The 56673-nt window shown below is 67.8% G+C and carries 54 protein-coding genes and 1 pseudogene (2 of these 55 cut by a window edge); 33 read left to right on the top strand and 22 right to left on the bottom strand.

The annotated features are described in order from the left end of the window. Positions 1–22, top strand: partial view of an FAD-binding oxidoreductase gene (locus AB0M14_RS13505; RefSeq protein ID WP_364993497.1) — the final stretch only. The gene continues 1583 nt to the left of window position 1, outside the view; the window shows 22 of its 1605 coding nt (coding positions 1584–1605); the start codon falls outside the window, past its left edge; the stop codon is at positions 20–22. Next, positions 19–624 (top strand): TetR/AcrR family transcriptional regulator, encoded by a 606-nt coding sequence (locus AB0M14_RS13510; RefSeq protein WP_364993501.1) that lies wholly within the window; start codon positions 19–21, stop codon positions 622–624. The genes AB0M14_RS13505 and AB0M14_RS13510 overlap by 4 nt, the downstream gene beginning before the upstream one ends. Positions 625–626: 2 nt before the next feature. Here the strand turns inward: AB0M14_RS13510 and AB0M14_RS13515 are convergent, their stop codons facing one another. Then, positions 627–1415 carry an alpha/beta hydrolase gene (locus tag AB0M14_RS13515; RefSeq protein ID WP_364993503.1) on the bottom strand — a complete coding sequence of 263 codons (789 nt, stop codon included), beginning with the start codon at positions 1413–1415 and terminating at the stop codon, positions 627–629. 208 nt (positions 1416–1623) lie between these two features. On the opposite strand from AB0M14_RS13515, the gene AB0M14_RS13520 reads away from it, so the two are divergent. Beyond that, positions 1624–3003, top strand: a complete 1380-nt coding sequence (locus tag AB0M14_RS13520; RefSeq protein ID WP_364993506.1) for an MFS transporter — start codon at positions 1624–1626, stop codon at positions 3001–3003. On the opposite strand, the gene AB0M14_RS13525 is transcribed toward AB0M14_RS13520, so the two are convergent. Genes AB0M14_RS13525 through AB0M14_RS13535 form a run of 3 tightly spaced genes read right to left on the bottom strand, consistent with a single transcriptional unit; the run spans position 3000 to position 8643 of the window. Beyond that, on the bottom strand, positions 3000–3971 hold the full coding sequence (locus AB0M14_RS13525) for an alpha/beta hydrolase family protein (protein ID WP_364993508.1): 972 nt from the start codon (positions 3969–3971) through the stop codon (positions 3000–3002). The two genes, AB0M14_RS13520 and AB0M14_RS13525, sit on opposite strands and share 4 nt — an antisense overlap. 38 nt (positions 3972–4009) lie before the next feature. Next, positions 4010–4708 (bottom strand): DUF6875 domain-containing protein, encoded by a 699-nt coding sequence (locus AB0M14_RS13530; protein ID WP_364993511.1) that lies wholly within the window; start codon positions 4706–4708, stop codon positions 4010–4012. Continuing rightward, a complete protein-coding gene (locus AB0M14_RS13535) occupies positions 4705–8643 on the bottom strand; it encodes an amino acid adenylation domain-containing protein (RefSeq protein WP_364993514.1) in 3939 nt (1312 codons plus the stop codon). Before AB0M14_RS13535 ends, AB0M14_RS13530 begins: the two co-directional genes overlap by 4 nt. 454 nt (positions 8644–9097) lie before the next feature. Here AB0M14_RS13535 and AB0M14_RS13540 point away from each other — a divergent pair, with 454 nt between their 5' ends. Next, positions 9098–9814: an ABC transporter permease gene (locus tag AB0M14_RS13540; protein ID WP_364995757.1), complete on the top strand. Its 717-nt coding sequence runs from the start codon at positions 9098–9100 to the stop codon at positions 9812–9814. A 6-nt stretch (positions 9815–9820) separates the two neighbouring features. On the opposite strand, the pseudogene AB0M14_RS13545 reads toward AB0M14_RS13540, so the two are convergent. Together AB0M14_RS13545 and AB0M14_RS13550 are read right to left on the bottom strand one after the other, a co-directional pair. Continuing rightward, positions 9821–10105, bottom strand: a pseudogene (locus AB0M14_RS13545) (cytochrome P450); the annotation flags it as partial. Positions 10106–10169: 64 nt separating this feature from the next. Then, the gene (locus AB0M14_RS13550; protein WP_364993517.1) at positions 10170–10778 is read right to left on the bottom strand and encodes a TetR family transcriptional regulator; all 609 of its coding nucleotides are present in this window, start codon (positions 10776–10778) and stop codon (positions 10170–10172) included. A 112-nt stretch (positions 10779–10890) separates the two neighbouring features. Between AB0M14_RS13550 and AB0M14_RS13555 the strand changes: the two genes are divergently transcribed. The 15 genes from AB0M14_RS13555 to AB0M14_RS13625 all read left to right on the top strand — a co-directional run bounded on the left by AB0M14_RS13555 (position 10891) and on the right by AB0M14_RS13625 (position 26227). Beyond that, entirely contained in the window at positions 10891–11640 is a 750-nt protein-coding gene (locus AB0M14_RS13555) for an SDR family oxidoreductase (protein ID WP_364995759.1), read from the top strand. Positions 11641–11652: 12 nt separating this feature from the next. Continuing rightward, positions 11653–12144 (top strand): VOC family protein, encoded by a 492-nt coding sequence (locus AB0M14_RS13560; RefSeq protein ID WP_364993520.1) that lies wholly within the window; start codon positions 11653–11655, stop codon positions 12142–12144. Beyond that, positions 12135–13529, top strand: coding sequence for an FAD-binding protein (locus tag AB0M14_RS13565; RefSeq protein WP_364993522.1), 1395 nt, complete (start codon positions 12135–12137; stop codon positions 13527–13529). The genes AB0M14_RS13560 and AB0M14_RS13565 overlap by 10 nt, the downstream gene beginning before the upstream one ends. Beyond that, on the top strand, positions 13526–14644 hold the full coding sequence (locus AB0M14_RS13570) for a Rieske 2Fe-2S domain-containing protein (protein WP_364993525.1): 1119 nt from the start codon (positions 13526–13528) through the stop codon (positions 14642–14644). Before AB0M14_RS13565 ends, AB0M14_RS13570 begins: the two co-directional genes overlap by 4 nt. A 9-nt stretch (positions 14645–14653) precedes the next feature. Beyond that, positions 14654–15145, top strand: coding sequence for a nuclear transport factor 2 family protein (locus tag AB0M14_RS13575; protein ID WP_364993530.1), 492 nt, complete (start codon positions 14654–14656; stop codon positions 15143–15145). 78 nt (positions 15146–15223) lie between these two features. Further along, positions 15224–15751: a hypothetical protein gene (locus AB0M14_RS13580; RefSeq protein ID WP_364993533.1), complete on the top strand. Its 528-nt coding sequence runs from the start codon at positions 15224–15226 to the stop codon at positions 15749–15751. 36 nt (positions 15752–15787) lie between these two features. Next, a complete protein-coding gene (locus AB0M14_RS13585; protein ID WP_364993536.1) occupies positions 15788–17116 on the top strand; it encodes a hypothetical protein in 1329 nt (442 codons plus the stop codon). A 70-nt stretch (positions 17117–17186) separates the two neighbouring features. Further along, the gene (locus AB0M14_RS13590) at positions 17187–18563 is read left to right on the top strand and encodes a hypothetical protein (protein WP_364993538.1); all 1377 of its coding nucleotides are present in this window, start codon (positions 17187–17189) and stop codon (positions 18561–18563) included. 179 nt (positions 18564–18742) lie between these two features. Then, a complete protein-coding gene (locus AB0M14_RS13595; RefSeq protein ID WP_364993540.1) occupies positions 18743–19432 on the top strand; it encodes a class I SAM-dependent methyltransferase in 690 nt (229 codons plus the stop codon). A gap of 97 nt (positions 19433–19529) precedes the next feature. Then, on the top strand, positions 19530–20624 hold the full coding sequence (locus tag AB0M14_RS13600; RefSeq protein WP_364993542.1) for a serine hydrolase domain-containing protein: 1095 nt from the start codon (positions 19530–19532) through the stop codon (positions 20622–20624). Positions 20625–20682: 58 nt separating this feature from the next. Continuing rightward, positions 20683–22338 carry a bifunctional 3'-5' exonuclease/DNA polymerase gene (locus AB0M14_RS13605; RefSeq protein WP_364993544.1) on the top strand — a complete coding sequence of 552 codons (1656 nt, stop codon included), beginning with the start codon at positions 20683–20685 and terminating at the stop codon, positions 22336–22338. A 97-nt stretch (positions 22339–22435) separates the two neighbouring features. After that, positions 22436–23404: a DMT family transporter gene (locus tag AB0M14_RS13610; protein ID WP_364993547.1), complete on the top strand. Its 969-nt coding sequence runs from the start codon at positions 22436–22438 to the stop codon at positions 23402–23404. Between the two features lie 78 nt (positions 23405–23482). Next, positions 23483–23881 (top strand): hypothetical protein, encoded by a 399-nt coding sequence (locus AB0M14_RS13615; RefSeq protein WP_364993552.1) that lies wholly within the window; start codon positions 23483–23485, stop codon positions 23879–23881. A 147-nt stretch (positions 23882–24028) separates the two neighbouring features. Next, on the top strand, positions 24029–24637 hold the full coding sequence (locus AB0M14_RS13620) for a hypothetical protein (RefSeq protein WP_364993555.1): 609 nt from the start codon (positions 24029–24031) through the stop codon (positions 24635–24637). 114 nt (positions 24638–24751) lie between these two features. After that, on the top strand, positions 24752–26227 hold the full coding sequence (locus AB0M14_RS13625; protein WP_364993558.1) for a glyceraldehyde-3-phosphate dehydrogenase: 1476 nt from the start codon (positions 24752–24754) through the stop codon (positions 26225–26227). A 52-nt stretch (positions 26228–26279) separates the two neighbouring features. Here the strand turns inward: AB0M14_RS13625 and AB0M14_RS13630 are convergent, their stop codons facing one another. Next, positions 26280–27089: a methyltransferase domain-containing protein gene (locus AB0M14_RS13630; protein WP_364993561.1), complete on the bottom strand. Its 810-nt coding sequence runs from the start codon at positions 27087–27089 to the stop codon at positions 26280–26282. A gap of 307 nt (positions 27090–27396) precedes the next feature. On the opposite strand from AB0M14_RS13630, the gene AB0M14_RS13635 reads away from it, so the two are divergent. After that, entirely contained in the window at positions 27397–28011 is a 615-nt protein-coding gene (locus AB0M14_RS13635) for a cutinase family protein (RefSeq protein ID WP_364993563.1), read from the top strand. Positions 28012–28030: 19 nt separating this feature from the next. On the opposite strand, the gene AB0M14_RS13640 is transcribed toward AB0M14_RS13635, so the two are convergent. Further along, complete coding sequence (locus tag AB0M14_RS13640) at positions 28031–28531, bottom strand: hypothetical protein (protein ID WP_364993566.1); 501 nt, start codon at positions 28529–28531, stop codon at positions 28031–28033. A 185-nt stretch (positions 28532–28716) separates the two neighbouring features. On the opposite strand from AB0M14_RS13640, the gene AB0M14_RS13645 reads away from it, so the two are divergent. Continuing rightward, positions 28717–30459: an amidohydrolase family protein gene (locus AB0M14_RS13645; RefSeq protein WP_364993568.1), complete on the top strand. Its 1743-nt coding sequence runs from the start codon at positions 28717–28719 to the stop codon at positions 30457–30459. Further along, on the top strand, positions 30460–31077 hold the full coding sequence (locus AB0M14_RS13650) for a TetR/AcrR family transcriptional regulator (RefSeq protein WP_364993571.1): 618 nt from the start codon (positions 30460–30462) through the stop codon (positions 31075–31077). Here the strand turns inward: AB0M14_RS13650 and AB0M14_RS13655 are convergent. From AB0M14_RS13655 to rox, 3 genes are all read right to left on the bottom strand, one after another. Further along, positions 31058–32200: an acyl-CoA dehydrogenase family protein gene (locus AB0M14_RS13655; RefSeq protein WP_364993574.1), complete on the bottom strand. Its 1143-nt coding sequence runs from the start codon at positions 32198–32200 to the stop codon at positions 31058–31060. The two genes, AB0M14_RS13650 and AB0M14_RS13655, sit on opposite strands and share 20 nt — an antisense overlap. Positions 32201–32304: 104 nt before the next feature. Beyond that, positions 32305–33315 carry an AraC family transcriptional regulator gene (locus tag AB0M14_RS13660; protein ID WP_364993577.1) on the bottom strand — a complete coding sequence of 337 codons (1011 nt, stop codon included), beginning with the start codon at positions 33313–33315 and terminating at the stop codon, positions 32305–32307. A 29-nt stretch (positions 33316–33344) separates the two neighbouring features. Beyond that, positions 33345–34775, bottom strand: coding sequence for a rifampin monooxygenase (gene rox, locus AB0M14_RS13665; protein ID WP_364993580.1), 1431 nt, complete (start codon positions 34773–34775; stop codon positions 33345–33347). Between the two features lie 288 nt (positions 34776–35063). On the opposite strand from rox, the gene AB0M14_RS13670 reads away from it, so the two are divergent. Next, the gene (locus tag AB0M14_RS13670) at positions 35064–36260 is read left to right on the top strand and encodes a glycosyltransferase family 4 protein (RefSeq protein WP_364993584.1); all 1197 of its coding nucleotides are present in this window, start codon (positions 35064–35066) and stop codon (positions 36258–36260) included. Positions 36261–36327: 67 nt separating this feature from the next. Here AB0M14_RS13670 and AB0M14_RS13675 read toward each other — a convergent pair whose 3' ends face one another. After that, entirely contained in the window at positions 36328–37251 is a 924-nt protein-coding gene (locus tag AB0M14_RS13675) for a cation diffusion facilitator family transporter (protein ID WP_364993586.1), read from the bottom strand. Positions 37252–37388: 137 nt separating this feature from the next. Between AB0M14_RS13675 and AB0M14_RS13680 the strand changes: the two genes are divergently transcribed. Next, entirely contained in the window at positions 37389–38174 is a 786-nt protein-coding gene (locus tag AB0M14_RS13680) for a YwqG family protein (protein WP_364993590.1), read from the top strand. Here the strand turns inward: AB0M14_RS13680 and AB0M14_RS13685 are convergent. The 5 genes from AB0M14_RS13685 to AB0M14_RS13705 form a co-directional block, all read right to left on the bottom strand. Continuing rightward, complete coding sequence (locus tag AB0M14_RS13685; RefSeq protein WP_364993593.1) at positions 38168–41092, bottom strand: tetratricopeptide repeat protein; 2925 nt, start codon at positions 41090–41092, stop codon at positions 38168–38170. The genes AB0M14_RS13680 and AB0M14_RS13685 overlap by 7 nt on opposite strands. Before the next feature lie 44 nt (positions 41093–41136). Next, positions 41137–41511: a hypothetical protein gene (locus AB0M14_RS13690; protein WP_364993596.1), complete on the bottom strand. Its 375-nt coding sequence runs from the start codon at positions 41509–41511 to the stop codon at positions 41137–41139. A gap of 93 nt (positions 41512–41604) precedes the next feature. Continuing rightward, positions 41605–42903 carry a HAMP domain-containing sensor histidine kinase gene (locus AB0M14_RS13695; protein WP_364993600.1) on the bottom strand — a complete coding sequence of 433 codons (1299 nt, stop codon included), beginning with the start codon at positions 42901–42903 and terminating at the stop codon, positions 41605–41607. Further along, positions 42903–43595: a response regulator transcription factor gene (locus AB0M14_RS13700; protein WP_364993603.1), complete on the bottom strand. Its 693-nt coding sequence runs from the start codon at positions 43593–43595 to the stop codon at positions 42903–42905. The genes AB0M14_RS13695 and AB0M14_RS13700 overlap by 1 nt, the downstream gene beginning before the upstream one ends. Positions 43596–43640: 45 nt before the next feature. Next, complete coding sequence (locus AB0M14_RS13705; RefSeq protein WP_364993606.1) at positions 43641–45146, bottom strand: alpha/beta fold hydrolase; 1506 nt, start codon at positions 45144–45146, stop codon at positions 43641–43643. Positions 45147–45323: 177 nt separating this feature from the next. Here AB0M14_RS13705 and AB0M14_RS13710 point away from each other — a divergent pair, with 177 nt between their 5' ends. Then, complete coding sequence (locus AB0M14_RS13710; protein WP_364993609.1) at positions 45324–46055, top strand: lysophospholipid acyltransferase family protein; 732 nt, start codon at positions 45324–45326, stop codon at positions 46053–46055. A gap of 73 nt (positions 46056–46128) precedes the next feature. Then, a complete protein-coding gene (locus AB0M14_RS13715) occupies positions 46129–46566 on the top strand; it encodes a GtrA family protein (RefSeq protein ID WP_364995762.1) in 438 nt (145 codons plus the stop codon). Here AB0M14_RS13715 and AB0M14_RS13720 read toward each other — a convergent pair. Continuing rightward, the gene (locus AB0M14_RS13720) at positions 46563–46997 is read right to left on the bottom strand and encodes a hypothetical protein (RefSeq protein ID WP_364993611.1); all 435 of its coding nucleotides are present in this window, start codon (positions 46995–46997) and stop codon (positions 46563–46565) included. The two genes, AB0M14_RS13715 and AB0M14_RS13720, sit on opposite strands and share 4 nt — an antisense overlap. A gap of 112 nt (positions 46998–47109) precedes the next feature. Next, the gene (locus AB0M14_RS13725; protein WP_364993614.1) at positions 47110–48282 is read right to left on the bottom strand and encodes a phospholipase D-like domain-containing protein; all 1173 of its coding nucleotides are present in this window, start codon (positions 48280–48282) and stop codon (positions 47110–47112) included. Positions 48283–48370: 88 nt separating this feature from the next. Here AB0M14_RS13725 and AB0M14_RS13730 point away from each other — a divergent pair, with 88 nt between their 5' ends. After that, positions 48371–48946 (top strand): GNAT family N-acetyltransferase, encoded by a 576-nt coding sequence (locus AB0M14_RS13730; protein ID WP_364993618.1) that lies wholly within the window; start codon positions 48371–48373, stop codon positions 48944–48946. On the opposite strand, the gene AB0M14_RS13735 is transcribed toward AB0M14_RS13730, so the two are convergent. Beyond that, on the bottom strand, positions 48927–49730 hold the full coding sequence (locus AB0M14_RS13735; RefSeq protein WP_364993620.1) for an alpha/beta hydrolase: 804 nt from the start codon (positions 49728–49730) through the stop codon (positions 48927–48929). The genes AB0M14_RS13730 and AB0M14_RS13735 overlap by 20 nt on opposite strands. Before the next feature lie 58 nt (positions 49731–49788). Here AB0M14_RS13735 and AB0M14_RS13740 point away from each other — a divergent pair, with 58 nt between their 5' ends. The 4 genes from AB0M14_RS13740 to AB0M14_RS13755 all read left to right on the top strand — a co-directional run bounded on the left by AB0M14_RS13740 (position 49789) and on the right by AB0M14_RS13755 (position 53622). Beyond that, positions 49789–50154, top strand: a complete 366-nt coding sequence (locus AB0M14_RS13740) for a MerR family transcriptional regulator (protein ID WP_364993623.1) — start codon at positions 49789–49791, stop codon at positions 50152–50154. A gap of 176 nt (positions 50155–50330) precedes the next feature. After that, positions 50331–50951: an MspA family porin gene (locus AB0M14_RS13745; RefSeq protein WP_364993625.1), complete on the top strand. Its 621-nt coding sequence runs from the start codon at positions 50331–50333 to the stop codon at positions 50949–50951. A 57-nt stretch (positions 50952–51008) separates the two neighbouring features. Then, positions 51009–51674, top strand: coding sequence for an MspA family porin (locus tag AB0M14_RS13750; protein WP_364993629.1), 666 nt, complete (start codon positions 51009–51011; stop codon positions 51672–51674). Positions 51675–51786: 112 nt separating this feature from the next. After that, positions 51787–53622, top strand: coding sequence for a TraM recognition domain-containing protein (locus AB0M14_RS13755; protein ID WP_364993631.1), 1836 nt, complete (start codon positions 51787–51789; stop codon positions 53620–53622). Between the two features lie 12 nt (positions 53623–53634). Here AB0M14_RS13755 and AB0M14_RS13760 read toward each other — a convergent pair whose 3' ends face one another. After that, entirely contained in the window at positions 53635–54846 is a 1212-nt protein-coding gene (locus AB0M14_RS13760; RefSeq protein WP_364993635.1) for a pyridoxal phosphate-dependent aminotransferase, read from the bottom strand. A 92-nt stretch (positions 54847–54938) separates the two neighbouring features. Here AB0M14_RS13760 and AB0M14_RS13765 point away from each other — a divergent pair, with 92 nt between their 5' ends. After that, positions 54939–55526 (top strand): helix-turn-helix domain-containing protein, encoded by a 588-nt coding sequence (locus AB0M14_RS13765; RefSeq protein WP_364993639.1) that lies wholly within the window; start codon positions 54939–54941, stop codon positions 55524–55526. Between the two features lie 22 nt (positions 55527–55548). Here AB0M14_RS13765 and AB0M14_RS13770 read toward each other — a convergent pair whose 3' ends face one another. Continuing rightward, complete coding sequence (locus AB0M14_RS13770; protein WP_364993643.1) at positions 55549–55767, bottom strand: EF-hand domain-containing protein; 219 nt, start codon at positions 55765–55767, stop codon at positions 55549–55551. A 177-nt stretch (positions 55768–55944) separates the two neighbouring features. Between AB0M14_RS13770 and AB0M14_RS13775 the strand changes: the two genes are divergently transcribed. Beyond that, positions 55945–56673, top strand: partial view of a DMT family transporter gene (locus tag AB0M14_RS13775; RefSeq protein ID WP_364993646.1) — the 5' portion only. 111 nt of this gene lie beyond the right edge of the window; the window shows 729 of its 840 coding nt (coding positions 1–729); the start codon lies at positions 55945–55947; its stop codon lies beyond the right edge, outside the window.

Below are 56673 nucleotides of genomic sequence, written 5' to 3' on the forward strand. Positions count from 1 at the left end.
CCTGATCGATGCTGCCCGGTGAGTGGGGCCGGGACCAAGGGCGTGCCGCGCGAGCAGCGTGAACGTCAGATCCTCGACATCGCCACCGCGGAGTTCGGCAGCCACGGTTACGCCAACGCCTCGCTGGTCGACATCGCCACCGCCGCAGGGGTTTCCAAGCCGCTGATCTATACCTACTTCGGTTCCCGGGACGGTCTGCACGCCGCCTGCGTGCAGGATGCGGGCGAGAGTCTCGTCGAGGCTGTCGCACGGGCGCAGGCCGTTCCCGGGGCGCAGGGCAAGGCGTTGGCGACCCTGACGGGGATCTTTCATGCCCTCGATGGGCGCACCCAGAATTGGCGGATCATCTACGACAGCACGCTGCCTCGCCCGAGTCCCGCCTACGAGCGAGCGCGCGCCTATCAGGACGCGCTCAACACCATGGGATCCGACGGGGTCGCCGAAGTCCTCGGTGGCGCAGGGTCTTTCGATCGGGAAGACCATTCGTTGCTGCTCTCGTGGTGGTTCGGCATCGTGTCCACCACCATCTCCTGGTGGAGCGACCACCCCGGCGATAAGCCCGCCGACATGGCCGATCGCTGCCTGCGGCTACTCACCGCCATTCGCGCGGGCAGCGCCTCGTAGGGTCAGCGGCAGAACGCGGCGACTCGATCGGTCCACGTCTGGATGTCGTCCACCGAGTGCGCGACCCACAGGGTCGAGTTCGGTAGGTGTTCGGCCAGGCGCTGCGCCGTCGACACTGGATGCAGGGGATCGGTGTCCCAAGCCAGAATGAGGGTGGGGTGGGAGAGGGTCGCGAGGTCCGTCAGCGGTGGCAGGTCGTCCAGGGCCACGCCGTGCAGCACCGGTGCGAGCAGGTCGTTCGGGACGTCGGGAGTGAAGCCGAATTGCGGGTGGTCGGCGAAGATCGGTAGCGGGTCGGCGTGCGCCCACTCGTCGAGCCATGCTGGTGCGCCGCGGGTTTCGATGCGATCGGCCGTGTCGTGATACCACTGCCGTGCCGGTGTGCCGTCGGTGTCCCACGCCGCCGGCGGGATCATCAGCACCAGGCGGCGGAAGCGTTGCGGCGCCGCGAGGGCGGCGTACAGCGCGGCGGCGCAGCCGAGGGAGGACCCGGCGATATCCATCGGCTCGTCGAATCCGGCTTCGTCCATGAGCGCCAGGAGATCTTGTGCGAGGTGCTCGAATCGATAGTCCTCGGGTACGGGCCGGCCCGTCGATCGGCCGTGGCCGCGCTGATCGTAGGTGAGGAGCCGGTGTTCGCCGGCCAGCTGATCGAAATCGAACAGGTCGAGGCCGCGCACCGCGGCCCGGCTCAGCAACACACCGTGCGCGTAGCCGAGCGGTGATCCGGAGCCGTTGAGCTGGTAGGAGATTCGCGCACCAGCGCGAGTCAGGTATCCGTCCTGGGGCATCAGAATTCACTCGCTTTCATCTGTCGAGCTCAAGATACATATACCCGGTTAGGGTATGAATCCGAGGCTACGCGGGCACGGTCGGACTGGCAATGGCCGCAGTGGCCACCATTCGTCGAACCGGCTGGTGGCGCACCAGGAATTCGCGGTGGCCTGCCGATATGCTGGCCGAATCGACTCAACGCAGAGTTCCGGGGAGTTCGCCGCCGTGCGGGCGGGCGATCAGACGGCCGCGTGGCTTTCCTTCACCGGATGCTTGATCGCGGTGTTCATGCAGATGATCGACGGGACGATCGTCACCACCGCGCTGCCGAGCATCACCGCGGACTTGGCGGCCTCTCGGCAGGCACAGGTGCTGGTGGTATCGGGTTACGCGCTGGCGTTCGCTTGCACGCTGCTCACCGCGGCGCGGGTCGGCGAACTGGTGGGCCGGCGCGGGATGTTCCTCTGGTCCGTGGTGGCGTTCACGGCGGCCTCCGTGTGGTGCGGAATGTCCGGTAGCGCAGGCGAACTCGTCGCGGCGCGGGTGGTGCAGGGGATCGCCGCGGGCGGGATGGCGGCGCAGACCATCGCCATTGTCACGGCCAGCTTTCCGCGTGCCCGGCATCAGCAGGTGTTCGCGATTTACGGTGCGGTGGCGGGGTTCGCCGGGATGGTCGGGCCGATCCTCGGCGGGGCGCTCGTGCTGGCGGATCTGTTCGGGTCGGGCTGGCACGCGGTGTTCTTGATCAATGTGCCGCTCGGCTCGGTGACCTTCGTGCTGGCGTGGCGGCACCTGCGTCTGGGTCGTCCGATACGGCGAGAACGGCTGGATCTGAGTGGGGCGGTGCTGTCCACGGTGACGCTCTTCGCGCTGCTCTTCGCGCTCACCGGCATCCAGCAGAACGGCTGGCGGACAGGGTTGCTGGTGGTGCTCGCGGGTGCGTTCGGCTGTGGAGCGCTTTTCCTCGTGCGGCAGCGACGGGAGGAGCGCCGTGGTGGTGCTCTGCTGGTGCGATTCGATGTGTTCGCCGACCGCCGGTTCGCCGTCGGCTCGGTACTGGTGACGGTGTTCTTCGGTGTCTTCACCGCGTTCGTGTTCGCGGTGTCGATCACGCTCCAGGAGGTACTGGGGTTTTCGCCGTGGCGGGCCGGACTTCTGATGACCCCGTTCGCGGTCGGCGCGTGTGCCGGTGCGCTCGCTTCGCCGATGTTGGTGCGGCGCTGGGGTGTTCGCACCCTGACGGTTGGGATTACCGCCTACGGGATATTCGTGGCTGTCGGAGCCTGCTATCTGCACCTGACGAACGGAGTGGTCTCGGTCCCGCTGGTGGTCGGCCCGGTTTTCCTGGCGGGGCTGAGTGTCGGCGTGTTCTTCGTACCTTTGCAACCGATCATGCTGTCCGGTCTGGAGCAACGCCAGATGGACGCCGCGTCTGGTCTGCTGCCGACCATCGAGCAGATCGGGAACGCGCTGGGGCTGGCGCTGTTGAGCGCGTTGTTCTTCCGCGCGCATACGCTCGCCGGCAGCGTCACCATGTTCGCGGCGATCGCCGTGGTCGCGCTCGGTCTGGGCGCGCTCACCTTCGCGCTGCGTGAACCGGCTTAAACCCCGAGCGCGGCGGCGAACAGCGGCCACGAGTCGTGCAGGTCGTCCTGCCAGTACGGCCAGGCATGGGTGCCGTTGCGATGGACGACGGTGGCCGGGATGCCGAGTGCGGCGAGCCGGTCGGTCAGGGCGGTGGTGCAGGAGAGAACGAGCGATTCCATGCCGCCGCCGACCAGGATGCGGTCCGCGAGCCGGCCGGCGTCACCGCCGATCGAGGGATCGGCGAGGGTGTCGTGCACTCCGGCGGCGCCGTTGCCGGCTGAGATGTAGAGGGCGGTGCCGCGTAACCGGTCGGCGTTGAGGATCGGATCGTGTGCGGCCCACGCGGGGTTGTCGCTCCCGCCCCACATGTTGCCGGCGTTCGCCCCGAACAGGCCCAGTTGCGAGTGCACGTAGGCGCGGGCCAGCGGGTCGTTGGTGCGCGGGCATCCGCTGTAGGAGCCGACCGCCTGAAAGTGGCCGGGCGCCTCGATGGCGAGGTTCAGCGCCGAGGTCGCCGACATCGAGGTTCCGGCGACGGCATTGCGTCCGGTCATGTCGAAATGCGCGGTCAGCAGTGGCGGCAGCTCGTCGATCAGGAAGGTGGACCACTTGTTGCGCCCGAGCGCGGGATCATCGGACAACCAGTCCGAGTAGTAGGAGGCGCGCCCGCCGATCGGCTGGATGACATTGACCGGCTTGTCGGCGAAGAACTGGGCGGCGTCGGTGCGATTGGTCCACGGACCGCCCGACTCGCCGCCGTCGACCGCGTTCAGCAGGTACAGCGCGGGCGCGGGTCCACCCGGGTGCGACACCCAGACCGGGATCGGCCGGTTCATCGCCGCCGAATAGACGACGACCTCGTACTGCCGGCCGCCGAGCGGACGGACCTCGAGAATCCCGGAACCGGGGTCACCGCTCGCCGGTACTGGCGACAGTGCGGCGAATGCGGCGATCAGGGCGATCAGGCAGCGCGTAAGCCGGTGCATGGTGGGAGTATCCCCTGGCTCGGGTCGGTTTTCCTCGATCAACGGGCGTGTTCGTCGGCGGAATGTATTCGCAGCTCGGTGATCCGGCCGGCCTCCGGGCCATCGACCTGCATTCGCTCGGCAATAGCCCAGCGCAGCTTGCGGGGGAGGTCCGGGGCGGTCCGGGTGAGGTACGCGTACAGCCAGTCTTTCCGCGCGACCAGGAACGGGAAGTCGGTGCTCATCATCGGGCGGAGCACCAGCATCGGCACGGGCGCGTCCAGCGGATGGAAGTCGCGATTCCAGAGTCCCGGCACTGCGCAGCCCGGATAGAACTGGCCGAGCATCAGTCCGTCGCGGACCGCCTCGGACTTGCGATCCTGGTGGGCGGCGTCGATCAGTTCGTAGCGGGTCAACGCCGGGAAGACGGTGATGAGCGTCAAACGGTGTGCTTCCGAGGAGTTTTCGCTGATCAAACCGCGGTACGCCTGGAACGCGTCGTCGACGATGTCGAGCATCTGTCGCGCCGTCAGCGCGTCGCCGCCCGCGGCGGATCCGGCCCAGACCAGTTGCCGATCCATGCTCTGCCGCACGAACGGGCACACCGGACCCGGCCGCCCCAGTTCGGGATGCGGGCGGGGGAGATGCTCGGTCATCCACCGCAGCAGCGTCACGGCCGCCGCGCCCTCTCGCTCCCACCGCGCGGTGTCGGCGTATACGTTCCACCAGTGCACTCCCGAGCGTGACCCGGTCTTCATCGGAGGTCCTCCCGCTCCAGGTGCGCGGCGAGAAGCGGGCCGATGACGGCGACGACGTCGGCGTTGACCAGCTGGGCGTGGGTGGTGTCGACCGGATGTTCGACGAGCGCGCCGGTGACGTAGGGCCGCCACATCTCCGCGTCGAGCAGTTCGGTCATCCCGCGGGTGGCCGAGAAATACAGCAGGTCACCGTCGAAAACGCCAGGGCGATAACCGTGCGAGAGGCGCACGCCGTCGGCGTAGCCGCGGTGCAGGCGGGTCAATTGATCGGCGGTCAGCCCGGTGCCGAACGATGGCGCGGCGGTGGCCAACTCGGTGGCCGCCTGCTCGGCGGTGAGATCGGGGAGAGCGTCGCCGTCCTCGGGTTCCTCACCCAGCAAGTGCGTGAGCAGGTCCCGCATCCGGGGCGTCGGCGGAGGCGGCATGGTGTCGGGGAAGATGACGCTGTCGAGCAGCGCCAGCGTGCCGACCCGGGCGCCGCGTGCGCGCAGCCGGACCGCGATGGCGTGCGCGATCTGACCGCCCAGGGACCAGCCGAGCAGGTGATACGGGCCCGCAGGCTGCACGCGCAGGATCTCCTCGACGTAGCCGGCGGCGAGGTCGTCGATGCTCGCGCCGGAGCGTGGTTCACCCGTCAAGGTGAGGGCTTGCAGGCCGTAGACGGGGCGGTCGGCGAGCCGGTGGGCCAATCCCGCGTAGCACCACGCCAGCGGAACGGCCGAGTGCACGCAGAACAGCGGCGGCCGGGATCCGTTGTGGCGCAAGGTGAGAACGACACCGAGGGCATCGTCGGTGGCAGTGCTGCCGTCGTGGCCGGCCAGGCGGGCGGCGAGTTCCCGCACAGTGGGGGCGGTGTAGAGCCAGCGCACCGTGACCGGCAGCCCGGTCGCCGCGGCCAGTTCGGCCGAGAGTGCCACGCCCAGTAGCGAATTGCCGCCCAGCTCGAAGAAGTCGTCGTCGAGTCCGGCGTGCGGTGCGGCGGTCAGCGTGGCGAAGTGACCGGCGACCAGGCGTTCCAAGTCGGACTCGGGGGCTCGATACGGCCGCTGGACGGTGGGTGGTGTCGGGAGAGCGGTGTGGTCGATCTTGCCGTGCGCGGTGACCGGCAGCTGGTCGATGTCGACCAGTTGCGCGGGGACCAGCGCCGCCGGCAGCACCTCGCGCAGCTGACGGACGAGATCGGCGTGATCGAGTCGATGCCCTTGCACGGCGACGACATATCCGATCAACCGGCCGCCGCCCGGACCCGCGCTGACGGTGACGACAGCTTGGGCTATCCCGGGCAGCGCCGTCAGCGCGGCCGCCACCTCGGCGGGCTCGGTGCGCCGGCCGCGGACGCTCAGCTGGTCGTCGGCCCGGCCCAGGAATTCCAGGGCGCCGTCGGCCGAGCAGTGCACGAGATCGCCGGTGCGATAGACGCGTTCGCCGGAACCGGCGGGGTCGGCGACGAATCGCTCGGCCGTGGCGGCCGGTTGATCGCGGTAGCTTTGCGCCACGCCGGGACCGCCCAGGTACAGCTCGCCTTGCCCGCACGGTGGCGCGGGGTGCAGCCGGTTGTCGAGAATCAGCGCCCGCACTCCAGGGAGCTCCGGTCCGATCGGCACCGGTCCGTCCGGGGTCAAAGCCTGGGATTGCGTTGCCATGACCGTGGTTTCGGTGGGTCCGTAGCCGTTGAACAGGCGCAGTGCGGGCGCCCAGCGTTGAACCAGGTCGGCGGGGCAGGATTCGCCGCCCACCACCGCGACCCGCAGTCCCGGCACTTGTGCCGGGGTGAGGGTGGCCAATACCGCGGGGGTGGTGAGGAAATGGGTGATCGCTTCCTCGTTGATCAAGGTGGCGAGCGCGGCGCCGGCCACTACCGAGGGCGGTTCGACGATGAGGCGGGCCCCGGCCGCGAACGCGGCGAGCACTTCGAGCAGATGTGCGTCGAAGGACGGGGCATGAGCGTGCAAGACGCGTGAATCCCGGTCGACTCCATAGTGTTCGACGATGTAGTCGGTCAGTGGACCGAGCCCGCGGTGGGTGACGACGACACCTTTCGGGGTGCCGGTGGTGCCTGAGGTGTAGATCAGATAGGCAGGGTGATCCGGGTGCAGCGGACGAGTCCGGTCGGTGTCCGCTATCGGTGCGCCGGACCGATGTCGGACTCGCGCGTCGCCCGGTTCATCGAATACCAGCCAGGCAGGTTCCGAGGGGAGGCCGTTCCGGACGGCGCGCACGGTCAGCCCCCATCGGGCCCCGGAATCCTTGGCGACAGTTGCCGATCGGCGGGTCGGATCCGCGGGATCGATCGGTACGAAGGCGGCGCCGGTTTTCGCGACTGCCCACACCGCGAGTACCGACTCGGCCGACCGCGGTACCGCTACCAGGACGAATTCTCCTGGGCCGGCGCCGGATTCGAGCAACTCGCGGGCCCAGCGTGAGGACACCTCGTCCAGCTCGCGGTAGGTCCAGGTGCGTGTGCCATCCTGCAAGGCAACCGAATCGACGGCGTGGTCGTTGATCGACCAGGTGCGCAGGAGATCCGGCAATAGTCGGCCGGTATCCGGTGTAGCTGCGGGTGGTACCGCGCGGCCTGGATCCAGGGCGCGCACCGGCTGATGCAGATCGGCGAGGAATCGGTCGAAGTAGGCCAGGAACCGCCGGTGCTGCCCGGCGAGCGCCGTCGCGGAATACAGCTCCGAATTGCCCTGCATGTCGATGGTGACCTGGGGCCCGAGTTGATACCCGTTGACCAGCAGATCTTCCACCGGCCCCAGGGCCAGGAGGTGCACGTGTACCGTCAGGCTCGCCATCCGGAGCGGCTCGATGACGCCCAGCATGTTCACCACCGGGCCGAAACTGCCTCGCGCGGTGTGGTTTTCGCCTCTATCGCGCTGGATGTCCTCGTAGCGATATTGCTGATGCCGGAGTGCGCCGACCACCCGGGCCCGCACCTGTTCGACGACTTCTGCCGCCGTGGCTTCGCGGAGGTCGCGTAGCCGCAGCGGCACCACGTTGGATACCGAGCCCGCCGAGCGGCGCAGTGCCGCCGTCGGCCGCGCGGCCACCGGCAGCGACAGCACGATCTCGTCGGTGCCGGTCATGGCGGCGAGGTAACAGGCGAAGGCCGCGATGGCCAGCTCGGGGAAGGTGTGCCCGTTGGCTTGCCGCAGGGCGGTGAGCCGCTGCGTGGTTTCCGCGGGCAGGGTGGCCGCTGCCCGATGTGGCGGGCGTGGCCGGACCGGCGGGCGGGCCGTCAGCCGCACCGGTTCGGACATGCCCGTCAGCTGCTCGGACCAGTACTCGCGGTCGGTGCGGGCCCGCGCCGAATCGGTGTAGCCGCGTTCGGCCTCCAGGAGTTCGGCGATCGTCAGCGGGGGGCGCGATTCGGTGCGGATCTGTTTATCCACCGAATCTGTTGCAGCAGAATACAATTCGACAGTCCGGTGCAGAACCACCGCGGCGCCCAACCCGTCCAGCACGATGTGGTGGCTGCGCAGATACAGCAGATGAACGTCCGGTCCGACGCGGAAGGCGGAGGCGACCGTCAGTCGATCGGTGCGCAAGTCGAGCGGCGTGCCGTAGTCCCGCGCCATCTGTTCCAGTGCGGCGGCGGTCGGATCGGGGCGGCCGGTGAGGTCTTCGAAGCCCATCGGTGCGAACGCGTCGGGGTCCAGGAACTGCCGGGGATAGCCACCGGCGAGCCGGAAGCGCAGGTGCGGGGACTGCAACTCCCAGGCGGCGCGCGCGGCGCTCTCCCGCAGGAGATCTACGCGCAGCGGACCGTGGACTTCCAGGTACATCGCGACGGTGTTCGGGATCTCCGGATACAGCTCCTGGGCTACCCACCAGCGCAGCTGGGTAGCGGAGAGGTCGAGCCCATGGTCCGGAGTGGCGCGCTGGGTGCCCAGCACGGTATGTGACAGCCCCGGGTCCCCATCGGCCAGCGCCAACGTGCCTCCTTACGCCCCGAGCAGCATTGATCGAACCGTCCAGTTCGAACCTACTGCATCCAGCCGTGCCGAGGACGGAGGAACCGCTGGGAGCTCACCCAGCGGCGACTGCGGGCGGTGTCGACGAGCTGCGTGTCCGTTGCTCGGCCGAGTCGACGAGCTGTGGTCTCCGTTGTTTGGCCGAGTCGACGAGCTGTGGTCGCCTTCGCTTGGCCCGAGTCGACGAGCTGTGGTCGCCTTCGCTTGGCCGAGCTGACGAGCCGTGGTCTCCGTTGCTCGGCCGAGCTGACGAACTGTGGTCTCCATTGCTTGGCTGAGCTGACGAGTTGCGTGTCTCCGTTGCTCGGCCGAGCCGAATCACCTGCGCATGGCACCATGACTGGGCTCGGGGAACGGCGATCTGCGCCCGACGCGGTGTGGGAGGTGGCGGGTGAACGCGGTGGTGACACCAGGGATGGGCCTGGCGGTTCTGTGTTCGGGGTTGGTGGCCGCGGCGGCGTTCGTGTACTGGTCGGCGCGACTCGGTCCGGTGACCGTCGCGCCCTTCGCGGCTGGGCGGGCGGTGCTTCAACTGAGTTGCGTCGCAGTCGTTCTCGCCGCGGCGCTCGCGCACCTGTGGTCCTCGGTGCTGGTATTGCTCGTGATGTTCGGTGCGGCGGTGTTCACCGCCGCACGGCGTGCCCGGGCCGGCCGGTCGGCGACGTGGTTGACGGTGTGCCTGGGTATGGGTCTACTGGCGACGCTGCCCGCGATGTTGCTCAGCGGAGTGGTGCCGCTGACCGGGGTCGCGGTAGTACCGATCGGGGGAATCCTGCTGGGTGGGACCATGACGGCGACCTCCTTGGCCGCGCGACGGGCGCTGGACGCAGTGGACGATCGATTCGGTGAGGTCGAAGCGGCGCTGAGTCTGGGCTTTACCGATCGGGACGCGCGTTTGGAAGTGATCCGCCCGACCGCCGCCGACGCGCTGCTGCCCGGTGTAGACCAGACGCGCACCGTCGGATTGGTCACGCTGCCAGGGGCTTTCGTAGGTGTACTGCTGGCCAGCGGGTCCGCGGTGCAGGCGGCCGCCGTGCAGGTGCTGGTGCTGCTCGGGCTGCTGCTTGCCCAATCATGTTCGGTAGCCGCGACTATCGAGCTCGTCGCCCGTGGGCGGGTGCATCGACCGTGAGTGGACTCATCGCACGCGCTGCTCGTCGGCGAAGAGAGCTACCGGGAGTTCCCGGAGACCGATTTCCCGGAAGGAAGGCCGCCACCGCAGTTCACTACGGCTGATGGTCAGTGCGAGACCAGGAAACCGGCGCAGCAGGCTGCCGAGGGCGATGCGCGCCTCGAGCCGAGCCAGCGGTGCGCCGAGGCAGTAGTGGATGCCGTGTCCGAAAGCCAAGTGGGGGTTGGGTGTTCGAGTCAGATCGAGGGTGTCCGGGGCGGTGAACCGGGCGGGATCCCGCACTGCGGTGCCGCGGGTGAATGCGCTGTGCGAGTCGGCGTCGATCCTGCCACACAGCGAATCCGCATTCCTGGCCCTACTGCACTGTTGCCGCGCTGGTGGAAGTGATTGGGGCGGTGGCGAGTCCGACGAGCATCGCGACGATGTCTGGGGTGGCGTCGGGGAGGTCGGTGTGCGCTTCGATGCGGCGCTCCTGGTCGGCGAGCAGGGCGAACATGGCGGTTGCCATGGCGGCGATGCGGTGGCCGGACAGGGTGGCGGCCAAGCGGGTGGTGATGATGCGGACGGCGCGGTGACCGGGGGCGTCGAGGCGGGCGAAGTCGGCGATGGCGGGTTGGGTGCGGACGACTTCGAGGAAGCGGGAGTAGTGGGTGCCGTGGCCGGTGCGGGCGATCTCGATCATCGGGCGGACCAGCATGTCGACGAGCTCGTGCAGGTCGTGTCCGGTGCCGTCGGCTTCGTGCTGGGCGAGCATGTCCAGGCGGACGGTTTCCAGGACAGTCATGCGGCGTTCGATGGCGGCGTCGATGAGGCCGGTGCGGGAGCCGAAGTAGTAGTGCACCGCGGAGTTGTTGCGCTGGCCCGCTGTGGTGGCGATGTCGCGCAGCGGTACGTCGATGCCGCGCAGGGCGATCAATCGTTCCGCGGCGTCCAGCAGAGCATTGCGCGGGTCGGTGCCGGTCATGAGATGAGCATAAATCATGACATAAGCGAATGTATTGATGAAATTAAGCGCGTGTGCTTAGAATCGGCTCGGGTTTGGATCGACGAAGGGAACGGCCACGGTGCACAGTGCGGTGGTAACCGGAGCGGCGTCGGGGATCGGGCGGGCACTCTGTATGCAGTTGGCGGCCAGTGGATTTCACGTACTCGCTGCGGATCGTGATGCCGATGGTCTCGCTGCCGTGGCCGCGGAGCGGATTCACCCGCGAGTCGTCGATGTCACCGACGACAAGCAGGTCGAGGCGTTGATCTTCGGTGCCCGTGCCGAATTCGGTCGCTTAGACCAGGTTTTCAACAACGCGGGCATGGTGGTGGGCGGTGACACCGAGGCGATGACCCACGCGCAGTGGCAGCACATCATCGACGTCAACCTGTGGGGTGTCGTGCACGGCACCCGGCACGCGTACACGGTCATGCTGGAGCAGGGCTTCGGCCACATCATCAATACGGCCTCGTCCGCGGGCATGCTGCCGGTGCCGCGCTCGACGGCGTACGCGGCCACCAAACACGCGGTGATCGGGCTGAGCACGTCCCTGCGCGCGGAGGCGGCGCCGCACGGCATCAAAGTCAGTGCCGCGGTGCCCGGAATCGTCGCCACCAACATCTTCGGCAGTGCCACCAATCTGCCCGGATACGACTATCAGGCCAGTATCGATCGGATGCCGCTGCGGCCCCTGAGTCCGGAGCAGGCGGCCCGGCACATCCTGGACGGCGTTCGAAAAAACAAGTCGCACATCATCTTTCCGAGGTCGAACGCGGCGATCATCCGCGCGTATCGGCTCTTCCCCGGGATCACCAGCCGGCTGATCGCCCGGCAGACCTAGGAGCACTCACCCGTGAGCATTATCGAAGGACCGATCTTCCAGGTGGCGTGGGTGGTACACGATATCGATGCGGCCGAGAAGCGATTCACCGACGATTTCGGCGTCGAGAAGTGGCTGCGCATACCGGGAGTGCACTTCGGGCCCGAAACCTGTACCTACCGTGGGCAACCTGCCAATTACACCATCGATGTCGCACTCGGCTACGCGGGCGGACAGCAATTGGAACTGATCGCGCCGGTTTCCGGAACGAACGTCTACACCGAGTTCCTGGATCGCGCGGGACCGGGCTTGCACCACGTCGCCTGGATACCGAGCGACTACGACGCCTTCGTCGCCGCCGCGGACATCGTGCAGCAGGGTGAATTCGAAGGCGTGGGAATGGAATTCGCGTACGTGGAAGGCGGGCCGATCGGCTCCTACGTCGAGGCGATGCGCCTCTCGCCGGATATGCGGGCGATGTTCGACTACCTGATCCCGGAAGGACACCGCAACCCATGGCAGTGAAGCAGACCCGCGTGGTGGTGGTCGGCGGCGGAATCGCCGGTGCGTGCGCGGCGATCGGCGCGGCCGAGGCCGGCGCCGATGTCCTGCTGCTGGAGCGATCCGGCGGCACCGGCGGCACCTCCGCCCTGGCCGCGGGCCACTTCTACCTCGGCGGCGGCACGCCGGTTCAGGTCGCGACCGGCTTCGACGACACCGTCGAGGCGATGGTCGACTATCTGATGGCGGTCACGCCCGAGCCCGATGCCGCCAAGGTCCGGGCCTACTGCGCGGACAGCGTGGCCCACTTCCACTGGCTGGAGGCGCATGGTGTCGAGTTCGAGCGCACCTTCTATCCCGGAAAAGCCGTGGTGCAGCCGGGAACCGAAGGGCTGATGTGGACCGGGAACGAAAAGGTCTGGCCCTACCGGGATCAGGCGAAGCCGATGCCGCGCGGCCACAAGATCGCCGCGCTTGCCGAGCGGGGTGGCCACGAGGTCATGCGGGTCATGGCCGCCGCGCTGGAGCGGGCGGGGGTGCGGGTGCGCTGCGAATCCGAGGTGACCGAGCTGTGCACCGATGACGCCGGAACCGTTGTCGGCGTGCGCTGCCGGGACGAGTCGATCGTGCCCGCGAACGCCGTGGTGCTCGCCACCGGCGGGTATGTCATGAACGCCGCAATGCTGAAGACCTACACCCCGGTGCTCGCCGCGAACGCGATGCCGCTGGGCACGCCGACCGATGACGGATCGGGAATCCTGTTGGGGCAGTCCGTCGGTGGCGCGCTCGCGCATATGGACGGCGCTTTCCTGACCGCGTCGTTCTATCCGCCCGCCGATCTCCTCAAAGGCATCGTCGTCAACGCCGAGGGCGCGCGATTCGTGGCCGAGGATTCGTATCACGGGCGGATGGCCGCCGCGGTGCTCGGCGAGTCCAGGGCGTACCTGATCGTGGACGCCGCCATCATGGCGTGGCCGGAACTGCCCATGATCAAGTTCATCGACGGCTGGGAGACGATCGCGGAAATGGAAGCGGCCCTGGGGATTCCGGACGGCGAGCTGGCCGCGACGCTGCGGGACTACAACGCGGCAGCGGCGCGCGGCGAGGATCCGGCGCTGCGCAAGCATCCGGACTGGCTCGTGCCCCTGGAGACCGGACCGTGGGCGGCATTCCATCTCTCCCCGCCCGAGGCGACCTACGTGGGATTCACCCTCGGCGGGCTGCGGACCACGGTCGACGGGCAGGTGTGCCGCGCGGACGGCGGCGTCATCGGCGGGCTGTACGCGGCCGGGGCGTGCGCGTCCACGATCGTGCAGGACGGATCCGGCTATTCCAGCGGAACATGTCTGGGCGAGAGCTCATACTTCGGCCGACGGGCCGGAGTGCACGCGGCGGGAGGAGCGGTATGACCATTCGTGAAATCGATACCGGGACAGCGGCTACGCGTTATGCGCGCGGTTGGCACTGCCTGGGGCTCGCGGAGACCTTCCGCGATGGAAATCCGCACTCGGTCAGCATCTTCGGCAGCAAGCTGGTCGTATTCGCCGACAGCGCAGGCGCTTTACAGGTGCTCGACGGGTACTGCCGGCATATGGGTGCTGATCTGTCCCGGGGGACGATCAAAGGCGATGAGATCGCCTGCCCGTTCCACGACTGGCGGTGGTCCGGCACCGGGAAATGCGCGAAAATCCCCTACGCCAGACGGGTTCCGCCGCTCGCCCGCACCCGCGCCTGGACCACCCTCGAACGCAACAAGCAGCTGTTCATCTGGCATGACGCCGAGGGCAATCCGCCGGATGTGGACATTCCCGAGATCGACGGCATCGAGACCGGGCGGTGGAGCGACTGGACCTGGAACTCGGTGCTGATCGAGGGTTCGCACTGTCGCGAGATCATCGACAACAACGTCGATATGGCGCACTTCTTCTACATCCACTACGCGTATCCGGTGTACTTCAAGAACGTCTTCGAGGGGCACGTCGCCTCGCAGTATCTGCATTCCAAGGGGCGGCCGGATATGGCTGGGGCGTCGAACTATTCGATCGAAGACGCCATGCTGCGGTCGGAGGCGCACTATTACGGGCCGTCCTACATGATCAACTACCTGCACAACGATTTCGGGCCGTACACCGCCGAGGTCGTTCTCATCAACTGCCACTATCCGGTCACTCAGGATTCCTTCGTCCTGCAATGGGGGGTGAGCGTCGAACGCATCGAAGGGCTGCCGGCGGCGAAGTCGGCGAAACTGGCCGCGTCCTTCGCCGAGAGCTTCGGTGTCGGATTCCTGCAAGACGTGGAGATCTGGCGGAACAAGACCGCGATCGAGAACCCACTGCTGTGCCAGGAGGACGGCCCGGTCTACCAGCAGCGCCGCTGGTACGAGCAGTTCTATGTGGACGCGGCCGAGGTCACGACCGACATGACCGCTCGCTTCGAATTCGAGGTCGACACCACCCACGCTAACGAGGCCTGGCGGGCCGAGGTCGCGGCGAATCTCGAAAGTCGTAAGACAGCAAGTGAATAGGAGACAGCGATGGGTCAATTCAGCCGGGCGGAAGTGCAACGCGCACTGGAGAACTACAACAAAGTGGTCGACACCTGCTCCGAGACAGGCGACTGGAGCCCCTTCGCCGACCTGTTCACCGAGGACGTGCACTACGTAGAACACGCATACGGAATTCTCGAAGGCCGAGAAGCCGTGCGCCGGTGGATCATCGACGTCATGGCCCCCTTCCCCCAGATGCGCTTCGAACACGACTGGATCGCCTTCGACGACGACAACGACGCCGTCGTGATCGGCATCAACAACGTCCTGGACCACCCCACCGAACCCGGCGTGAAGTTCGGCTTCCCCAACGTCACCCGAATCGTCTACGCGGGCAACGGACTGTTCTCCTCGGAGGAAGACACCTACAACCCCGCCCGCGACGCGGCCCGCGTCATCGGCGCCTGGATCCGAGCAGGCGGCACCATGCTGTGCGCGCCCAAGGTCACGATGAAGCACATCGTGCTCGGCGGGGCCTGACTGCAGCGACCTGGCCTGCGGATTTCCAACCAGGAGGTAATCTGTTTCGGGGAGGAACAATCCAATTCGGGGGAAATTATGGTTTACGAAGAGCGTTTCGGCTTCGACTCGAAAACAGCGCTGGTGCTGCTGATTTCCGTCGCTTTTGTGGCGGGTGCGATTCTGCTGCCCGACATGTCCCCGGTGTTGCGGATCCTGACGCTGGCGTTGTTCGGCGGGGGTGGTCTGTTGCTGCTGGTGACGTCGCTGTCGCGCAAGGTTGCGTTGCGTGTGGACCAGGCCGGGATAACGCTGGGTGGCGCGCCGCCGCGCCACCGGTCGATGACCCAGCACATTCCTTGGGCGGACGTCGAAGCGGTGGTTCTGTGGCGTCAGCGCAGCGCTTCCAACCTGCCCTGGATCGGAGTGCTGCGCCGTGCCGATGCGCCGCCGCTGGCCGGCGGTCGCCGAGTCATGACCACTGCGGCAGCGGCGCTGGGTGGTGCGCCGGACGAACGGCTCATGCAGTGTGCCAGGGCGATCAACGGCTGGAAACTGGACGTCGCCGGGATGGCGGCGGCGGTGCAGGTGCTGGCTCCGCACGTTCGGGTGGATGATCACCGCTGAGCCGACACCGGCGGGCGAGATTCTCAGGAGGCCCATATGAGCAACCAATTCTGGCTCTTGGACTGGATGGACTCGTGTGGGATCGAGAGGCCGCTGGATCTCGCCAAAGCCGTCGGGGATCGTGCGCGGTTCCGAGAGCTGTGCGAAAAGGCGGAGTCGGACTGCGACAATCGCGGGGAAGATCCACGGACGAACAATCCGGTGGTCGCGGGTCGTGGCGTCGATCTGTCCGGCGAGCTGATCGGTGCCAGCGGCACGGACCTGATCACCGAGGTCGACACCGTATTCGGGATGACCTGGCACTATTTCGACGAGATCATTGTCGAAGGCCTTGCCGCCAGACGATTCACGAGAATGATCGACAACGCGGACTACCGGCTGGCGCGCCGTCGAGTGATTTCGCATGGACGCCTGCTCATGCACCTCAGGCGTATCGGTGCGTTGGATAGCGTCGTCTTCAGACAGAAGCCGGATCCTTGCATTACGCACGGATCGGATGGGAGTGTTCTCGAGGGCGCAGGGCTCAATCGGATCATGGATGATCGAGAGAGCATCGTGCAGGTGCTTGCCGACGGGAAACTGCACCAAGTCCGCGAGGAATGTGCGTTTCACCTGCTCTATCGGTACGAACATCCGCTGGTCGGCATCCGCACCGGTGTGGTCGAAAAACCGCGGGCGGGAGCGACCGAGACGCAGTTGAAAGTGTCGATAGCCGAGAGCATCTTCGGTCTCTTCGCCACCTATGCGTCGGCGGATGCCGCGTCTGCCGCTGAGCTTTCGGCACCGCTCGCGGTAGCCTCTCCGATCTTGGAATCCATTCTGTCTTCGGGAAGTTCGAGCCGAGGCGTGCAGTCCACAGGTGTCGCGGGCAGTGTGGCGATCGAGATCGGGCTGCCGGTCTTGTACGGGGTATCCGCAGCGGACCTGCTGAAGATCAGGCAAGACGAAGCAGACTCCTTCGAGCGCTTCCGGAAAGCCCTGAGAACCGCGATCAACGAGGCGATCGATGATCCCGATCGCTTCGTCGGTTCGAGTGCCGCCGCCGCGGTAATAGTCGACGAGACGATCGTTCCCGCATTGCACGATATCGATCAAAGACTGAGCGTTGCTGGGAAGGCGATGGTGAAAAAGTCGGGCGCCAATGTGACGGTTGGCGTCGCCCTGGCCATCGTCGGACTGATCTCTGGTATTCCGTTGCTACTGCCTGCGGGAATCGCGTTGGGCACGGGTGTACCGGGCGTCCACATGGCCAGGTATCTGGACCAGAAGGGCGAGATCGAGCTCTCGGATATGTACTTCCTCTGGAAGCTGCAGAACACACAGGCAGCCCGTGGTTCCACCAAGTCATCCCCGCGGATGATTTGATCGCGACCTGCTGCTGACGCGCGGGGCTCTGTCCTCCAGGAGGCTGGATTCGGCAGAGGAGGAGTCGCGGATGTCGATTATCGATGTGCTGGTTGTGGCCGGTTGTGTGGTATTCGCTGTGGTCGCGGTCGGATTCCGACGGGGTGGGGTTGCGCTGTGGGGGTTGGTTGGGGTTGTCGCGGGGTGTTTGGTGCAGGTGGTGGTGGAGGGCTTTTACTGGCAGTTTGTGCCGACGTATTTGTTGATCGGTGCGGTTGGGGGATTTCTGTTCGGGCGGGGGCGGCGGCGGTTTGCCGGGGTTGTCGCGCGGAATGGGGTCGGGTTGCTGGCGGTGGTGGCCGCGGGTGCCTGGCTTGTTGTCCCGGTTCCTGAGCTGGCGGAGCCGAGTGGACCGTATGTGGTGGGCACTCAGACGTTTCGGTGGGTGGATGAGGAAAGGGTAGAGGCGGCAACCGATTTCGAGGGGGATCGGCGCAATGTGGTTGTTCAGGCTTGGTATCCGGCGGAGTCGGGGGTTGGGGGCGAAGGGTCCGTCTATATCGATGGGCTCGGGCGGTTGCCTGATCGAATCAGTATGTTGCCGGGGTTCATGATGCGGGCTTACGGTGATGTCGAGACGCATGCGCTGCGTGACGTGCCGGTGGCCTCCGATCGGGCGTGGTGGCCGGTGGTGTTGTTCTCGCCGGGATATGGTGCGCCGCGGGCGTTCTACACGGGGCTGGTCGCTGATCTCGCCAGTCGGGGTGTTGTTGTGCTGGCCATCGATCATCCGTATGAGGTTGCGGTTACCGAGCTTGCCGATGGCAGTCTCGCGACGCCGATCGAGCGGTTTCTCGACGATGATCCCGATGGGGATCGGTATATGGCGGGCAGGCTCGGGACTCGGGTGGCGGATCTGCGGTTCGTCGTCGACCAGCTGGGGCGTCCGGGCAGTCTGGGGCGGCTGGCGGGTCGGATCGATGTCGAACATGTTGCCGCCATTGGGCATTCGTTCGGTGGGGCGGCTGCGACGAGTGCGCTTGCCACGGATTCGCGGTTGCGGGCGGGCGCCGATATCGATGGAACGCTGTATGGCGAAGTGCTGGGGCAGTCGTTGAACAAGCCGTTTCTGCTGTTGGAGAGCGATCACTCGGAGACGCGGCATTCGAAGATCTACGCTGACCGCGCCGCCGGTCTGCTGGCGCGGTCGCGCGCCGAGAGCTTCCGGTACGAGATTCTGCGGGCCAACCACTTCAGTTTCACCGATGCGCACGAGTTCCTTTCGGCCCCAGGGCGATTCCTGCTCGCACAGTTCGCCGGTGGTGGGCGTGGGCCGCGCGAGACGCAGCGGGCGACCAACGACATCCTGATGGCGTTCCTGCAGGGCCCGCTCGGCGGGGCGTCCGGCGATCTGTCCGGCGTGGTGGGCGGCCATCCCGATGTTCGCGGGGGGCCGATAGCCCGCTGACCGGAGGCTCGCCGGGGTTCTGGTGCGCTCCCGTCTTCGCGGTCCGGTCCGGGATAGGGTCGCTTGCCCTGGTAGTGCCGTGTGCGAGGGTCTGCGGCCGGTGCGGCGCGCGACCGATGGAGGGATACGTGGACTGGGAGTCGTGGCAGGCGAGTTGGGATCGGCAGCAGGAGTTTTATATGCCCGATCGCGAGGAGCGGTTTCGGGTGATGCTCGATGTGGTCGAGGCGGCGGTGGGGCCGAGCCCGCGGGTGCTGGATCTGGCGTGCGGGACCGGGAGTATCAGCCGGCGATTGTTCGCCCGGCTGCCGCAGGCGAGTTCGGTTGCGGTGGACATGGATCCGACACTGATGGCGATCGCGAAGGGCTCGTTCGACGGTGATCGGCGGATCACCTTCGTGACGGCGGATCTTTCGGAGCCGGGATGGCTGGACGAACTGTCGGCCGAGCCGTTCGACGCCGTGCTCACCGCGACGGCTCTGCACTGGATGCAGCCCGACCCGCTGGCGCGGCTGTACGCGGATCTCGCGAAACTGGTGCGGCCCGACGGCGTATTCGTCAACGCCGATCACATGCCCGATCCCGGCACACCGATGCTCAATGCGATCGAAGAGACCATACAGCGCGGTTATGAGGCCAAGGCTCGGGCGGCAGGCGCGGTCGACTGGGAGGAATGGTGGGCGCTGGTCGCCGCCGACCCGAAACTCGCCGACGAATATGCCGCCAGCCGTGCGATCTTGGCCGAGCACATCCAAGGCGTGACGCATCCGGTCGGCTGGCATACGGCGAAGCTGACCGAAGCCGGGTTCCCCGAAAGCGGTGTCGCGTGGCGTTCGATCACCGATGCGGTGGTGGTCGCCATCCGCTGAAGGCCGGCGGGTACATGACATCCGAGACCGCGGCATTTCGGTATAAGGCCAGCGTGTCGTAGGTATCGGGTGCGCCTTGGCCAGTACTGTCCGCGCAATGCGTCGAGTGCTGCTCGTCCTTTCCGCCACCGTGTTGCTGGCCGGTTCCGCGCAATCCCCTGCCGCCGCCGAGGCGGGTGCTTGGCAGCGGGCGCTGGATGAGATCGTCGCGCTCGGGGCGGCGGGTGTGCAGGCCCATGTGCGGACGCCCGCCGGTGTGTGGGATGGGTCGGCCGGGGTTGTCCAGCTGGGGCGGCCGGAACCGATACCGGCCGGAAGCCGCTTCCGGATCGGCAGCATCACCAAGACGATCACCGCGACCTCGCTGCTCCAGCTGGTCGGTGACGGCCGGATCGGGTTGGACGATTCGGTGGCCGGGTGGCTGCCCGAGTACGGCATCGACCCGCGGATCACCGTCCGGATGATTCTCGGCCAGACCAGCGGCCTGCTCGACTACCTCAATGGCGGGGCCGGATTCGCGCCGATGGTGGGGGATACCTACGCCGATATTCGCCGGACCTGGCAGCCGCCGGACTTCGTGCGCTGGGCGACTGGGAAACCGCTGAAGTTCGCGCCCGGAACCGGTTGGGGTTACTCCAACACCAATTACATCGTCGCCGGAATGTTGATCGAGCGGGTCTCCGGGCTCCCTTACCACATCAATGTCTACGCCCGAATCACGGTGCCGCTGCTCATGTTCCGCACCGGCATCCCGCAGACCTTCGACCACATTCTCGGCCCGCACGCGCACGGCTACTACGACTACGGCGGCGGCCTGATCGACGTCACCGATCAAAACCCGTCCTATGTCTGGGCGGCGGGCGGCATCGTCTCCTCCACCGGCGACCTGCACACCTTCCTCACCGGCCTGCTCGACGGCCGCCTGCTGCCACCCCACCTGCTCAACGAGATGCGCGCGTTCCGCCACGTGAACGATTCCTACGGTTACGGTCTCGGCCTCTACGAATTCCGGATGAACGACCACGGCTGCGTCGCCTACGGCCACAACGGCTACGTCAACGGTTACAGCTCCCTCGCCCTGCGCAGCCCGGACGGTCGCCACAGCCTCTCGCTCTCGGTCACCGACGCCGCGAGCAACAACTTCAGCGCGGCCTTGGACCGGTTCGTCGAGACCGCCATGTGCACGCCCTGACCCGCTCCGCCGCGCGTGCCCGAGGAACCTGTCGGTGCCCGGTGCGAGACTTCCGGCCATGAGGTGGGCGGTCGCGGAGACGGGTGCGGGAGGTGCGTTGTTGTGTCCGCTCGACCAGGACGGACGGCCCGCGGGGCCGGTGCTGCGTGAACCTTCGCTGGCCGAGGCGGTGCGGTCCCGGCCGGAGGTGGAGCGGTGGGTGTGGCGATCGAGCGGGGAGATCTATCGGCGGTTGCTGGCGGCGGGGGTGTGGGTTGAGCGGTGCTATGACGTGGAGGTGGCCGAAGGGCTGCTGATCGGGCATGCGGAGGGGCAGGCGGGGCAGGCTCGGTCGCTGCCGGCGGCGTGGGCTCGGCTGCGCGATTTGCCGGTGCCCGCGGACGCGCCGATGCGCGCGGCGGAGACGCAGCCGTCGCTGTTCGAATCGGCGCCCGCGCCGTTGCCGAGTGGTACGGATGAGTTCACCGCGTTGCTGGAGGTTTATGCGGACCAGGTGGGGCGGACAGCGAAGGCCGAGTATCCGGAGCGGATGCGGTTGCTGATCGCCGCCGAGTCGGCGGGGATGCTGGTAGCGATGGAGATGTCGCGCGCGGGGATTCCCTGGCGTGCGGACGTGCATCGGGAGTTGCTGGAAAGGCTATTGGGGGAACGGATCGCGGGTGGGGAGCCGCGGCGGATGGTGGAGCTGGCCGACGAGGTTTCGCGGGCATTCGGTGTGCGGGTGCGCCCGGATCTGCCCAATGAGATCGTGAAAGCGTTCGCGCGCGTGGGGATTCTGCTGTCCTCCACGCGGAAGTGGGAACTTCAGGAGATCGATCATCCGGCGGTCGCGCCGCTGCTGGCCTATAAGTCGCTGTACCGGCTCTACACCGCGAACGGCTGGTCCTGGCTCGAGCAGTGGGTGCACGAGGGCCGGTTTCGGCCCGAGTATCAGCCCGGCGGCACGGTCACCGGGCGGTGGACCACCAATGGCGGTGGGGCGCTACAGATTCCGAAGGTGGTGCGGCAGGCGATCCGGGCCGACCCGGGGTGGCGGCTGGTGGTCGCCGACGCCGCTCAGATGGAACCGCGGGTGCTCGCGGCCATTTCGCGTGATCCCGGGTTGATGGAGGTCGCCGGGCGCGGCGAGGATTTGTACGCGGACCTGGCGGCGCGGGCATTCGGCGGTGATCGCGCCCAGGCCAAGATCGCGATGCTCGGTGCGATCTACGGTCAGACCTCCGGTGACGCGCTCACGCACATGGCCGAGCTGCGCCGCCGTTACCCGGCGGCGATGGCCTATGTCGACGACGCGGCCCGGGCCGGCGAGGAGGGGCGGTTGGTGCGAACCTGGTTGGGGCGCACCTGTCCGCCGCTCTCGGCCGACGAGCCGGAACGTGCGGAGGACTCCGCCAACGGGTACGGCAGCACCCCGAAGGCGCGGGCCCGGGGCCGTTTCACCCGGAATTTCGTCGTCCAGGGCAGCGCCGCCGACTGGGCGCTGCTGGTCTTGGCGGGCCTGCGCCGCACGATGTCCCACGCCGGACTTCGCGGCGAGCTGGTCTTCTTCCAGCATGACGAGGTGATCGTGCACTGTCCGGCGGAGGAGGCCGACACGGTCGCCGCGGCCATCACGGCGGCGGGGGAGAACGCGGGCCGGATCGCCTTCGGTCCGAACCCGGTCCGCTTCCCGTTCGCGACGGCGGTGGTGGAATGCTACGGCGACGCCAAATGAATGCGACACGCCGAACCGTGACACGCCGATAGGTTGGCAGAATATTGATGGCCAGAAATCTCTTGCCGTCCATGGTTATTCGTCCTATGTTCGACCAATGGTGCAGAGCGTTCGATCGAGCCGGTGGGCCGTGGTCGCCGCCGCGGTCACAGTGGTGCTGTGGGCTTCGGCCTTCGTGTTCATTAGATCGGCGGGCGCCGAATTCTCACCGGGCGCACTGGCTTTAGGCCGACTGCTGAGCGGATCCATTGTGCTGGTGGTGATTCTGGCTATCCAGGGCGACGGTTTGCCGCCGCGCGCGGCTTGGCGCGGCATCCTGATCTCGGGCGTGCTCTGGTTCGGCGTCTATATGGTCGCCCTGAACTGGGGTGAACAGCATGTCGACGCCGGCACCGCCGCGATGGTGATCAACGTCGGCCCGGTGCTGATGGCGCTGCTCGCCGGGTACCTGTTGCGGGAAGGCTTCCCCGGGCGCTTGATGGCCGGGATCGCGGTCTCCTTCACCGGCGCGATCGTGATCGGCCTGTCGAACACCGGCGGCGGCAGCTCCGGCGCGCTCGGCGTCCTGCTGTGCCTGCTCGCCGCGGTCACCTGGGCGATCTCGACGATCGCGCAGAAACCGGCCCTCGAGCACGCCTCGGCGCTACAGGTCACCACCTTCGGCTGTCTGATCGGCACGCTCACCTGCCTGCCGTTCGCCGGGCAACTGGTCACCGAGGCCGCCGCCGCGCCGCTGTCCGCCACGCTCAGCCTGATCTACCTCGGCGTCTTCCCGACCGCGCTGGCATTCACCACCTGGGCGTACGCGCTGGCCCGCACCACCGCCGGAAAAGCCGGTGTCACCACCTATGTGGTGCCGACCCTGGTGATCCTGATGGCCTGGATCGCCCTGGGCGAGGTGCCGACGCTGCTGGCCGTGCTCGGCGGCCTGCTCTGCCTCGCCGGGGTCGCCATCACGCGCTCCGGACCCAAGGATTCGCAAACGCCCAGCGACGCAAGCGAAATCGAGTCCACCACGAACCCCGCCGCGGTCAGTCCTCCGCTGCCGGGCCAACCGCGCACCTGAGCGAAGATGCCCCCGCGGCGGCGTGGCACCGGCTACCGTCAGCGGTCACGGGTGCCCGAGCAGAGTAGGAGCCGAATGATGGGGATGATGCGATGCCTCGCCGGAGCGACATTCCTGATCGCGAGTGCCGCAACGGTCGCCGCCGGTCCGGCCGCGGCGGACCCGCGGGACTGCGCGCTGAACCGCTGGGCGAGCGGCGCGGCGGCACACTGCGGCGGTGACGGCCGCTACATCCTGGAAGTCGATTGCTTCGGCCTGAACCTGTCCGGTGGGCCGGTGTTCGGGCCCTACAACAAGTCGGTGACCGGATTCGCGGACCCGACGCCCGGGCGCGAGCTCTACACCCATCCCGCCCGGGACTGCGTGATGCCACTGACGCTGGGGCAGATCGGGATAGCGACCGGTGCGCGCATCACCCAGCTGCCGACCCGGCCCGGCTTGCCGTCGAACGCCTACGAGTACGACCCGGGCCGGTAGCCCGCCGCTGCCGAGGAACGGCTCTCGCGCACCAGGATTCGGCACGGAAATCCGGCAATCTCGCGATACGGAACGACACGAGGGGGAATAACGATCACAGTAGTACCGGGCGATGCGGGTGCCCGGTGATGAAGTGAGGTGATCGTGATGCCTGAGCAGGCTCGATCGGCGGCGCGTGTCTGGCAGTTACGACCGTGGAATACCAATCCGCTGATGCGGGCCTCGGATCGCTGGGAAGCGCTCACCTGGGTGCTCGCGACCATCGCGGTCCTGGTCGCCGTCCCGCTGGCCGGGGCCGCGGGCACCGCGCATTATTCCGCCGCTGCGGCCCGGATCAGCGCCGAGAACGCCACGAAGGTCTCGGTCGTCGCCACGATCACCCAGTATCCACAGCAGGTGCCGGCGCCGCTGAACCGCAACACCGCGACCCTGGACGTCCACACCGCGCCGGTGCGCTGGACCTGGCAGGACCGGTCGGGCGAGGCGACGGTCACGGTGCCCGGCGACGCGATCCCCGGCCACGAAGTCCGCCTGTGGCTCGGCCCGGACGGGAACCCCGCCCCCGGGCCCACGCCGTCCAGCGCCGCCGCCACCTCGGGGATCGGCGCGGGCCTGACGGTGCTCGCCGCGATCTGGGCCTGCGCGCTGGCCTTCGTCTGCGGTATCGCCTGGCTGCTCAGCACCCGCCGCGCCGCCACCTGGGAGCGGGAATGGCGCGAGATCGACCACCGGATCGGCGGCGAGGACCGGCGGTAGCGCCGGGGTCTCAGGGTTGCGTAGATCTCACCGGTGGGGATCCGCCGTCAGTGAATTCGCGGCGCTCATTAGCATCGAAGCGGCGAACAAATCTACGAAACCCGAGGATCTGTGTTGACAACCGAACAACTTGACCGTTGGAACGCTCAGGAAGCCGCCGCAGAGGCGATGATTCCCCTCATCGGCACGTTGTATCGGGGGAAGGGCGTGACGACCCTGCTGCACAGCCGCCCGCTGGTGAACAAGTCGGTGATCAGCATCCTGCGCACGCACCGCTTCGCGCGTCAGATCGAGGGCGAAGAGCTGTCGGTGGACGAGACCCTGCCCTTCCTGCAGGTGCTCGGTGAGCTGGACCTGGGACCCTGCAAGATCGACCTCGGGCTGCTGGCCATGGGCTACCGCGCCGACGATCGCGGACTGTCGGTCCGGGAGTACGCGGAGACCGTGCTGTCGGAGGTGACCAACGGCAACAAGGCGCAGTCGGCGGGCCCCCGCGACGTCGTGCTCTACGGTTTCGGCCGGATCGGTCGCCTGGTCACCCGCCTGCTCATCGAGAAGGCCGGATCGGGCAACGGGCTGAAGCTGCGGGCCGTGGTGGTGCGCCGGGGCGGCGAGGACGACCTGATCAAGCGTGCGTCGCTGCTGCGCCGCGACTCGGTGCACGGCAAGTTCAACGGCACCATCAAGGTCGACGTCGAGAACGAGACGATCACCGCCAACGGCAACGTGATCAAGTTCATCTACAGCAACGACCCGACCGCGATCGACTACACCGTGTACGGCATCAACGACGCGATCCTGATCGACAACACCGGCAAGTGGCGCGACCGGGCCGGACTGGAACAGCATCTGCGCCCCGGCATCGCGAAGGTCGTGCTGACCGCGCCCGGCAAGGGCGACGTCCCGAATATCGTGCACGGCGTCAACCACCGCGAGCAGGACGTCTCGCAGCGGATCTTCTCCTGCGCCTCCTGCACCACCAACGCGATCGTGCCGCCGCTGAAGGCGATGGACGACGAGTTCGGCATCCTGCGCGGCCACGTCGAAACGGTGCACTCCTTCACCAACGACCAGAACCTGCTGGACAACTACCACAAGGCCGACCGCCGCGGCCGTTCCGCGCCGTTCAACCTGGTGCTCACCGAGACCGGCGCCGCCTCCGCCGTCGCGAAGGCCATGCCGGACTTCAAGGCGAAGATCACCGGCAATTCGATTCGCGTTCCCACCCAGGACGTTTCGATCGCCATCCTGAACCTGCAGCTGGAGCGCGAGACCACCAAGGAAGAGGTGATCGCCTACCTGCGTCAGGTCTCGCTGTCGGGCCCGCTGAGCCGCAACCTCGACTACACCACCGCCACCGACGCCGTCTCCAGCGATTTCATCGGCCACCGCGCCGCATCGATCATCGACGGCAACGCCACCATCGTCGAGGGCGACACCGCGATTCTGTACTGCTGGTACGACAACGAGTTCGGCTACTCCTGCCAGGTGGTTCGCACCGTGCAGTTCATCTCGGGCATCGAGTACCCGACCTACCCGCAGCTGGATCGCGTCGCCGACCCGCGCCTGCTGGCCACGGTCGACGCGTAGCACGAAACGCCAAGGCCCCCTGCCGATCCGGCGGGGGGCCTTGGTCGTGGCGTCAGAGCCAGATGTACTCCTCGGCCTTGTTCAGCTCGGCGTTGGTGAGCTCGGTGGTCGCGATGGACAGGCGTTCGCCGGGCGCGATCCGGCCGTCCTGGGAAATCCGGGGCGCCCGCGCGATGAACTCCGCGCGCAGGTCCTCGAGCTCTCCGTCGGCGAGCAGCGCTGTGTCGCAGTACTTCTCGACCGCGGTCTGCCAGACCTCCTCGGCCGGACCGGGGGTGCCCAGGGTGACCTGCTCCCAATGCACCACTTCCAGACCGGCCGGCGTCAGCAGCTCGCTCAGGCCGTCCTGGGTGCAGGCCTCCCCGAACCGGGGGAGCGGCTGTTCGGGCCGGGTGGCGGCGAAATGCGGTCGCATCAGGGCGAGGAACAGGTCGTACCCGCTGGCCGGTTCGGGGCGCGCGGCCAGCGAGGCCACGAATCGGCCGTTCGGGATCAGCACCCGGGCCGCCTCCGCGATGACCTGCTCGACGTCGGGCATCTGCAACAGGGCCAGGTGCGAGACGACCGCGTCGAAGGTGTTGTCGGCGAAGGGGAGTTCCTCGGCGCTGCCCAGATACAGTGCGGCGTCGGCCAGTTCGGGCCGGGCGTGCGCCGAGGACAATTCGCCCTCCGAGACGTTCACGCCGGCAAGCTGTTTCGCGCCCTGACCGGCGAGCACCGCGAGCAGGGAACCATCGCCGCAGCCCAGGTCGAGGTAGCGCTGCGCACCGGCCACGCGCTCGGCCAGTAGGTGATAGCTGGCGCGACCGTCGGGCAGCGGGTTGGTGTGGAGGCCGGCGGAGGCTGGGCACGCGGACTGCATGCAGACAACTTAGCGCCCCGCGCCGTCGAACAGTATTGATGCGGTGCGGATTTCAGCAACACCTAACATTCCGGTCGAAGTTCCGCGTCCCCGGCCGCCGCCGCGCGCCTGCTCCGCCCGGCCACTGTCGTTGCGCGCGCGCCGTTCCCGGTATGTGGCCCCGGCCACACGGCGAATCTCTCGTTATGGCCGCACAACTCTGGTCGATGTAACCGTTTCATCAGGAAACAAGAACGCCAGCAATTTCCGGGAACACCTAGTTCAAGCCGGGCATGCCCCGGAGGCTCGAAAATTAAGAAGTTCTATTATGCGTAGAGCAACGGCGCTCTTCGCCGCATTACTGTTGGCCATCCTCTTTTCCATCTCGCAAGCGACAATGCCGAAGGCGAACGCCGACCCCTGTCTGGGGGAGTGGGCGATCGGCATCGGCGGTCTGGGCGACAACACATCGTCGGTGTTCGTCCCCTTCGTGAATCAACCTGTCGGCTACAACTCCGCCGATGCGATGTCGGGGTTGAACGAACTCAACCGGCTGTTCTGGTGGCACCGAAACCAGTGCCCCGGTGATCACATCCGGTTGATCGGGCACAGCCAGGGCGCGGCCATCGTGCACGCCTGGGTGACCGCGAACCAGTACGTCGACAACGCGAACGCCATTCTCCTGTCCGATCCCAAGCGCGCCCCCGGGCCCGGCTGGGGTGGATTGTCCTCGACTCCCGGCAGCGGGCTGGTCGGGTATCCGCTTGCGGGCGTGGACGATTGGTTCGGGCCGTTCCCGACGTTGACCGTGTGCAACCGTGACGACCAGATCTGCGACACCTCCGCAGGCTGGTGGGGGTACCTGTTCGGAGGCGCGCACAGCCGCTACGATTTCAACGTATGGAATTACGGCTCTTGGGATTCCGGGGTCTGGTACCGGTAATCACTGAAATCGATGGGGATCAGTAGCCGTGCGGCACTGGTCCCCATTGGCTGAATCCGTGCCCCATCGAGGTGCACACGGCCACCTCTTTGAAGGTGATTTGGCAGGTCGCCCCGGCGTGGGTCACCGAATACCGCGGATCGTGGACGCCGGCGGCGACGACGGGCGGCAAGGGGGGATTTCCGCCCGGTAGCGTATGGCTGCCGTTGGAGTTCCACTGCGGGCGGGCCGGCAGCGCCGCGGAATCGATAATGATGGCCGGCACGTTCGGCACCGGCACCTGCATTCCGGCGTAGAGCACATTCATAGTCGCGGCCGGGACGGCCAGATCGCAGCCTACCGTGCCGTTTCCGGCGATCGAGCAGTTCCAGCCGCCGAGCGCGAAATACACCCGGTCGCCGACCGTTGCCGGGCCGGGTGCGTCCTGGGCGTGGGCGGCGCCCGCTCCGCAGAGGAGCGCGACGACTCCGAAAATTACTCCGCAAACTCGTGCGGCGGCATCGTGGGCGGCCCTGGACACCGGAATCTCCCTCTGGCAAAACGAGTATTCGGCCTTGTCGGCTACAGGAGAAATTATCACTTTACGGCGCAAAAGTAATAGAGCTGTCCAGGGTCCTTTCCAATAAATTGCGTGCGGTCTGCGCCCGAAATCGATATTCGGACGCCTCTTGACACTTAGTGACCGATCGGTCACGATGTTTGACTGTGGGCTACGACACGATCATCAAAGGCGGCCGCTGGTTCGACGGCGCCGGTTCCCCATCCGCCATCCGCCACCTGGGCCTGCGGGGAGATCGTGTCGCCACGGTCTCGGCTACGCCGCTGGCCGAGGACGGCTGCCCGAATGTTATTGACGCCGAAGGCAAATGGGTGCTGCCGGGCATGCTCGACATTCACACCCACTACGACGTCGAGGTGCTGCAGGAGCCCGAACTCGCCGAGTCGGTGCGGCACGGCATGACCACCATCGTGCTGGGGTCGTGCTCGTTGTCCACCGTGCACGTCGGGCCGACCGACGCCGGTGACCTGTTCGGCCGGGTCGAGGCGATCCCGCGCCCGTATGTCATCGGGACGGTCGAGGAGACGAAGACCTGGAACTCGGCGGCCGAGTACATCGAGGCGCTGGAGCGACTGCCGCTGGGCCCGAATCTCGCTGCCATGATCGGGCATTCGGACATCCGGACCGCCGTCATGGGCCTGGACCGCGCGACCCGCACCGGGGTCCGGCCCACCGCGGCCGAGCAGGCGCGGATGGAGGACGCGCTCACCGAGGCCCTCGACGCCGGGTTCGTCGGCATGTCGGCCCAGCAGCTGCTGTTCGACAAGCTCGACGGCGAAGTGGCGCGCTCCCGGACGCTGCCCTCCACCTACGCCGGCTGGCGGGAACGGCGGCGGCTCAACGCGATTCTGCGCCGCCGCGGCCGGCTGCTACAGGGCGGACCCGATATCAAGAACCCGCCCCGGCTGGCCGCGATGATCTTCGCCAGCGCGGGCCTGTTCCGCAAGCGGCTCAAGACCACCCTGATCTCGGCCGCCGACCTCAAGGCCAGCCCGCTGATCGTGTACCTCATGAGCGGTCTCGCGCGCGCTGCCAACGCGCTCAACGGCGACTTCCGCTGGCAGCACCTGCCGGTGCCGTTCGAGGTCTACGCCGACGGGATCGATCTGGTCATCTTCGAGGAATTCGGTTCCGGCGCAGCCGCTTTGCACCTGGCCGATCAGGTGGAACGCAACGCGCTCATGCAGGACGAGGCCTACCGCCGGCGCTTCCGCAAGGACTACGACTCCCGGTTCGGGATCCGGGTCTGGCACCGGGACTTCTTCGACGCCGAGATCGTGGCCTGCCCGGACAGCGGCGTCCTCGGCAAGACCTTCGGTCAGGTCGGGTTGGACCGCGGCGGCGTGCATCCGGTCGACGTGTTTCTCGATCTGGTCGTCGAGCACGGCACCAAGATGCGCTGGCGCACCACGATTTCCAACCACCGCCCCGATATCCTGAACAAGCTGAGCGTGAATCCCGGTGTGCAACTGGGTTTCTCGGACGCCGGGGCGCACCTGCGCAACATGGCCTTCTACAACTTCGGACTGCGCTTCCTGCGCCGGGTGCACCGCGCCGAACAATCCGGGACCCCGTTCATGACCCTGGAGCACGCGGTGCACCGGGTGACCGGCGAGCTCGCCGACTGGTACGGCGTCGACGCCGGCCACCTGCGTCCCGGCGACCGCGCCGACCTGGTCGTCGTCGATCCGGCCGGCCTGGACGACTCGCTCGACGCCTACGCCGAATCCCCGGTCGCCATGTACGGCAACCTCCCTCGTATGGTCAACCGGAACGACAAAGCCGTCTCGGCCGTGTTCGTCGGTGGCCAGTACGTATTCGGCGACGGGAAGCCCGCCGCGGTCCTGGGCACCAGGCGCACCGGCCGCTTCCTGCGAGCCGGAGGGTAATTGACAACCGCGCGACGAACGCAAGCCGAGCGCAGTGCCGCCACTATCGCCAAACTGGTCGACGCGACCATCGAGGCGATCGAGCAGGTGGGGTATCACAGCACCTCGCTCGGGGAGATCAGTAGTCGGGCGGGGGTTTCCAAGGCGGCGATCTTCCGGCACTTCGATTCGCGGATGGATTTGGTGGTGGCGGCGGCGGATGAGGTGCGCCGCCGCCATATGGCCGCGGTGGCGGCGTTGCGGTTGCCCGAGAACGCCACGCATCCGGTCGATTTGGCGGCGCTGATGCGGATGGCCCGGACGCAGATCCGCAGTGACATCAACACGGTCTGGCTGGAGCTGCTGGTGGCCGCGCGCACCGAACCCGAGCTCCGGACCCGGATCGAGCCGGTGCTGCGGGAACTGTACGACGAGGTGGAGGAACTGGCGGTCAGCACGCTGGCCCCGGAACTGCCGCCGGCGACCGCACGGCTGCTGGTCACCTCGCTGATCCACATGTTCGACGGCGAGGCGATCCTGCGCACCACCTATCCGCGGCCCGAACTCGAGGAAGCGCGGATCGAGTCCGTGGCCGCGGCGTACCGGACGCTGACCGGGACTACAGACCCCGGCCGATGATCAGCTTCATGATCTCGTTGGTGCCGCCGTAGATCTTCTGGATCCGGGAGTCGGTGTACATCCGCGAGATCGGATATTCCTCCATGTAGCCGTAGCCGCCGAAGAGTTGCAGGCATTCGTCGACGACCTTGCACTGCTGCTCGGTCAGCCACCACTTGGCCTTGGCGGCGGTGGGGATATCCAGTTCGCCGCGTTGGTGTTTGGCGACGCAGTCGTCCAGGAAGGCCCACCCGACGGACTTGATGGTGTCCGCTTCGGCGAGGGTGAACTGGGTGTTCTGGAAGTTGAGGATCGGCTTGCCGAACGCCTCGCGCTCCTTGGTGTAGGCCAGGGTCATCTCGACGGCGGTTTCGATGGTGGCGGCCGCCGCGACGGCCAGGATCAGCCGTTCCTGCGGCAGCTGCTGCATGAGCTGGATGAAACCCAGGCCCTCGGCGGTGCCGAGCAGGTTCGACTTCGGCACCCGCACCTCGTCGAAGAACAGCTCGCAGGTGTCCTGGCCGTGCTGACCGATCTTGCGGAGGTTGCGCCCGCGGCGGAAGCCCGCCCGGTCGGTCTCCACCACGATCAGCGAAACCGTGTCCGCGCCTTTGCCTTCGCCGGTCTTGGCGGCCACGATCACCAGGTCGGCGAGCAGGCCGTTGGAGATGAAGGTCTTGGCGCCGCTGATCACGTACTCGTCGCCGTCGGCGACCGCTTTGGTCTTGATGTTCTGCAGGTCCGAACCGGTGCCGGGCTCGGTCATGCCGATCGCGCCGACGATCTCACCCGAGGCCATCTTCGGCAGCCAGGCGCGCTTCTGCTCTTCGGTGCCGTAACCGTTGATGTAGTGCGCGATGATCGTGCTGTGCACGGGGTTGCCCAGGCTCGGGGCCAGGGCGCGGACCTGCTCGATGGCCACCACGGCCTCGTGCCGGAAGTCACCGCCACCGCCGCCGTACTCCTCGGGGATGCTCAGGCAGAGCAGGCCGAGTTCACCGGCCCGGTTCCAGATCTCGCGATCCACGTGCTGCTGCCGGCCCCAGCGTTCTTCGTGGGGCGCGCACTCCTTGTCGAAGAACCGGCGCGCGAGATCGGCCAGAGCGTCCAGGTCGTCATTCATCCAGGACGAGCGGTGGGCCACGGGAACTCCTTCGTTCGAAAAACGGCTGGCGTTTCGACGGTAGGGCGTGGAATCGGCGCCGCCGATGACCGTGCCGATCAGATCGTTGACCGGACCGCTCGAGTTCAGGGCTGGTAGGAACCGGGCGGGCTGCCGGTCCAGCGCCGGAAGGCCCGGGAGAAGGCGCTGGGTTCGGAGAAACCGAGCCGCCGGGACAGCGCGGCCACGGTTTCCTCGCCGCGCACCAGACTGGCGATGGCGGCGTCGCGCAGCATCTGCTCGCGGATCTGGCGCAGCGAAGCGCCTTCCTCGCCGAGTTTGCGGCGCAGGGTCTGCGGGCTCATGGCCAGCTCCGCGGCGATGTCCTCGACGCCGGGCCAGGCGCCGGTGAGGCCGCGTTCGAGAATGCGGCGGACCCGCGTCGCCATCGACAGCCCGAAGTCGCGCCGGCCCATCACGCCGGCCGGGGCGTTGGTCAGGAAGCGCATCAGGTCCTGCTCGTCGCGCACGAGCGGGGCGTCGAACACCTCGGCGGCGAACACCAGCGCGGGTGCGGGCGCGTCGAAAACTACTGGCGCGCCGAACATGTGGCCGTAATCGTCGAGGCCGGGGATCGGCGAGTACGGCACCTCGACGCGGCGCAGCGGCAGCCATTTCGCGGCCGCCCAGCAGGCGAAGCGATGGCAGGCGGCCAGCATGGTGTCGATGGGCAGCGCGACCGGTGCGACGACCTCGCTGATGTCGAACGACAGCCAGACCTCCGCGCCGTCCTCGCGCACCGACACCGGCGGCACACCTGGCAGCGAACGCTGAAAGTTGCTGTACCGCACCGCCGCCGCCCGGGCTGTCGGCGCGCCGAGCAGTCCGAAGCACACCAGGCGGAACGTGCCGAGCGGGACCGGTTGCAATCCCAGTCCGAGTAATTCGTCCCCGGTCTCGCGCCACAGCCACTGCACGATCCGCACGGCCTGATCGAGGGTGACCCGGGAACCGCCCTGCGCCAGCAACTCCGGCGCGACGCCGGCCGCGGCGAGAGCGGCGGTGATATCCCAGCCCTTACTGGTGGCGACCTCGATCAGGCCCTGTACGCGCTGGATCGGCAGCGTGTACTCGACGTCGGCGGGAGCGGGTGGCACACGCCTGACCGTACACAGCGCCCGGTCGCCTAGCGGCCGGCCGCCGGGCCGAACCACCGCGGCAGGTGCTCGAGCAGGTCCGGCTGATCGGCGCCGGCCCACGCGATGTGGCCGTCCGGGCGCAGCAGCACGGCGGGCACATCCAGGTCGGGGCTGCTGTCCACGACGTGGTCGACCCGGTCGGCCCAGCCCGCCACCGACAGCTGCCCGGTCTGGTCGAGGAGCAGGCCCCGGCCGGCGTGCATCCGTTCGTAGAGGCGGCCCTCCTTCAGCGGGATGTCCTTCAGCCGGCGGCCGAGCAGTTCGTGCCCTGCGCCGAAGTCGTAGCGGATGCCGATCGCGGTGATCTTCTCGGTCAGGAACTTGCTCACGCCGTCGAAGTCCATCAGCTCCGCCACCAGCCGGCGCAGCGCCTGCGCATTCGGGTCGGTGGCCAGCAGCTGCATCTGCGCGCGGGTGTTGTCCAAGACGTCGGCGGCCACCGGGCGGCGCTCGGTCTGGTAGCTGTCCAGCAGATCCGCCGGCGCCCAGCCCGCCAGCGCGGCGGCCAGCTTCCAGCCGAGGTTGAACGCGTCCTGGATGCCGAGATTGAGGCCCTGACCGCCCATCGGCGGATGCACGTGCGCCGCGTCGCCGGCCAGCAGCACCCGGCCGTCCCGGTAGCGCTCAGCCAGCCGGGTGCTGTCGCCGAAGCGGGACAGCCAGCGCGGGGAGTGCGCGCCGAGGTCGGTGCCGGCGGTCGCGCGCAGCTGCTGCTTGAACTCGTCGAGGGTGGGCGGGACGGAGCGGTCCGCGGCGACGCCGGCCGCGGGCACGACCACGCGATAGCCGCCTTCCGCCAGCGGTCCCGCGCCGAACCGCAATTGGGTCTTGCGGATTTCGGTGTTCAGCGCGGTGATGGTCGCCGGGTCCGCCGTCAGTTCCAGTTCGCCGAGCAGCGTGTCGACGCGGCTGGGTTCGCCGGGGAACTCGATGCCGAGCAGCTTGCGGACCGTGCTGCGGCCGCCGTCGCACCCGACGAGATAGCGGGCGCGCAGCTGAGTGCCGTCGGCCAGTTCGGCGGTGACGCCGTCCTCGTCCTGGCGCAGTCCGACGAGTTCGCAGCCGCGCCGGATCTCCGCACCGGCCGCCAGCGCGTGCTCGTAGAGCAGTCGATCGGTGATGTTCTGCGGGATGCCCAGGGTGTACCCGTGCGCGGTGTCCAGGCCCGCCGGCTGCGGCTTGGGGATGCCGGCGAAGAATCCGCCCACCGGATACTGCTGTCCCAGCGCCAGGAACCGCTCCAGCAGGCCGCGCTGGTCCAGTACCTCGAGGCTGCGCACGTGCAGGCCGAGCGACCGCACGATCTTGGTCGGCTCCGTCTCCTGCTCCAGCACGACCGCTCGCACGCCGTGCAGCCGTAACTCGGCGGCCAGCATGCACCCGGTCGGTCCGCCGCCGGCAATGATTACGTCGATCATGAAAACCCCATTCAGGAACCGTAATTTCCGCAGGACAATTGGCTTCGGCCGACGATTCTGCGCCACTACCGGGGTCTTGCCGCAAGCCCCGGGGTGCGATATATGTTGAAGAGGGGAAGGGATTACGGGGGATTCTCATCCAAATCGGACATCAATGGTTAGCTGGGCCTGTGCGGGGTACCACACCTGCGGGTACCTGCCCCCTGATGAAGCTTCCGGAGTTCGCGCGACGCCATTGGCGTCGCGTCCCGTTTTGGTCGCAGCTTCACACCGTTGAGGAGGCAGTCCATGATCAGTACGCCGTCCGGTTCCGGTTCTTTGATTTACAACATCCGGGAATCCGGTGCGCCACTAAATATCGTCATGGTGGCCCCACCATATTTCGAAATTCCACCCGCCGGATATGGCGGCGTGGAAGCGGTGGTGGCCCAGTTGGTGGACGCCTTGGTCGCGCGTGGGCACCGGGTCACCCTGCTCGGGGCGGGCCGGGCCGGAACCACCGCCACGCGGTTCATCCCGGTCTGGGACAAGATCCTCGCCGACCGGCTCGGCGATCCGTTTCCCGAGGTGGTCAACGCGCTCAAGGTGCGCGAGACCATCATCGAACTGGCGCGTACCGAGCACATCGACGTGATCCACGATCACACCTTCGCCGGACCCTTGAACGCGCCGGTCTACCAGGCGCTGGGCATCCCGACCGTGGTCACGGTGCACGGACCGGTCGACGGTGAGGAACAGGCGTACTACGGCGCGCTCGGCGACGCGGCGCGGTTGATCGCGATCAGCGACCGGCAGCGCAGCCTGGCTCCCCGATTGAACTGGCTGGGGCGGGTGTACAACGCGGTGCTGCCGAGCGCGTGGCCCTTCCAGAAGGAGAAGCAGGATTTCGCGCTGTTCCTGGGCCGGTACGCGCCGTACAAGGGCCCGGATCTGGCTTTGGAAGCCGCGCACGCCGCCGGTATCCCCCTGGTGCTGGCCGCGAAGATGAACGAGCCGGCGGAGAAGGCGTACTTCAAGCGTTCGGTGCGGCCGCTGCTGGGCGAGCGGGACTTCGTCTTCGGTGAGGCGGACGCTATGGCCAAGCGGTTGCTGCTATCACAGGCGAGGTGCCTGCTCTTCCCGATCCGCTGGGAAGAACCGTTCGGGATCGTGATGATCGAGGCGATGGCCTGTGGCACGCCTGTCGTCGCGCTGCGCGGCGGCGCGGTGTCGGAGGTCGTGGAGCACGGTGTCACCGGCTTCATCTGTGACGATCCCGCGGAGCTGCCGGCGGCCATGGCCGCGGCGGCCCAGCTCGATCCGGTCGCCTGCCGGCGCCGGGTGATCGAGCACTTCTCGGTCGATCGGCTGGGCGCCGGGTACGAGTCCTCGTACTACGCGGCGATGGATTGTGCCGATCTGCCCCGTCTGTCGACCGGCGCGCGGTCGAGCGCCGGCACCGGTCGAGTGCTCGACCGGGATCTGTCGGTCGTGGCCAAGCGGTAGCTCAGCGCATCGGTCGATCTCGGTACCGGCGTGCCGTTGTCCGGGATCGACCGATGCGTTCGGGCGGTTACCAGGCCAGCTTTTCGCACTCGGTGGCGCTGTCGGGCAGTTCGATCTGGAGTGTGGCGTGCGAGAGCCGGTAGTTCTCGGCCAGCAGGAGCTGCGCTTCGTTGAGGACTGTCGCGGGGTTCGCGTCGCCGGCGATCACCAGGTGGGCCGAGGCGACCTCCATGCCGGAGGTCAGCGTCCACACATGCAGGTCGTGCACCGAGCGGACGCCGGGCAGGTCGGTGAGCGCCGTATCCACCTGTGCCACATCGAGATCCGCCGGTGCGTGCTGGAACAGGATGCGCAGGGCGTGCTTGCCCAGGCTGTAGGCGCGGGGCAGCACGAACAACCCGATGGCGATGCCGATGACCGGGTCGGCGTAGCGCCACCCGAACAGCAGCGTCACCAGGCCGCTGATCAGGACGCCGATCGAGCCCAGCATGTCGGCCATGACCTCGAGGTACGCGCCGCGCACGTTGAGGCTGTGTTCCGCGCCGCGGCGCAGCAGTAGCAAGGCGATCACGTTCATGACCAGGCCGACGATCGCGACGAGCGTCACCGGCAGACCCGGAACCTCCGGCGGCGCGGCCAGCCGGCCGAGGGCCTCGTAGATGACCCAGCCCGCCACCGCGAACAGCAGTACCGCGTTGAACAGAGCGGCGAACACCTCGGCCCGGTACATCCCGTAGGAGCGGTTGGCGCGCCGAATCGCGCTGCGCGCCAGCAGGATAGCCACCAACGCCATGCTCACGCCGAGCACGTCGGTGAAGACATGCGCCGAATCCGACAGCAACGCCAGCGACGACGTCCGCAACCCGACGACCAGTTGCGCGACGAAGGTGACCAGGCCCAGCCCGATCGCGATCGTCAACCGCCGGACATAACGCCCGGATGCGCTACCGGCGCCTGCCGCCGAAACCCCGTGATCATGGCCCTGACCCATAGCCGACCTCCCGATCTGCTCCGTGCCGAATCGCAACCCGGCAGCTTCGAACTCTGATAAATAGTAACATGCGCATGTGCGCATATTAAGCACGAAGACGTCCGCCTGTGTCCGGCGCTGCTGGCAGGATTGCCTTTGTGACCGAGCCCGACCTCCGCGCGTTGATGCGAACGCATATCCCCGAAGAATTCCATCCCCGCCTGGAGCTGGCCGTCCGCGAGGGCTTGCGGTTGCGGCACGCGAGTGCGGGGGACAAGGTCATCGGCTATTTCGGCGGCCTGCCCGAGCTACCCGCCGGATTCGCCTGGCCCGGCGCCGATCACGGCCACTACGAACACGTCGCCTCCCTCGATCTGGCCGAACTCCCGAAACTCGACCTGAATCTCCCTGCCTCCGGCCGGATCTCGGTGTTCGGCGACACTGACGGCTGGTCCGGCGCGTTCCTGTACTTCCCGGCGGAGACCGAGCTGCGGGAAACGCCGCTGCCCACGGACCTCGCCGCAGCGAACCGCCTGATCGAGCGCACCGCCATGACCTGCGCAATGGTCCCCACGATTCCCGACGGCCAGTGGCTCGAAGAGCACCTGCTCGACGCCGATGACCACGACGACGAAATCTACGACCGCTTCGAAGCTTTCACCGACGCGTTCTTCACACACTCCTGGTCCTGGCATCAGCTCGGCGGCTGGGCCAACGAGATCCAGAGCGATCACGACCGCGGCCTGCTCCCCGGCACCGCCGCCTACCAGCACTTCTACGGCGACTCATCGCCGTCGGGTCAGCTCTTGCTCGTGCAGTTCGACACCGATACCGACATCGGCATGGGCTGGGGCGATTTCGGCACCCTCTACTGTTTCATCGCCCCGGAAGCCTTGGCCGCGAACGACTTCAGCGAGGTTCGCGTGCACTGGGAGTGCTACTGACGCAAACCGGGTGGGATGTTGTCGCGGGCGTTGATGGTGACGGGGTGGTCGGCGCCGAGGACTCGTTCGCAGAGCCCGAGGTTCTCTCGATGGAGGGCAATCGATTTCACGAACGCGCCGGAGATCGCGTAGACGGCGGCCAGGTTGTTTCGGGAGATGAGCGTGTCGGGGTGGGCGGGGCCGAACACGCGCTCGCGCTCGGTGAGATTGCGGGCGTAGAGGTCGAGTGCTCGGTCGATCAGGCCGACCGAGCGGCAGGTGTAGGCGAGGTTGTTGCGGGCGTGCAGGGTGTGCGGATGGTCGGGGCCCAGGACACGTTCGACGTCGGCGAGGTTGGCTTCCTGGAGCGCGATCGCGAGGTCGGGCTGCCCCGCCGATTCGTAGAGGGCGGCCAGGTTGCCCCGTGAGTTGAAGGTGTCGGGGTGGTCGGGGCCGAGGACGCGTTCGACGTCGGCGAGGTTGGTTTCGTAGAGCGTGATGGCTTTGTCGATGTGGCCGGCGGAGGTGTACGCGGTGGCCAGGTTGTTGCGTGCGGCGAAGGTATAGGGGTGCTCGGGGCCGAGGACGCGTTCGACGTCGGCGAGGTTGGTTTCATCGAGCGCGATGGCCTTGTCGATCTGACCCGCGGAGGTGTACGAGTCGGCCAGGCCGGCCCGAGAAGTCAGGGTGATGGGATGGTCCGGCCCGAGGAGTTGTTCGCAGCGGGCGAGATTGGTTTCGTGCAGCGTGACCGCTGTGGCGGTTTGCCCGGCAGATTCGTAGGTGTTGGCGAGGTTGTGGCGGGCGCCCAGGGTATCGGGGTGGTCGGGACCGAGAATGCGCTCACGGTCGGTGAGGGTGGCGTCGTGCAGCGCGATGGCCTTGTCGAGCTGTCCGGCTGCCGCATACGCGCTGGCCTGATTGTTTCGGGAGGTCAGCGTGTTGGGGTGGTCGGGGCCCAGGAGGCGCTCGAACTCGCTGGTGGTCGCTTCGTGCAAGTCGATGGCCAGGTCCAGCCGGCCCGCTGTCTGATACGTGGTGGCGAGATTGTTTCGTGAGGTGAGGGTGTCGGGGTGGTCGGGGCCGCGGAGGCGTTCGCGGTCGCGGAGAATGGCCTGGTGCAGCGCGATGGCCTTGTCGAGTTGACCGATCGACACGTAGGCATACGCCACATGACCGCGGGAGGACAGCGTGTCGGGGTGGTCGGGGCCGAGGACACGTTCCCGGTCGGCGACGTTGGCCTCGTGCAGGGCAATGGCTTTGGTCAGCTGCCCCACCTCTGAATAGGAATCCGCCAGGTTGTTGCGCGAGTCCAGGGTGTCGGGGTGGTCGGGGCCGAGGACCCGTTCGCGGTCGGCGAGGGTCGCCTCGTGCAGGGTGACGGCCCGGTCGTGCCGGCCGGCGGCGTGGTAGACGGCCGCGAGATTGTTGCGCGCCGTGAGGGTTTCCGGGTCATCGGGGCCGAGCACGCGCGCGTAGATCTCGAGGCTCGACTCGAGCAGATCGATGGCCTCGTCCACCCGGCCCGCGGTGGTGTGCGAATTGGCGAGGGTGACGCGGACGGCGAGGGTGGTCGGGTGTTCCGGCCCGAGGATCCGTTCGCAGTCGGCGAGGGTGGATCGGCCGAGCGTCTCCGATCTGACGAGATCAGCGAAATCACACAGTTCCTGGGTCGCCCACTTGCGGAGAATCAGCATCAGTTCGGCGGTGTCGGTGGCACCGCGCTCCCAGATGTCGGTGCTTCCGATGGCATCGATCTGGTCCGCGATGTGGAAGAACAGCTCCCGGGTCGTCCAGTTGCCTTCGATGGTGCTCATCAACGGCGCGATCATGCCGAGGCTGCCCATGACGAGATCGTCGGCTTCGCCGTTCGATTCGGCGCGTTCCCGGAGGACGCGCGACACCAGCCGGTGCATCAGCAGCGCGTCGTCGGAGTCCGACCAGGCCAGCAGCGAGCCGTCGACGCAGCGGTCGATGACGTCGTCGAGGCGGCCGCCGAGGTCCGGCAGTACGGCGCGACGGACGCCGGCGGGGGACAGCATCGCCATGAGCGCGATCAGGTTTCGAGTCGCCGCGTCGAGTTCGGGATCCGCCGTCTCCGCTTCGACGCTGTCGACGGACAGCAGAATCGCCTGTGCGACAGACCATTTGTAATCCTGGCCGACTTTGCGAGCCAGCACATGCGGTAGCTGTTTCGCTCTGAGCAGGGTCAGGTACCTGTCGAAATCGAGCCGCCGGGCCGCGATGGTGGTCGCCGCCGCGGTCAACGCCAGCGGCAGCCGGCCCAGCTCCCCGGCCAGCTGCCGCGCACCGGCCTGATCGGTCAGGCCGGTCGAGTCGCACAGGTAGTCGATGGCCTCTCGCTCGGTGAAACAGCCCAGGTCCACCGGCTCGCCGAGGGCGGTGAAAGACAAGTCCGTAGTCGTGATCACGACACGGGTTTCGCCGGTGGCGGGCAGCAGCGCGCGGATTTCGTCCGGGTCGGTGGCGTTGTCGAAGATCAGGAGCCCGCGCCTGCGCTCGCTGGAAAGGTGCCCGCGCAGCCGTTGCGCCGCGACCGTGGAGTCCTCTTCGGGCGCGGCCAATCCCATCAGCTGGGCGATCTCGGCGAGGCCGGTGCGGGCGGCATCGATCGTCGCGGCATTGATCCACCCCACCAGCCCGGCGCCGGTCGTGATTTCCGACCGGGCCAAGGCCGCGGCGAGATGCGTCTTTCCGGTGCCGCGCATGCCGGTCACCACGACCACGATGCGTGATCTGGCCACCGCCTCGCCGAGTTCGCGCGCCTCGGCGCGTTCGACGAAATGCCTTGGCTCCTGCGGGATCTCGCCGACCACGATGCGCCCGTCGCGGGCCGGTGCGGGCAGCTGCTGGACGTTGGTGGTGTAGGTGAGGTTGATGGAGCCCGCGGTGGTGCGATCGATATGGGCGAATTTCACCGGTTCGGACGCCGGCGCGGACGGCTCGGTGAGGTCCGTCGCGCTTACTGAGGGTGGGGCGACTCGGGCTGCCCGGCACGGATACCGCTGATCTTGATGTCCTCGAGGACCTGGGCGTCGGCGATGCGCGCGCCGGTTCCGGTGGACCGGACGTCGCTGATGTCGATGGTGCGGCCGCGAACCGCTTCGAGCTCGACACCGGTCGCGGGCGGCGGCGCGGGCTCGGGCTGTTCGGTCTGCCGGTGGTGTAGCCACATCGACGTGCCGAACATCGCCAGCGTCAATCCGCCGACCGCGACCCACAGCCAGACCGAATGCTGTTGGCCGGTAGCGAGATTCACTGCTATCGCGAGCGCCGTGGTGACTACGGCGGTGGTCGCGGTGGGCGCCGCGACGCGTGCCAGAGCCGATCCCGTCATGACGTCCTCCCTACCCCACGTGACGATGTCCGGGACCGGCGACGCGGTCCGCGGCTTCAACCCTAGGCATCGCGGCGGCGCCGCGCGACGTTTCTATCGGGGCAGTTGGAAACCGACTTCGGCGCCGCCGCCGGGGCGGTTGGCGGCGAAGACGGCGCCGTGGTGGGCGGTGATGATGTCGTGGACGATGGCCAGGCCGAGGCCGGAACCGGGGGTGGAGCGGGTGCGGTCGGCGCGGTAGAAGCGGTCGAAGATGGAGTGCTGGTCGGTGGGGGCGATGCCGGGGCCGTGGTCGTGGACCGAGAGGCGGGCGCCGGTGATGTGGATGCGGACCGGAGTTTCGGGCGGGCTGAATTTGAGGGCGTTGTCGAGCAGGTTGTCGATCGCGCGGGCCAGCGCTTGCGGGCGGACCGTGACCGGAACGGATTCGGTTCCGGCGAGGGTGATTTCGCGGCCGGTGCGGCGGCGGAAGCGCTCGGCGCGTGCCTCGGCCAGCTCGGGCAGGTCGACGGTGGCGGGTTCCTCGACGGTCTGCTGGTCGGTGGCCAGATCGACGAGTTCGCCGACGAGGGCGTCGAGGGCTTTCGCCTCCTGGACGAGGGTGGTGATGACGCGGGTCTCGTCGGCGGGGTCGAGTCTGCCGTGCGCGCGCTGCAGGAGTTCGGCGCTGCCGCGCACCGAGGTCAAGGGTGTGCGCAGTTCATGGCTGGCATCCTCGACCAGGCGCTGCTGTTGCGCCCGGGACAGGCGCAGGGCCGCGAGCATGGTGTTGAAGCTGTCGGTCAGTTCGCCGACCTCGCCGCGCGCGGCCCGGGGGAGCAGGGTCGAAAGGTCCTGGGTGGTGGCCACATGCCGGGTCGCGGTGGCCAGGCGGCGGATCGGTCGCAGGACGCGCCCGATGGCGAGCCATCCGATCACGGCCGCGGCACACACCGCCGCGACGGTGATCCACAGTGTGCGCCAGAGGAATTCGTTGTCGACCCGGATCACCTCGGTATAGTTCTGGCTGACCATGACCGCGCCGCCGCCCGGGCGGGGTTTGGTGAGCACGCCGTGCTCGACACCGTCGACGACGATTTCGGTGTCCGCGCCGCCGGCGCCGCTGCGCGCGATGACTCGGTCGATCTCGGTGACCGGCAAGGCATTTCGACCCGGAGTCAGCACCCGCACGCTGCCGTCGGGCAACAGCAACTGCTCGGTCATATCGGGCCGCACCGGGATCGGCGCCTCGGCGTCGAGCAGCGCCAGCACGGTATCGGCCCGATCGGACAGCCCGCGGTCCACCTGCGCGGCGACCAGCGGCGACACACTGCGATAGGACGCGATCAGGGTGACCACGATGGCGGCGACCGCGGTGAGCACGGCGACGAGGGTGAGTCTGGCGCGCAACATCACCGCACCCGAATCGTGTAGCCGACATTGCGCACGGTGTGGATCAGCCGGGACGCGCCGTCCTCCTCGGTCTTGCGGCGCAGGTAGCCGATGTAGACATCCAGCGACCGGGACTCGGTGTCGAAGCCGAAACCCCAGATGTCTTCGTAGATACGGCTTCTGGTGAGCACGATGCGCTGATTGCGCAGGAGCAGTTCCAGAACGTCGAATTCGGTGCGGGTCAGATCCAGCAACCGGCCGCCGCGCCGGACCTCCCGGCTGGCCGGATCCAGGGTCAGGTCGTCGATGGCGAGCAGTTCGCTCGCGGCCTCGGGATCCGGTGCGCTGCGGCGCAACAGAGCCCGCAGCCGCGCCAGCAGTTCCTCGGTGTCGAAGGGTTTGGACAGATAGTCGTCGGCTCCCGCGTCCAGTCCGGCGACCCGGTCGCCGACCTGATGCCGGGCGGTCAGCACCAGGATCGGCAGCCGGTCGCCGCGCCGGCGCAGCATGCGGCACAGCGACAGTCCGTCAAGCCGCGGCATCACCACATCCACCACCGCGACGTCCGGGCGCTCCCGGTCGAGCAGTTCGAGCGCTTCCTGGCCGTCGCCGGCCAGCCGCACGGTGTAGCCCTCGAAGCGCAGCAGCTGGTCCAGAGTGCTGCGCACATGGGGGTCGTCTTCGACCACGAGCACGGTCGTCGCTGGGTTCACGGGCTCATTCTGACCGGTGGTGGCTGAGGTGTTGCTCATGGCCGCTCAGTTCGTGACCGGGGCCACGGCGATGGGCGGGACCGCGGCCACGCAGCCGGTCGGTCCGGGGTCGCCGGTCCGGACGAAGGTGGTGATGAGGCCGGTGACGCAGCCGGTCGGTTCCAGGTCCGGGACGTGGCCGGTGTTGGGCACCGACACGAAGGTCGAGCGCGGGAAACGTGCGGCCGCCAGTTTGCCGTTGGCGTCCGGGGTGATGGCGTCGAGATCGCCGGAGAGGACAAGCACCGGGACGTCCGGCATCGGCGCCCGCATCTGGTCGGGTCGTTCGTGGCCGGCGATGCCGGGCCAGCGCAGGCAGGCGTCGCCGCCGTCGCGCTGGGCGGCCGCGAAGCCTTCGGCGCTGAAGGCGCCCAGGCCGTCGGGCGCGTGCTGGGTCAGGGCGTCGCGATACTGCCGCTCTCGTTGCGGGACAGTCGCTTCGGGAGACCAGAGCGGCCGGTAGTCGTTGCAGGCGACCGCCAGGTAGAGGTCGATGTTCTCGTAGCCGGGATCGGCGGTGGCGGCGCGGACGAATTCGCGCAGCGGCTCGTCGTTTCCGCGCACGGCCGAACGCAGTGCGGCGGGCAGGCTGCCGAGCGGTGTCATGGCCTGCGGGTCGGCCCCGACATTGCTGGTGGCGGCTTCGAAGACGAGATTGCCGAGCTTGGCTTCGTCGAGCACGATGGGCGCTCTGCCCTCGACCGTGATCGGCTGGGTGCGCAGGCGCGCCGCGACGGAACGCAGGTCACGCACCGCGGTGTCGCCGTCACAGACCTGGCTGCGTGCGCAGATCCGTTGCAGGGCCAGGGAAACCGCTTCGGCGTTCGGGCGCTGTAGTGGATCGAACCCGGCCGGGTAGGCGCCGGAGAGCACCATCGACTGCACGTGCTCCGGGTGCCGCTGCGCGTAGATCGGTAAAAGGTAAGTGCCGTAAGAGATTCCGTAGGGGATGACCTTGTCGATGCCGAGTTCGGCACGCACCGCGTCGAAGTCGTCGACCGTGGCCGCCGAGGTGTAACCGGCGGCCTTCGCGCCGAGCTGCTCGCCGCACCGGCCGATCATCTCCTGCTGCTGTGCCCGGGTGCCCAGCTGGTACCGGTCCTCGTCGGCCCCGCAATCCAGCGGGGCCGAGACGCCGGTGCCGCGCGGATCGATCAGCAGCACGTCGTGGTCGTTCAGCAACCCGGCGGAGAGCATCGTCGCCTCGGCCGCGTGCGCGATCATCGGCACGCCCGGACCGCCCGGATTGGGCAGCAGGGTCCCGGCCGCCGGGACCTCGCGGTCGCTGTGTCGGATCCGGGCGTAGCCCACATCGATCGTGCCCAGATCCGGCTGTCCCGGCACCAGCGGGCGGCGCACCGTCCCGCAATCCACCTCGAAGTCCGGTACGGCCGGGCACCACGCGACCGGCGTGGAATCCTTGCTCGCCGTGGCGGATTCGTTCTGCCCGCAGCCCACGACCAAGCCGCCGACGGCGGCCGCCGCCAGGGCGAAGCTCAAAACCGAGCGCATCGTCGCTCACTCCCCTCGTTCCCGTCGGCCCGGTGTTTCCCGGGCCCTGCGATGATCTTGAGCGGGCGTTGTGAAAGCCGGGACAGGCCGAGGGCAAAGGAATGTAAGAAACTTTGCGCGGGGCGCTCGAGTAGTTTCGCGGAGTTGCCCGCGGCCCGCGGACAGCACGATCGAGCCGTGAACGAGAACCTGCGACGGCCCCGGGGGCTGGGGAAACGGGCCTGGCTGACGACGGCGTTCGTGCGCCGGATCCTGCGGGCGCTGGTCTGGTCGAAACTCGTGCACGTCACCGTGCTCGGGCGGGAGCGGGTGCCGGCGACCGGGCCGGTGATCCTGGCGAGCAACCACATCTCCTTGCTCGACGCGGTTTTCCTGTGGGGTGCGCTGCGGCGGCGGGCTGTCGCCATCGCGATGGCGGAACTGTGGTCCTGGCCGGTGGTCGGGTGGCTGGCGCGGCGACTCGGCCAGATTCCGGTGGTGCGCCGGGACAGCGAATCCGGGCGGTCGGCCCTGGCGCAGGCGGAGCAGATCGTGCGGCACGGGGGAGTACTGATCATCTACCCGGAGGGCCGGTTGGTCGTCCCCGGTGCGTTCGAACCGTATAAGCCGGGTGTCGCGAAACTGGCGCTGGCGACCGGCGTTCCGATCATCCCGGTCGGCACCGTCGGTACCGACCGGGTGCTGCCGATGCGCCAGGTGCGTGGCGACGGCCCGGTCTTCGACCGCCGTCAGCGGGTGCGCGTGCACTTCGGCGAGCCCATCGATCCCGCCGACTTCGACGACCCGGGCAAACTCCTGGACCACCTGCGGCAACGGATCGAGGATCTATGCTGCGACCAGGCCGGATCCGGTGTCAGCGGGCATGTCAGTCCGGCGTCAGAGCGGTGTCAGCCGGGCTCGCGACAGTAAGCGGGTGAACAGCACAGCACTCGCAGCGCCCGGCCTCGACCGCATCGATCTGAGCATCGTCGGCGCCGGTCCGATCCTGCGCACCGAATCACGCGCCCGCGTGCTGGGATTCCTGCGCGGCGAGCACGCCGCCGCCCAGCTGATCCGCTTCGCCCTGGTCGGTGGCTCCAGCAATATCGCCTACGTCCTGCTGTTCACGACCATGGCCGGCTTCGGCCCGATGCTCGCCAATATCGCCGGCTCGCTCGTCAGCACGGTGATCGCGAACGAACTACACCGGCAGATCACCTTCCAGGCGGCGGGCCGCGTCGGCTGGTTCACCGCGCAGTGGGAAGGCGGCGGATTGGCGCTGATCGGCCTGCTGATCAGCACCGCGGCCCTGGCCGCCCTGGAATTCTGGGCTCCCGGCCTGGGCGAGCTCACCCAGGCGGCGGCCGTGCTGGTCGTGATGGCGGCGGTCGGCGGCCTGCGCTTCGTCCTGCTGCGCGGCTTCGTCTTCCGCGGCGACTAGCTCAGTTCGTCGGTCGGCGGGGCATCGTTCTCGCCGCCGCCGGGCTTGCCGGGGCCTCGGATGCGGCGCGGCTTGGCCATCCGCCGGATGCCGGTGGCGGGAGCTTCACCGGCGCGTTTGCGTCGCAGCGCGTCGAGATCGACGACGCTGCCGTCGTTTTCCGTGCGGGCCGGGTCGTGCGGTGCGGCGGGGTGGCGGGTCGCGCCGGGATCGACCGGCCACCAGCCGGTCTCACGCTGGAGTTCCGAGCGCAGGACGGGCCTGGTCGGTGCGGGATCGTAGACGGAGCCGCCTTCGGAATGCCAGGTCTTGCGGGGGCGCTCGCCGGTTTCCTCGGTCACCCGGCGCGGGCGCCGCGGCAGGCGGATGACTTTCGACGCGCCGTCATCCGCTTCGGGGCCACTGGCGCCCGGTAAATCTTTGTCCGACATCGAACGTCCACACTCTCCCTCCGGGCCGCCACCTTCGGTTCCTGCGTGACCACTGAGCACCGGAGCGATCCATCTATCCCACGATGCTATATCGGATGCCGGAGCGGGCGGGTCAGAGGAACCGGCGGATGGGCTGGACGGCCAGCTCGTGGGCCCGCTGGAGGAGGGAGCGGCGCCGCCACCGGCCCGCGCGAATGCGGTCGCTGACCGCCACGTCGGCGTCGAAATGGTCGTCCAGGGTGGCGGTGAATTCCTGGTCCAGGACGGCGAGCATGATCTCTTCGTCGTGGTCGAGGGAGCGGCGGTTGAAGTTGGTCGAGCCGATCAGGGCGGCGACGCCGTCGACGGTGATGATCTTCGCGTGCATCATCGTCGGCTGGTACTGGTAGATCCGCACGCCGCAGGCGATGAGATCTTCGTAGTAGTGCTGGCCGGCCAGCTGACAGACCCGTTTGTCGGTGTGCGGTCCGGGCAGCAGGATTTCCACCTGAACTCCGCGCCGGGCGGTGGCGCACAGCAATTCGATGAAGTACGCGTCCGGTGAGAAGTACGCGGTGGCCAGCCGGAAACGATCCTCGGCCGACTCCAGCATCACGCGCAGCAAGGTCTGCATGTCCTGCCAGCCGAAGCTGGCCGAACCGCGCACCACCTGCACGATGGCCTTGCCGCGGGGTCGGTGGTCGATGAACCGGTCGCGGTCGTCGAAGAGTTCGTCGTGGCACTCCGCCCAGTTCTGCGCGAACGCCGCGGCGATGCCGTCCACCGCGGGGCCGCTGACCTCGACGTGGGTGTCGCGCCATTCGTTCTCGTTGCGGGCGTCGCCGCACCACTCCTCGGCGATACCCACCCCGCCGGTGAAGGCGGTCTCCTCGTCGACGACGAGCACCTTGCGGTGGCAGCGGTGGTTCTGCTTCAGCGGCGAGAGGTAGAGCGGTTTGCGGAACCAGGCCACCTGCACCCCGGCCTGTTCCATCCGCCGCAGTTGGTCGGCCTCGATCAGCCGGCTGCCGAAACCGTCGAGCAGTAGCCGCACCCGGACGCCGGCGGCGGCGCGCTCCGCGAGCGCCTCGGCGAATCGGCGTGCGATGTCGCCTTTCCAGTACACGAACGTCATCATGTCCACCGTGTGCTCGGCGCGGGCGATCCCGGCCAGCATCGCCGCGAAGATCGCGTCACCGTTGCGCAAGGGAATCAGCTGGTTGCCCTCGGTCGCGGCGATACCGATCAACCGCTCCAGCCGCCGCCGGATCTGCGCGACGCGGACGTCGGGCGCTGTACTGGTCATGCCATCCCCTCGCCGGAACTCGACGAGAAAATCGTCAGACCGACTGTACCTCAGTGTGAACAGCCGGATTTCGGTTAATCGCTGGGATGTGAGCAGCACACGAACCCTGACCGTCCGAGAGCTCGGCAAGGAGACCTGGCGCGATTTCGAGACGGTTCTCGGTAAGAACGGCGGTGCCCGCGGGTGCTGGTGTATGCACTGGCGGCTCTCGATCAGCGAATTCATGGAAGGCAAGGGCGAAGGCAACCGGAAGGCGATGAAACGCCTTTCCCAGCGCGAACCCCGGCCCGGCGTGCTCGTCTACCAGGACGACGAGCCGGTCGCGTGGTGCCATCTCGGGCCTCGCGAGGCGTTCCCGCGACTCGAGCGTTCGGCGCTGCTCGCTAAGGTCGACGACGCGCCGGTCTGCGCGATCACCTGCCTCTATGTCCGCAAAGAGCATCGCGGTTCCGGGTTGCTGGCGAAAATTCTCGACGCCGTCTGCGACTACGCGGCCACCTTGGATTACCCGGCCGCCGAGGGCTATCCGATCGAACCCGGCGACGGGAAACGCGCGGGCGCGGATACGGCGATGACCGGAATGGCGAGTTCCTTCCGCGCCGCCGGGTTCTCCGAGGTGGCCCGTCCGCGCAAGGATCGGCCGATCATGCGCCGCACGCTCTGAGCCAGGTCGCGACGACTTCCGCCCATTCCGCCGGGCGCTCGCTGGCCAGTGCGTGACCGGAATCTACTTCGGTCAGTACGGCATTCGGGATCCCGGCGGCGAGTTCCCTGGCGTGTGCGGGGGAGACGACCAGATCGTGTGTGGCGGCCACGATCAGTGTCGGCACTCGGATGTCCGCGAGTTCGGCGCGCACGTCGACCCGGGTGAGCAGGTCGAGTTGGTCGTCCGCGCCGGGTGGCAGGGCGGCGCCGATGGCGGTGGTCAGTTCGCTGAGCTCGGTCTCGGAGCGGAGGTCCAGCCAGGCCGGGCTCCAGCCGAGCAGGATCAGGTACGCGGCAAGGGATTGCGGATCTCCCGCCGCGGCCAGTCGGCGCCAGGTCTGGGTGACCATCCGTAGCCGGGGGTTGGGGTAGGCCATGCCCGCCGACAGCACGAGGGCCGTCACCCGCTCGGGATGGCGGGTGGCGAGCCGCACCGCCACCGCCGAGCCGGTGGAGTATCCGAGGACCGCGAATCGTCGCTGGCCGGCGCGCGTCGCGGCGTCGGCCAAGCTGTCGGCGAGCCCGTCGAGGGTCAGCGGCGTCCGGCTGCGCGGGGTCGTTCCGGAACCCGGATAGTTCAGTGCCACCACGGTATTCGTGTCCGCGAGGCGCGCGGCGACGGCGCCGAAACTGTCCGCCACATCGCTGCTCGCGCCATGCGCGAGCACCAGCCCGGGGCCATGCCCGCACACGAATCCGTCCCATTCACTTCCGGCGAGTTCACCGGCAATCCGCTCAGTCATGACCCCACGCTAAAATCTCACACCGATGTGAGAGTCAAGCCGAGATGAACGGGATCACATGCGAATCGGTGAACTGTCCCACCGCACCGGCGTCAGCCACCGCCTGCTGCGCTACTACGAGGAACAGGGCCTGCTCAGCACCACCCGCACCCCCGGCGGTTTCCGCACCTACGCCCCCGAAGCGCCCACCGTCGTCCAGCAGATCCGCGCCCTCCTCGCCGCCGGCCTCCCCACCCGCGTCATCCGCGACATCCTGCCCTGCGCCCACGGCCCCGCTCCCGACCTCGAATCCCACCCGGACATGCTCGCCGTCCTGCGCCGCGAACTGACCGAAATCGAAGCCCGCCTCGAATGTCTCGCCGAATCCCGCGACATCCTCGCCGGCTACCTGGCGACTACCGAGGCGCGCGGCACGAACGGCTAGCCATAATGATCGGCTAATTGTTGTTGCGTACCGGGCGGTTTCAATACCAATCAGGTTAGGCTAACTTCTCGATAGCATGGCACCACTGGCTCGGGGCATACCCCGAGAGAAGTCAGGAAGAGATGAAAAGTACTGCGAGCACCAGATCTGACGTGCTCAAGCGATCATTCGGAATTGTGGGCGCGACGGTGGCGGCCGTCGGGTTGTTCGCACCGGGAGCGGCCCACGCGGATGTGTTCGTGCCGCTGCCGGACGGCCAGAAGGCGGCGCCGGGCGGGTTGATCACTCGGACGGGTGAGCGGGCTCTGGTATCGCCGTCGTTGTCGGCGAACGGCGCGGGACGCGTCGTGTGGGTGTCGGGCAAGGTTGTCGCGGAAGTGACCGAGACGCCGGAGGGGAAGGTCGGGCCGGACTCCGGGCCCTCCAACGACCCGGGCAGCAACAACTCCGCCACCTTCGGTGCGTCCCAGCTCAATACCGGATACATCATCGGCTGTCAGGTCAGCATCGCTGACGACGCGGTCAAGGTGGGCGCCAGCGCCGGCGCGACGCTCAAGTCGGCGAGCATCAGCGGTTCGATCAGTCTGAACATCGGCCCCGGCCAGGTGAAGTGGGTGCAGCTGGAGCGCGCCGACATCACCAAGCCCGGAACGTATTTCGTGGACTACACCGACGTGGAAATGTCGATCGAGGGCTGCGGCGGCTACGCCCAGGCGCGCGCGTACACCAACCTCGAGATCATCGGCAACAGCCACTCGAAGACGACCCTCTACGGGCAGCCCTTCAGCATCGGCTGAGCGGGCATCGAAGTCAGCACGTCAATCCGCACCGAACCCTCGAAGGGTTAGCACCTCATGTTCAACCGCAGAAATCACGCGGCCGTCTCCGGACTCGCCGCCGCTGTCACCGCCATCGGTTTGCTGTCCACCGGAGCCGCCAGCGCTGACACCTTCGTCCCGCTGCCGGGCGGCGAAATCACCCACGAACTGCCCAACGGCATGACCGTCACCGTCCGATTGGCCGGCGAATCGGCGACCATCAACCCGTCCCTGGGCAACACCCCCCTGAGCCGCAACACCTGGGTCTCGGGCACCGCGCACGTGGAGATCTCCGGCGGCGACCGCAAGAGCGTCGGCGCGAAGATCGCGCCGGGCTACATCGTCGGCTGCCAGGTCGACATCGGCGGCGGCGGCATCAGCAGCAAGGGCGGCACCGGTGTGCGGGGCGAGAACCTCACGGCCTCCGCCTCCCTCGGCGGCCGGCTCACCCTGGGCCCCGGCCAGGCCGGGCGGCAGATGATCATCGACCTGGAAGCTCCCGACGACTACGGCAACGAGGAGCACAGCCGGGCCAATTCGTTCCGCGGCCCCACCGGCAGCGTCACCTGGGCCGACACCACCATCGCCCTCGACGGCTGCGCCGGCTACGCCCAGGCTCGTGCCTTCGTCCTGGTGAAAGTCCGTGGCGCGGAAGGTGTTTCCGTGGTGACCCTGTGGGGTCAGCCCTTCAGCCTCGGCTGAGCACCGCTTGCGGGCTCGGTGACCGGACCGGTCACCGAGCCCCTAATGGGCTGGCGGAGCAGGGTTTGCGCTGGCACCCTTGAGCGAGGCGCGGTTCGGCAAGGGGGGCGCTATGGCGCGGGTGCGGAGAAAACGGGATCTCGAGACGAAGATCCTGGTGCGGCTGACGTTGTGCGGCGGGCTGGTGCTCGGGGGTCTCGCCCTCGCGATGCATCTGGCGAACGCGCGGGCCGCGACGCGGCAGCACATCCCGGCGAATCCGATCACGATGGTCCGGGAACTGGTTCGCGGACAACTGGATTGGCCGGCCCCGGCGACCACGATCGTGCTGATCGAGCTCGCGGTGCTGGCGTTCGTAGCGCTGCTGCTGCGGATAGTCCTGAAATGGCGTGCCCGCGGCAGGCTGGCGATCGATGACAAGGCCTGGTTCATGGCCACCGGCAAGGAGTTGCTGCCGGTCACCGAGGAGTACGCGCGAGAGCGCGCCGAGGCGCTGGGTATGCGGCTCGGCCGCGGGGACGCCCCCGGCATTCCGATCGGTGCGGCGGTCGCGGGCGGGCGGACGTTATACGGCACCTACCAGGATCTGCACCTCGATATCTGGGGTCCGTCGCAGGGCAAGACCACCGCTCGGGTGATACCGGCCATTCTGACGGCGATCGGCCCGGTGCTCGTCACCTCCAGCAAGCGGGAGGTCGTGGACGCCACGTGCGACGTGCGCGCCCAAAAAGGCAGTCCGGTATTCATTTTCGACCCGCAGGGCATCGCCCACGGATCGGCGAACTCGTCGGAAGACGCTACGCGACACTGGTTCTGGGATCCGCTGGCGTGGGTGGACGTCCGCCAGTCCGGTTGCGAGCTGCGCGCGGCCCGCCTGGCCGGTCACTTCGCCGACGCGGAGGCCGGTACCGCCGCGCGCGGCTACTTCGAGATCGAGGCCGAGGACTTGCTCGCGGGATTGTTTCTCGCTGCGGCCGCCGGTTCCCGGCCGATCACCCAGGTGTGGGAATGGGTGACGAATGCGCGCGATACCGAGCCGATCGAACTGCTGCGCTACGCCGAACTGCACCGCGCCGCGTCCGCGTTGGCAGCGTCGTACCACCTGGATATCCGGCAGCAGAGCGGAATCTTCGGTACTGCCAAACAAATGCTCCGCTGTCTGCAATACCCCGAGTTCCATCCCTGGGTCACCCGGGGCGAGGACAGAAGACAGTTCGACGAACTCGAGTTCCTGGAGAGCAATGGCACGCTGTATTCGCTCTCGATCGAGGAGCGCGGTTCGGCCGCGCCGCTGGTGAGCGCTCTCATCGAGGCCGTTCTGGATGTGGCCGACCGCAGAGCGTCGCGGTCGGCCGGCGGGCGGCTCGCGATCCCCTTGCTCGCCGTGCTCGACGATGCGGCGAATGTGGTGCGCTGGCATGACTTTCCGCAGCGATACAGCCGCTACGCGTCACGCGGGATCATCCTGATGACCATGTTGCAGTCCTGGGCGCAGGGCGTCCGGCGCTGGGGGCCCGACGGGATGAACGAGCTGTGGTCCGCGGCCACCATCAAGGTCCTCGGCGGCGGTGTCGATGACGTTCCGTTCCTGCGCGATCGGGTGGAAGGCATCGGCAGTCACGAGGTGCAGTCCCGATCGATGAACCTGTCGACGCGCGGGCTCGGGTATTCGACCTCGATCTCCTCGGAGAACACCCTGGGGGTCGCGGAACTGCGCGCACTGCCACGCGGCCGCGCCGTTCTCTTCGCCGCCGGTGTGCCTCCGGCGTTGATCCGGACCGTTCCGTGGTGGGACGGGGAATATGCCGGGGCGGTGCGAGATTCGCTCGAGGCGCGCGGGCCCTTTCGGACCCGGGCGACCATCGCCGACTTGATCGGCTCGTCGAGCCTGACCAAGTCGAGCGCCGCCGCCGAGCCGAGCCGGATCGAGGAGGTCCGTCCCTTGTGAACCGGTCGCCGCCTACTGCCGATAGGTGGCGAGGAACCGGCCGATCCGTTCGACGATGGCCTCGAGTTCGTCGGCATAGGGCAGGGTGACGATCCGGAAGTGGTCGGGGCGTGGCCAATTGAAGCCGGTGCCCTGCACGATGTGCAGCTTCTCCTGGAGCAGCAGATCCAGGACGAACCGTTCGTCGTCCACGATCGGATACATGTCGAGATCGATCCGCGGGAAGGCGTACAGGGCGCCTTGGGGTTTGACGCAGGAGATGCCCGGGATCGCGTTGAGCGCCTCCCAGGTGCGATCGCGTTGTTCGCGCAGCCGCCCGCCGGGCAGTCGCAGGTCGTCGATGCTCTGGTAGCCGCCGAGCGCGGCCTGAATCGCCTGTTGCGCGGGGACATTCGCGCACAGCCGGAGCCCGGCCAGCATGGTCAGGCCTTCGAGGTAGTTCTCGGCGTGCTTGACCGGCCCCGACACCACCAGCCAGCCGGACCGGAACCCGGCGCAGCGGTAGGACTTCGACAGGCCGGAGAAGGTCAAACACAGCAGATCGGGTGCGAGGGCGGCCGCTGCGGTGTGGACGAGGTCGTCGTAGACGATCTTGTCGTAGATCTCGTCGGAGAAGACGATGAGGTCGTGCCGCCGCGCGACCTCGAGGATCTCGCGCAGCACCTCCGGCGAATACACCGCTCCGGTGGGGTTGTTCGGGTTGATGAGGACGATGGCCCGGGTGCGGTCGGTGATCTTGGCTTCGATGTCGGCGACATCGGGGAACCAATCCGAGGCCTCGTCGCACAGGTAGTGCACCGGCCGGCCGCCGTTGAGGGTGGTCGCCGCGGTCCAGAGCGGGAAATCCGGTGCGGGGACGAGCACTTCGTCGCCGTTCTCCAGCAGCGCCGTAATCGCCATCATGATCAGCTCGGACACCCCGTTGCCCAGGAAGACGTCCTCGACGTCCACGCCGTCGACGCCGAGGGTCTGGTAGTACTGCACGACCGCCCGCCGCGCCGAGAGCAGCCCCTTGGACGATGAATAGCCGCTCGACAGCGGCAGATTCCGGACGATGTCCTGCAGGATCTCCGCGGGCGCCTCGAACCCGAACGGCTGCGGGTTGCCGGTGTTCAGCTTCACCACGTGGTGCCCCTCGGCCTCCAGCCGGGCCGCCTGCTCCGCCACCGGACCGCGGATCTCGTAGGACACACCCGCCAACTTGCTCGACTGCCTGATCTGCATGAACGTCCCTTCTCGCGCTGACCTCCGCACACTGTACTTGGATTTTCCAAGTAGTCACTTGGATATTCCAAGTAAGTGGCTACAGTGAGAGTGTGCCGCGCCGAAGTTATGACCACTACTGTGCCGCCAGCCGCGCCCTGGACGCGGTCGGCGATCGCTGGAGTCTGCTGGTCGTTCGTGAACTGCTATCCGGCCCGAGACGGTACAGCGATCTGTTCGCCGACCTGCCCGGCATCAGCACCGACGTGCTCGCGGCGCGGCTCAAAGACCTGGAACGCGACGGCGTCCTGACGCGGCAAAGGATCGGGCCGCGCGCGACGTCGGCCTACGAGCTGACCGCCGCCGGGGCGGGATTGCGTACCGTCCTGGACGCGCTCTCCGCTTGGGGGACACCGGCGCTCGGGGATCGCCGCCCCACCGACGCGGTGCGCGCGCACTGGCTCGCGCTGCCGCTGGGGCGGGCCATCGGGGAGCGGATCGACCAGGGCGCGGTCACCGTGCGGATCGGCGAGACGGTCTTCCACATAGTCGTCGACGGTGGCGAGGTCACCCATCACGACGGCCCCGCGGCCGGCCCGGCTGTGGATTTGGTCCTCGATCTGACGACCGCGAACGCCGTGGCGAGCGGAGCGCTCGCACTGGCGGACGCGAAACCGGGCTGGCCGCGCGCGGCAAACTGACGGCGCCGCAACCGCATCGGGCTCAGCTGACGAGGGTCAGGAACTCCTCGAGGCTGATCTTCTCGTCCTTGTTCAGGTCCGCCTTGTCGAGGATGGCCAGCGCCGCGGTCTTGGCCGCGTCGCTCGAAAACCCATATCCCTCAACGGCCCGCACATACTCGTCGAGTGTGATGAAGCCGTCACTGTTCGCATCGACCCGCACGAATACCGCCTTGGCCTCCGCGACAGTAAACCCACCCATAACCCACTCCTTCATTCACATCCGGCAACCGAGCTAGCTACCGGAGTATCCCATCCGGCCGACTCGGCGTTCCGGGTGCGTATCCAGCAGGCGCGGAACTGTTTACATGTAACGGAAGTTCGGCTATGGTTTGCGTTACATGTAACGAATATGACATTCGGAGAAGGAAGCTGTTTCATGATCGCGATCGTGCTCGCCCTCGGTGCGGCGTTCGGCTGGGGTACCTCGGACTTCCTCGGCGGGTTGAAAAGCCGCAAGCTGCCACTGCTTTCGGTACTGCTGATCTCGCAGAGCACCGCGCTGGCGCTGGTGACGGGCTTCGCGCTGGTGCGCGGCGGCGGCCTGCCCGAACCGGCCGCACTCGGCTATGCCGCGCTGGCCGGTCTGGCCGAAACCGCCGCGGTCGCCGCGCTGTATCGAGGGCTGGCGGTCGGCACCATCAGCATCGTCGCCGCGGTCGCTTCGACCGCCCCGGTGGTGCCGCTGCTGGCGGGGCTGCTGTCCGGTGAGGTGCCGGGGGCGGTCCAGTTGGCCGGTCTCGTTGTGGCGCTGCTCGGTTTGATGGTCGCGTCCTACCAGTCCGACCAGGACGGGAAAGCCGGCCAGGTGCTGCCGAGCGTCGGCTTCGGTCTGCTCGCCGCGGTCGGCTTCGGCACCTTCTTCGTGGCCATGGATACCGCGAGCACCGGCGATATCGGCTGGGCGTTGCTGACCGCGCGGCTCACCGCTGTCGGCCTGATCGGCGCCGTCGTCCTGGCCGGGCGGCAGGCGGTCGCGGTCCCGCCCAGGGACATTCCCGGGATCGCCCTCATCGGCGTGCTGATCGTGGTCGCCGACGCCCTCTACGCGACCGCCTCCACGCTCGGCATGGTCGGCGTCGTCGCCGTGCTGGGCGCCCTGCACACC

The organism is Nocardia sp. NPDC051832 (genome assembly GCF_040681285.1).
Lineage (GTDB): Bacteria > Actinomycetota > Actinomycetes > Mycobacteriales > Mycobacteriaceae > Nocardia.

Coding starts and splice junctions, on each gene's coding strand:
- AB0M14_RS13720 (WP_364993611.1), bottom strand. CDS start 46,997: ATGTCGGACAAAGATTTACCGGGCGCCAGTGGCCCCGAAGCGGATGAC.
- AB0M14_RS13620 (WP_364993555.1), top strand. CDS start 24,029: ATGCCTGAGCAGGCTCGATCGGCGGCGCGTGTCTGGCAGTTACGACCG.
- AB0M14_RS13705 (WP_364993606.1), bottom strand. CDS start 45,146: ATGCGCTCGGTTTTGAGCTTCGCCCTGGCGGCGGCCGCCGTCGGCGGC.
- AB0M14_RS13670 (WP_364993584.1), top strand. CDS start 35,064: ATGATCAGTACGCCGTCCGGTTCCGGTTCTTTGATTTACAACATCCGG.
- AB0M14_RS13540 (WP_364995757.1), top strand. CDS start 9,098: ATGGGCCTGGCGGTTCTGTGTTCGGGGTTGGTGGCCGCGGCGGCGTTC.
- AB0M14_RS13550 (WP_364993517.1), bottom strand. CDS start 10,778: ATGACCGGCACCGACCCGCGCAATGCTCTGCTGGACGCCGCGGAACGA.
- AB0M14_RS13575 (WP_364993530.1), top strand. CDS start 14,654: ATGGGTCAATTCAGCCGGGCGGAAGTGCAACGCGCACTGGAGAACTAC.
- AB0M14_RS13725 (WP_364993614.1), bottom strand. CDS start 48,282: ATGACCAGTACAGCGCCCGACGTCCGCGTCGCGCAGATCCGGCGGCGG.
- AB0M14_RS13580 (WP_364993533.1), top strand. CDS start 15,224: ATGGTTTACGAAGAGCGTTTCGGCTTCGACTCGAAAACAGCGCTGGTG.
- AB0M14_RS13570 (WP_364993525.1), top strand. CDS start 13,526: ATGACCATTCGTGAAATCGATACCGGGACAGCGGCTACGCGTTATGCG.
- AB0M14_RS13590 (WP_364993538.1), top strand. CDS start 17,187: ATGTCGATTATCGATGTGCTGGTTGTGGCCGGTTGTGTGGTATTCGCT.
- AB0M14_RS13605 (WP_364993544.1), top strand. CDS start 20,683: ATGAGGTGGGCGGTCGCGGAGACGGGTGCGGGAGGTGCGTTGTTGTGT.
- AB0M14_RS13760 (WP_364993635.1), bottom strand. CDS start 54,846: ATGCAGATCAGGCAGTCGAGCAAGTTGGCGGGTGTGTCCTACGAGATC.
- AB0M14_RS13755 (WP_364993631.1), top strand. CDS start 51,787: ATGGCGCGGGTGCGGAGAAAACGGGATCTCGAGACGAAGATCCTGGTG.
- rox (WP_364993580.1), bottom strand. CDS start 34,775: ATGATCGACGTAATCATTGCCGGCGGCGGACCGACCGGGTGCATGCTG.
- AB0M14_RS13690 (WP_364993596.1), bottom strand. CDS start 41,511: ATGACGGGATCGGCTCTGGCACGCGTCGCGGCGCCCACCGCGACCACC.
- AB0M14_RS13600 (WP_364993542.1), top strand. CDS start 19,530: ATGCGTCGAGTGCTGCTCGTCCTTTCCGCCACCGTGTTGCTGGCCGGT.
- AB0M14_RS13615 (WP_364993552.1), top strand. CDS start 23,483: ATGGGGATGATGCGATGCCTCGCCGGAGCGACATTCCTGATCGCGAGT.
- AB0M14_RS13610 (WP_364993547.1), top strand. CDS start 22,436: ATGGTGCAGAGCGTTCGATCGAGCCGGTGGGCCGTGGTCGCCGCCGCG.
- AB0M14_RS13770 (WP_364993643.1), bottom strand. CDS start 55,767: ATGGGTGGGTTTACTGTCGCGGAGGCCAAGGCGGTATTCGTGCGGGTC.
- AB0M14_RS13750 (WP_364993629.1), top strand. CDS start 51,009: ATGTTCAACCGCAGAAATCACGCGGCCGTCTCCGGACTCGCCGCCGCT.
- AB0M14_RS13740 (WP_364993623.1), top strand. CDS start 49,789: ATGCGAATCGGTGAACTGTCCCACCGCACCGGCGTCAGCCACCGCCTG.
- AB0M14_RS13515 (WP_364993503.1), bottom strand. CDS start 1,415: ATGCCCCAGGACGGATACCTGACTCGCGCTGGTGCGCGAATCTCCTAC.
- AB0M14_RS13595 (WP_364993540.1), top strand. CDS start 18,743: ATGCCCGATCGCGAGGAGCGGTTTCGGGTGATGCTCGATGTGGTCGAG.
- AB0M14_RS13735 (WP_364993620.1), bottom strand. CDS start 49,730: ATGACTGAGCGGATTGCCGGTGAACTCGCCGGAAGTGAATGGGACGGA.
- AB0M14_RS13525 (WP_364993508.1), bottom strand. CDS start 3,971: ATGCACCGGCTTACGCGCTGCCTGATCGCCCTGATCGCCGCATTCGCC.
- AB0M14_RS13530 (WP_364993511.1), bottom strand. CDS start 4,708: ATGAAGACCGGGTCACGCTCGGGAGTGCACTGGTGGAACGTATACGCC.
- AB0M14_RS13585 (WP_364993536.1), top strand. CDS start 15,788: ATGAGCAACCAATTCTGGCTCTTGGACTGGATGGACTCGTGTGGGATC.
- AB0M14_RS13675 (WP_364993586.1), bottom strand. CDS start 37,251: ATGGGTCAGGGCCATGATCACGGGGTTTCGGCGGCAGGCGCCGGTAGC.
- AB0M14_RS13695 (WP_364993600.1), bottom strand. CDS start 42,903: ATGTTGCGCGCCAGACTCACCCTCGTCGCCGTGCTCACCGCGGTCGCC.
- AB0M14_RS13630 (WP_364993561.1), bottom strand. CDS start 27,089: ATGCAGTCCGCGTGCCCAGCCTCCGCCGGCCTCCACACCAACCCGCTG.
- AB0M14_RS13635 (WP_364993563.1), top strand. CDS start 27,397: ATGCGTAGAGCAACGGCGCTCTTCGCCGCATTACTGTTGGCCATCCTC.
- AB0M14_RS13565 (WP_364993522.1), top strand. CDS start 12,135: ATGGCAGTGAAGCAGACCCGCGTGGTGGTGGTCGGCGGCGGAATCGCC.